Annotated in this window: 54 protein-coding genes and 13 pseudogenes; 19 read left to right on the top strand and 48 right to left on the bottom strand. The window is 44.0% G+C overall.

Going from position 1 to position 57,671, the window contains the following annotated elements; translation table 11 throughout:
* The first annotated feature begins 138 nt into the window (after positions 1-138).
* The 8 genes and pseudogenes from JCM19037_RS08870 to JCM19037_RS08840 all read left to right on the top strand — a co-directional run bounded on the left by JCM19037_RS08870 (position 139) and on the right by JCM19037_RS08840 (position 8,294).
* Positions 139-498, top strand: coding sequence for a cupin domain-containing protein (locus JCM19037_RS08870; protein ID WP_042400074.1), 360 nt, complete (start codon positions 139-141; stop codon positions 496-498).
* Positions 499-612: 114 nt separating this feature from the next.
* Positions 613-1,164, top strand: coding sequence for an NADPH-dependent FMN reductase (locus JCM19037_RS08865; RefSeq protein ID WP_042400071.1), 552 nt, complete (start codon positions 613-615; stop codon positions 1,162-1,164).
* A gap of 1,074 nt (positions 1,165-2,238) precedes the next feature.
* The gene (locus tag JCM19037_RS08860) at positions 2,239-3,012 is read left to right on the top strand and encodes an MFS transporter (protein WP_238544627.1); all 774 of its coding nucleotides are present in this window, start codon (positions 2,239-2,241) and stop codon (positions 3,010-3,012) included.
* Positions 3,009-3,428: a hypothetical protein gene (locus JCM19037_RS27075; protein ID WP_238544626.1), complete on the top strand. Its 420-nt coding sequence runs from the start codon at positions 3,009-3,011 to the stop codon at positions 3,426-3,428. The genes JCM19037_RS08860 and JCM19037_RS27075 overlap by 4 nt, the downstream gene beginning before the upstream one ends.
* A 292-nt stretch (positions 3,429-3,720) precedes the next feature.
* Complete coding sequence (locus tag JCM19037_RS08855; protein WP_042400068.1) at positions 3,721-4,425, top strand: MIP/aquaporin family protein; 705 nt, start codon at positions 3,721-3,723, stop codon at positions 4,423-4,425.
* A gap of 27 nt (positions 4,426-4,452) precedes the next feature.
* Positions 4,453-5,948: pseudogene (gene glpK, locus JCM19037_RS08850) on the top strand (glycerol kinase GlpK).
* Between the two features lie 184 nt (positions 5,949-6,132).
* Positions 6,133-7,756 (top strand): annotated as a pseudogene (locus tag JCM19037_RS08845) (glycerol-3-phosphate dehydrogenase/oxidase).
* Positions 7,756-8,294, top strand: a pseudogene (locus JCM19037_RS08840) (glycerol-3-phosphate responsive antiterminator). Before JCM19037_RS08845 ends, JCM19037_RS08840 begins: the two co-directional pseudogenes overlap by 1 nt.
* 43 nt (positions 8,295-8,337) lie before the next feature.
* On the opposite strand, the pseudogene JCM19037_RS08835 reads toward JCM19037_RS08840, so the two are convergent.
* Positions 8,338-9,827, bottom strand: a pseudogene (locus tag JCM19037_RS08835) (carboxypeptidase M32).
* Between the two features lie 209 nt (positions 9,828-10,036).
* On the opposite strand from JCM19037_RS08835, the gene JCM19037_RS08830 reads away from it, so the two are divergent.
* Positions 10,037-10,906: a Gfo/Idh/MocA family protein gene (locus tag JCM19037_RS08830; RefSeq protein ID WP_081829169.1), complete on the top strand. Its 870-nt coding sequence runs from the start codon at positions 10,037-10,039 to the stop codon at positions 10,904-10,906.
* 920 nt (positions 10,907-11,826) lie between these two features.
* On the opposite strand, the gene JCM19037_RS08825 is transcribed toward JCM19037_RS08830, so the two are convergent.
* Positions 11,827-12,036, bottom strand: coding sequence for a hypothetical protein (locus JCM19037_RS08825; protein WP_042400065.1), 210 nt, complete (start codon positions 12,034-12,036; stop codon positions 11,827-11,829).
* A 14-nt stretch (positions 12,037-12,050) separates the two neighbouring features.
* Positions 12,051-12,266, bottom strand: a complete 216-nt coding sequence (locus JCM19037_RS08820; RefSeq protein WP_042400062.1) for a DUF2642 domain-containing protein — start codon at positions 12,264-12,266, stop codon at positions 12,051-12,053.
* A gap of 178 nt (positions 12,267-12,444) precedes the next feature.
* Between JCM19037_RS08820 and JCM19037_RS08815 the strand changes: the two genes are divergently transcribed.
* Entirely contained in the window at positions 12,445-13,542 is a 1,098-nt protein-coding gene (locus JCM19037_RS08815) for a glycosyltransferase family A protein (protein WP_052363718.1), read from the top strand.
* Here the strand turns inward: JCM19037_RS08815 and JCM19037_RS08810 are convergent.
* The 19 genes and pseudogenes from JCM19037_RS08810 to JCM19037_RS08720 form a co-directional block, all read right to left on the bottom strand.
* Positions 13,533-14,621, bottom strand: coding sequence for a DegT/DnrJ/EryC1/StrS aminotransferase family protein (locus JCM19037_RS08810; RefSeq protein WP_042400059.1), 1,089 nt, complete (start codon positions 14,619-14,621; stop codon positions 13,533-13,535). The two genes, JCM19037_RS08815 and JCM19037_RS08810, sit on opposite strands and share 10 nt — an antisense overlap.
* Positions 14,605-15,909, bottom strand: a complete 1,305-nt coding sequence (locus JCM19037_RS08805; RefSeq protein ID WP_042400057.1) for a nucleotide sugar dehydrogenase — start codon at positions 15,907-15,909, stop codon at positions 14,605-14,607. Before JCM19037_RS08805 ends, JCM19037_RS08810 begins: the two co-directional genes overlap by 17 nt.
* Before the next feature lie 72 nt (positions 15,910-15,981).
* On the bottom strand, positions 15,982-17,112 hold the full coding sequence (locus JCM19037_RS08800; RefSeq protein ID WP_042400054.1) for a glycosyltransferase: 1,131 nt from the start codon (positions 17,110-17,112) through the stop codon (positions 15,982-15,984).
* A gap of 90 nt (positions 17,113-17,202) precedes the next feature.
* Positions 17,203-17,973, bottom strand: coding sequence for an STAS domain-containing protein (locus JCM19037_RS08795; protein WP_052363717.1), 771 nt, complete (start codon positions 17,971-17,973; stop codon positions 17,203-17,205).
* A complete protein-coding gene (locus JCM19037_RS08790; protein ID WP_042400051.1) occupies positions 17,948-18,613 on the bottom strand; it encodes a B12-binding domain-containing protein in 666 nt (221 codons plus the stop codon). The genes JCM19037_RS08795 and JCM19037_RS08790 overlap by 26 nt, the downstream gene beginning before the upstream one ends.
* 9 nt (positions 18,614-18,622) lie before the next feature.
* Positions 18,623-18,970, bottom strand: a complete 348-nt coding sequence (locus JCM19037_RS08785) for a hypothetical protein (RefSeq protein WP_042400048.1) — start codon at positions 18,968-18,970, stop codon at positions 18,623-18,625.
* Positions 18,967-19,272, bottom strand: a complete 306-nt coding sequence (locus JCM19037_RS08780; RefSeq protein WP_042400045.1) for an antibiotic biosynthesis monooxygenase — start codon at positions 19,270-19,272, stop codon at positions 18,967-18,969. Before JCM19037_RS08780 ends, JCM19037_RS08785 begins: the two co-directional genes overlap by 4 nt.
* 151 nt (positions 19,273-19,423) lie before the next feature.
* Positions 19,424-20,083, bottom strand: a complete 660-nt coding sequence (locus tag JCM19037_RS08775; RefSeq protein WP_042400043.1) for an acyltransferase — start codon at positions 20,081-20,083, stop codon at positions 19,424-19,426.
* A complete protein-coding gene (locus tag JCM19037_RS08770; protein ID WP_042400038.1) occupies positions 20,076-20,981 on the bottom strand; it encodes a glycosyltransferase in 906 nt (301 codons plus the stop codon). Before JCM19037_RS08770 ends, JCM19037_RS08775 begins: the two co-directional genes overlap by 8 nt.
* Before the next feature lie 73 nt (positions 20,982-21,054).
* Positions 21,055-21,309 carry a CotD family spore coat protein gene (locus JCM19037_RS08765; protein ID WP_042400036.1) on the bottom strand — a complete coding sequence of 85 codons (255 nt, stop codon included), beginning with the start codon at positions 21,307-21,309 and terminating at the stop codon, positions 21,055-21,057.
* Between the two features lie 66 nt (positions 21,310-21,375).
* Positions 21,376-21,966, bottom strand: coding sequence for a serine hydrolase (locus JCM19037_RS28385; RefSeq protein ID WP_255357878.1), 591 nt, complete (start codon positions 21,964-21,966; stop codon positions 21,376-21,378).
* Positions 21,921-22,318 (bottom strand): annotated as a pseudogene (locus JCM19037_RS28380) (serine hydrolase domain-containing protein). Before JCM19037_RS28380 ends, JCM19037_RS28385 begins: the two are co-directional and overlap by 46 nt.
* Before the next feature lie 17 nt (positions 22,319-22,335).
* Complete coding sequence (locus JCM19037_RS08750; protein WP_042400029.1) at positions 22,336-23,364, bottom strand: hypothetical protein; 1,029 nt, start codon at positions 23,362-23,364, stop codon at positions 22,336-22,338.
* 10 nt (positions 23,365-23,374) lie between these two features.
* A complete protein-coding gene (locus tag JCM19037_RS08745; RefSeq protein ID WP_042400027.1) occupies positions 23,375-24,160 on the bottom strand; it encodes a hypothetical protein in 786 nt (261 codons plus the stop codon).
* Positions 24,157-24,840, bottom strand: coding sequence for an ATP-binding cassette domain-containing protein (locus JCM19037_RS08740; protein WP_042400026.1), 684 nt, complete (start codon positions 24,838-24,840; stop codon positions 24,157-24,159). The genes JCM19037_RS08745 and JCM19037_RS08740 overlap by 4 nt, the downstream gene beginning before the upstream one ends.
* The gene (locus JCM19037_RS08735; protein ID WP_042400023.1) at positions 24,833-25,219 is read right to left on the bottom strand and encodes a GntR family transcriptional regulator; all 387 of its coding nucleotides are present in this window, start codon (positions 25,217-25,219) and stop codon (positions 24,833-24,835) included. The genes JCM19037_RS08740 and JCM19037_RS08735 overlap by 8 nt, the downstream gene beginning before the upstream one ends.
* Before the next feature lie 1,389 nt (positions 25,220-26,608).
* Positions 26,609-26,911 carry a YerC/YecD family TrpR-related protein gene (locus JCM19037_RS08730; RefSeq protein WP_042400019.1) on the bottom strand — a complete coding sequence of 101 codons (303 nt, stop codon included), beginning with the start codon at positions 26,909-26,911 and terminating at the stop codon, positions 26,609-26,611.
* Between the two features lie 51 nt (positions 26,912-26,962).
* Positions 26,963-27,994 (bottom strand): DUF3048 domain-containing protein, encoded by a 1,032-nt coding sequence (locus JCM19037_RS08725; protein ID WP_193744710.1) that lies wholly within the window; start codon positions 27,992-27,994, stop codon positions 26,963-26,965.
* 49 nt (positions 27,995-28,043) lie between these two features.
* A pseudogene (locus JCM19037_RS08720) lies at positions 28,044-29,785 on the bottom strand (adenine deaminase C-terminal domain-containing protein).
* 319 nt (positions 29,786-30,104) lie between these two features.
* Between JCM19037_RS08720 and JCM19037_RS29980 the strand changes: the two are divergent.
* Positions 30,105-31,497 (top strand): annotated as a pseudogene (locus JCM19037_RS29980) (hypothetical protein).
* Between the two features lie 137 nt (positions 31,498-31,634).
* Positions 31,635-32,575, top strand: a pseudogene (locus JCM19037_RS08710) (aldo/keto reductase family protein).
* A gap of 70 nt (positions 32,576-32,645) precedes the next feature.
* Here the strand turns inward: JCM19037_RS08710 and JCM19037_RS08705 are convergent.
* Positions 32,646-33,290 carry a GntR family transcriptional regulator gene (locus JCM19037_RS08705; RefSeq protein ID WP_152549006.1) on the bottom strand — a complete coding sequence of 215 codons (645 nt, stop codon included), beginning with the start codon at positions 33,288-33,290 and terminating at the stop codon, positions 32,646-32,648.
* A gap of 162 nt (positions 33,291-33,452) precedes the next feature.
* On the opposite strand from JCM19037_RS08705, the pseudogene JCM19037_RS08700 reads away from it, so the two are divergent.
* From JCM19037_RS08700 to JCM19037_RS27065, 4 genes and pseudogenes are all read left to right on the top strand, one after another.
* Positions 33,453-34,654 (top strand): annotated as a pseudogene (locus JCM19037_RS08700) (CaiB/BaiF CoA transferase family protein).
* A 275-nt stretch (positions 34,655-34,929) separates the two neighbouring features.
* A complete protein-coding gene (locus tag JCM19037_RS28375; RefSeq protein ID WP_255357876.1) occupies positions 34,930-35,364 on the top strand; it encodes a hypothetical protein in 435 nt (144 codons plus the stop codon).
* Complete coding sequence (locus tag JCM19037_RS08695; protein WP_255357875.1) at positions 35,333-36,271, top strand: sodium:solute symporter; 939 nt, start codon at positions 35,333-35,335, stop codon at positions 36,269-36,271. Before JCM19037_RS28375 ends, JCM19037_RS08695 begins: the two co-directional genes overlap by 32 nt.
* The gene (locus JCM19037_RS27065) at positions 36,271-36,441 is read left to right on the top strand and encodes a hypothetical protein (RefSeq protein ID WP_238544625.1); all 171 of its coding nucleotides are present in this window, start codon (positions 36,271-36,273) and stop codon (positions 36,439-36,441) included. Before JCM19037_RS08695 ends, JCM19037_RS27065 begins: the two co-directional genes overlap by 1 nt.
* A gap of 40 nt (positions 36,442-36,481) precedes the next feature.
* On the opposite strand, the gene JCM19037_RS08690 is transcribed toward JCM19037_RS27065, so the two are convergent.
* The 15 genes from JCM19037_RS08690 to JCM19037_RS08630 form a co-directional block, all read right to left on the bottom strand.
* Complete coding sequence (locus tag JCM19037_RS08690; RefSeq protein WP_042400011.1) at positions 36,482-36,958, bottom strand: ABC transporter permease subunit; 477 nt, start codon at positions 36,956-36,958, stop codon at positions 36,482-36,484.
* Entirely contained in the window at positions 36,955-37,239 is a 285-nt protein-coding gene (locus JCM19037_RS25680) for a hypothetical protein (RefSeq protein WP_042400009.1), read from the bottom strand. Before JCM19037_RS25680 ends, JCM19037_RS08690 begins: the two co-directional genes overlap by 4 nt.
* A complete protein-coding gene (locus JCM19037_RS08680) occupies positions 37,236-38,129 on the bottom strand; it encodes an ABC transporter ATP-binding protein (RefSeq protein ID WP_042400007.1) in 894 nt (297 codons plus the stop codon). The genes JCM19037_RS25680 and JCM19037_RS08680 overlap by 4 nt, the downstream gene beginning before the upstream one ends.
* Entirely contained in the window at positions 38,126-38,542 is a 417-nt protein-coding gene (locus JCM19037_RS29280) for a PLD nuclease N-terminal domain-containing protein (protein WP_307189762.1), read from the bottom strand. Before JCM19037_RS29280 ends, JCM19037_RS08680 begins: the two co-directional genes overlap by 4 nt.
* Positions 38,532-38,813 carry a YxlC family protein gene (locus tag JCM19037_RS08670; protein ID WP_042400003.1) on the bottom strand — a complete coding sequence of 94 codons (282 nt, stop codon included), beginning with the start codon at positions 38,811-38,813 and terminating at the stop codon, positions 38,532-38,534. The genes JCM19037_RS29280 and JCM19037_RS08670 overlap by 11 nt, the downstream gene beginning before the upstream one ends.
* A gap of 24 nt (positions 38,814-38,837) precedes the next feature.
* Positions 38,838-39,311, bottom strand: coding sequence for a sigma-70 family RNA polymerase sigma factor (locus tag JCM19037_RS08665; RefSeq protein WP_052363716.1), 474 nt, complete (start codon positions 39,309-39,311; stop codon positions 38,838-38,840).
* A gap of 132 nt (positions 39,312-39,443) precedes the next feature.
* The gene (locus JCM19037_RS08660; protein ID WP_042400000.1) at positions 39,444-39,677 is read right to left on the bottom strand and encodes a 4Fe-4S dicluster domain-containing protein; all 234 of its coding nucleotides are present in this window, start codon (positions 39,675-39,677) and stop codon (positions 39,444-39,446) included.
* Complete coding sequence (locus JCM19037_RS08655) at positions 39,634-40,707, bottom strand: amidohydrolase family protein (RefSeq protein ID WP_081829163.1); 1,074 nt, start codon at positions 40,705-40,707, stop codon at positions 39,634-39,636. The genes JCM19037_RS08660 and JCM19037_RS08655 overlap by 44 nt, the downstream gene beginning before the upstream one ends.
* Position 40,708: 1 nt before the next feature.
* Positions 40,709-41,719 carry a VOC family protein gene (locus JCM19037_RS08650; protein WP_052363715.1) on the bottom strand — a complete coding sequence of 337 codons (1,011 nt, stop codon included), beginning with the start codon at positions 41,717-41,719 and terminating at the stop codon, positions 40,709-40,711.
* Positions 41,720-41,738: 19 nt separating this feature from the next.
* Entirely contained in the window at positions 41,739-42,692 is a 954-nt protein-coding gene (locus tag JCM19037_RS08645; protein ID WP_042400135.1) for an NAD(P)/FAD-dependent oxidoreductase, read from the bottom strand.
* 131 nt (positions 42,693-42,823) lie between these two features.
* Positions 42,824-43,141, bottom strand: coding sequence for an aromatic-ring-hydroxylating dioxygenase subunit beta (locus tag JCM19037_RS29275; RefSeq protein ID WP_307189761.1), 318 nt, complete (start codon positions 43,139-43,141; stop codon positions 42,824-42,826).
* Positions 43,093-43,314: an aromatic-ring-hydroxylating dioxygenase subunit beta gene (locus JCM19037_RS29270; protein ID WP_052363713.1), complete on the bottom strand. Its 222-nt coding sequence runs from the start codon at positions 43,312-43,314 to the stop codon at positions 43,093-43,095. The genes JCM19037_RS29275 and JCM19037_RS29270 overlap by 49 nt, the downstream gene beginning before the upstream one ends.
* Positions 43,311-44,186 carry an RHO alpha subunit C-terminal catalytic domain-containing protein gene (locus JCM19037_RS08635; protein ID WP_238544624.1) on the bottom strand — a complete coding sequence of 292 codons (876 nt, stop codon included), beginning with the start codon at positions 44,184-44,186 and terminating at the stop codon, positions 43,311-43,313. The genes JCM19037_RS29270 and JCM19037_RS08635 overlap by 4 nt, the downstream gene beginning before the upstream one ends.
* Entirely contained in the window at positions 44,183-44,587 is a 405-nt protein-coding gene (locus JCM19037_RS27060; RefSeq protein WP_238544623.1) for an aromatic ring-hydroxylating dioxygenase subunit alpha, read from the bottom strand. Before JCM19037_RS27060 ends, JCM19037_RS08635 begins: the two co-directional genes overlap by 4 nt.
* A 25-nt stretch (positions 44,588-44,612) precedes the next feature.
* Complete coding sequence (locus JCM19037_RS08630; protein WP_042399999.1) at positions 44,613-45,389, bottom strand: SDR family NAD(P)-dependent oxidoreductase; 777 nt, start codon at positions 45,387-45,389, stop codon at positions 44,613-44,615.
* Positions 45,390-45,652: 263 nt separating this feature from the next.
* On the opposite strand from JCM19037_RS08630, the gene JCM19037_RS08625 reads away from it, so the two are divergent.
* Entirely contained in the window at positions 45,653-46,534 is an 882-nt protein-coding gene (locus JCM19037_RS08625; RefSeq protein WP_042399996.1) for a LysR family transcriptional regulator, read from the top strand.
* Positions 46,535-46,593: 59 nt separating this feature from the next.
* Here JCM19037_RS08625 and dmpG read toward each other — a convergent pair.
* The 6 genes and pseudogenes from dmpG to JCM19037_RS08590 form a co-directional block, all read right to left on the bottom strand.
* A pseudogene (gene dmpG / locus JCM19037_RS08620) lies at positions 46,594-47,607 on the bottom strand (4-hydroxy-2-oxovalerate aldolase).
* Positions 47,608-47,611: 4 nt separating this feature from the next.
* A pseudogene (locus JCM19037_RS08615) lies at positions 47,612-48,500 on the bottom strand (acetaldehyde dehydrogenase (acetylating)).
* Positions 48,487-49,149, bottom strand: a complete 663-nt coding sequence (locus JCM19037_RS08610; protein WP_042399993.1) for a GntR family transcriptional regulator — start codon at positions 49,147-49,149, stop codon at positions 48,487-48,489. The pseudogene JCM19037_RS08615 and the gene JCM19037_RS08610 overlap by 14 nt, the downstream one beginning before the upstream one ends.
* 720 nt (positions 49,150-49,869) lie before the next feature.
* Positions 49,870-51,077 (bottom strand): annotated as a pseudogene (locus JCM19037_RS08600) (iron-containing alcohol dehydrogenase).
* Positions 51,078-51,108: 31 nt separating this feature from the next.
* Positions 51,109-52,569, bottom strand: coding sequence for a betaine-aldehyde dehydrogenase (gene betB, locus JCM19037_RS08595; protein WP_373900639.1), 1,461 nt, complete (start codon positions 52,567-52,569; stop codon positions 51,109-51,111).
* Positions 52,570-52,701: 132 nt separating this feature from the next.
* Positions 52,702-53,271: a GbsR/MarR family transcriptional regulator gene (locus tag JCM19037_RS08590; protein WP_042399986.1), complete on the bottom strand. Its 570-nt coding sequence runs from the start codon at positions 53,269-53,271 to the stop codon at positions 52,702-52,704.
* A 192-nt stretch (positions 53,272-53,463) separates the two neighbouring features.
* On the opposite strand from JCM19037_RS08590, the gene JCM19037_RS29265 reads away from it, so the two are divergent.
* Positions 53,464-53,835, top strand: a complete 372-nt coding sequence (locus JCM19037_RS29265) for a glycine betaine ABC transporter substrate-binding protein (protein ID WP_307189760.1) — start codon at positions 53,464-53,466, stop codon at positions 53,833-53,835.
* Positions 53,811-54,344, top strand: a complete 534-nt coding sequence (locus tag JCM19037_RS29260) for a glycine betaine ABC transporter substrate-binding protein (protein ID WP_307189759.1) — start codon at positions 53,811-53,813, stop codon at positions 54,342-54,344. Before JCM19037_RS29265 ends, JCM19037_RS29260 begins: the two co-directional genes overlap by 25 nt.
* A gap of 37 nt (positions 54,345-54,381) precedes the next feature.
* Here JCM19037_RS29260 and JCM19037_RS08580 read toward each other — a convergent pair whose 3' ends face one another.
* From JCM19037_RS08580 to JCM19037_RS29975, 4 genes and pseudogenes are all read right to left on the bottom strand, one after another.
* Complete coding sequence (locus tag JCM19037_RS08580; RefSeq protein WP_152549004.1) at positions 54,382-54,786, bottom strand: hypothetical protein; 405 nt, start codon at positions 54,784-54,786, stop codon at positions 54,382-54,384.
* Between the two features lie 158 nt (positions 54,787-54,944).
* Complete coding sequence (locus JCM19037_RS08575; RefSeq protein ID WP_042399984.1) at positions 54,945-56,369, bottom strand: aldehyde dehydrogenase family protein; 1,425 nt, start codon at positions 56,367-56,369, stop codon at positions 54,945-54,947.
* A 585-nt stretch (positions 56,370-56,954) separates the two neighbouring features.
* Entirely contained in the window at positions 56,955-57,539 is a 585-nt protein-coding gene (locus tag JCM19037_RS22525) for a TipAS antibiotic-recognition domain-containing protein (RefSeq protein WP_152549003.1), read from the bottom strand.
* Positions 57,540-57,644, bottom strand: a pseudogene (locus JCM19037_RS29975) (MerR family DNA-binding transcriptional regulator); the annotation flags it as partial. It lies immediately after the preceding gene.
* Positions 57,645-57,671: the final 27 nt, after the last annotated feature.

The raw sequence follows: 57,671 nt of genomic DNA, 5'->3' as shown, positions 1-57,671 counted from the left end.
ACATTCTTAATAATTATGAAGAAAAAACTTCTGGTAATCCTCCCACCAATATTGTTGCAGGATTGGTGCGGGTTTTGTCGAATGATTATAACGGAGCCAACCCATCCCTTTCTATAGAAAGGAGCTTTAGTTCATCACATGCAAATTGTAACGTGCGACTCCTCTGTCGGAAAAGAAATGACAATGGACGATTCTTCATTTATTTTAACACCAATCATCCGTAATGCTGCGCATATTCGCATGGCCATGCTCACATTAGAGGCCAATCAAACCATTCCAGAACACGAAGCCAATCCCGATCAACTGTTTCTCGTCGTTCAAGGAAGTGGTTGGGTTAGCGGTTCAGACGCCACACCAACGGAAATTCGAGCTGGTCAAGCAGCCTTTTTTGCTGAAGGTGAAAAACACGCCTCAGGCACAAATGATGGAATGGTCGTTCTATCTATTGAAGGGATTGATCTGCACAATACGATCCCCCTCCTCTATTATTCAACCTAGACTCCTTTTGTAAGGAGTCTTTTTCGTTCAGTCAAACAGACAACTGGATTTTTCATTCATATCGGTGTAAAATACACGATTGAATTTACGATAGGTTATTGGAGGATATTAATCATGAAAATTGCAGTCATCGTAGGTAGTACAAGAAAAGACTCCTACAACATGCATGTGTCAAAATATATGAAGGAACGCTATACAGATAAAATGGATATGAATATCCTAAACATCGCCGACCTTCCTTTGTACAATCAAGATACAGAAAACACACCGACGGACGCGGTCGTCAACTTCAAAGCAGAAGTGAAGTCAGCGGATGCCGTTCTTTGGGTAACACCTGAACACAACGCGACGATTCCTGCCGCTCTAAAAAATGCCATTGACTGGCTGTCCCGAGTTGACAAAGTCATGATCGGGAAACCTTCATGGATCATCGGAGCTTCTATGGGGACCTTAGGATCAGTAAAAGCTCAAGCCCACTTGCGTGACATTCTTTTTGCCCCTGGCCTTGCCTCACCTGTACTACCTGGAAATGAAGTTTATATCGGTGCGGTACACACGAAATTAGATGAAATCGGACAACTTATAGATGAAGGGACCGTTCAGTATCTCGATACGGTTGTAAGTAACGTAACGAACTGGATCAAAGGATTAAACACGGAGCAATAATTTTAGAAGAGGGGAAGGGGCTGTATGTACAGCCCCTTCCCTTCTTTTGTTTTAATACCCTGGTGTGCGTTTTTCCTCTTTATTATCTTCACTAATGTAATTAAATGACGAATGACCTTTTATCGACAGTCAGGTCTGCCATAGCAACATCAGTTGGCACTAACGTCCCCACGATGTAGGGTTTGTTGGCTAACTTGATCACAGCTGGAGCCCACTTGGGTACAGGTGGCTCTACGACGAAAAACGCAGCTTGTTATCGACATGAATCACGCCGAGCTCTGATCGGTTTTGTTTTGGTACCTGAGGTGCCGATGGTTGCCAGCCCTTCAGGTTTATGCGGGTAAACGCTTGGCTTTTCCCACCGATGAAAAAGACTCGCTCTTTTAAGTGACAATTCCCTTCTCAAAAGAGGCATTTTAAGAGAATAAACATCTCATAAATCTCTATTTGTGACCGCTCGAGAAGTTTGTGTGACAATCTAAGCTAAGAGAAACAGATTTAGCTCAATCAAATGCCTCAAAAGTTGATATTTGAGGCATTTGAACCTCAGCTTTTTTGGGCGGAACGGCGGGGATGTCTCACTAACGAAGTGGCCGTTATCTTTCGGAGTACAACGCTCTGCATTAGTGGTTATTAAGTACACAACCCCATTCAGGAGGATCAAAAACTCAGCATATCTATAGAAGTTGAACGAAAGAATGTCTTCAAAAACCAATGGGAAACTTCGTAAAGTGGAAACTGTGCTCGAGTTGCGACCGAACTGTTCTCAAGTTGGGGGAAATCGCAGGAAAAGCGGTAAATTCTCCTAAACTAGGGAACAGAATGAGCAAACTCGGTAACAGATCACCGGGTCATGTGTACACCCCCGCGCCGAACCGAGTCCGATTTGGCTTCGGCCTGCTGGGGCCGACAGGGTGCTCGCTTATAGGCATTGTATCTGCGCTCAAGTTGGAACAAACTGCGCGCAAAATAGCACCTAGCACATCGGCTACTACTTGTTGTGTTATGCGTAAAGTATAGATGTTCAGACAATTAGTAATCGTTTACAATAACCGTATGAAGGAGGAGACTGACATGAACACAGAACGCTCGCTACATCAACCCACTCCCTATCAATCAGAACGGTTTGTGCTTTTACTTGGCATTCTTCTCATAGCGTCAACATTGCGGACTCCTATGACTTCAGTCGGCCCGCTTTTGCCGTTCATTCAAGAAGGCTTGGAGCTATCTAACGCTGTTGCTGGAAGCATAACTACAATTCCATTACTCGCGTTTGCGTTATTGTCCCCTTTTGCTCCACGTATTGCTGAGCGTGTCGGGACAGAGCGCCTTGTGTTTGCTGCACTTATATTTATTGCGATCGGTATCGGTGTTCGTTACTTCATGTATGTACCTGCACTGTTTATTGGCACGGTGTTTATCGGTGCCGGCATTGCTGTTGGTAACGTGTTGCTACCTGGAATTGTCAAAAAGAACTTCCCGCTACATATCGGCCTTGTGACTGGACTTTACGGAATTTCCATGAATATTGTAGCTGCAATCGGCTCTGGAGTGAGTGAGCCGATCGCTCGCGCTGGACTGAATTGGAATGGGTCTCTAGCCATTTGGGGTTCTGTTGTTTTCTTCGCTCTCGTCGTTTGGGGAGTTCAGCTTTCCAAGAATAAAGGCGAAAACCGATCGGTTTTGCCGTCGGCTCAAACCTCATTATGGCGGTCTCGTCTCGCTTGGAGCGTAACGATTTTTATGGGGATTCAATCGTTGCACTATTACACAATGATGACATGGTTGCCTCAACTCCTTGCTACACACGGTTACACGCCAACGTCTGCAGGTGGATGCTTGCGATGATGCAGGGAGCCATCGTTCCAATGACATTTATTATTCCTGTTCTCGCTGGTCGAATGAAAGACCAACGAATCATTGGCATCGGCATCGGGGTATGTTTTTTACTAGCTAACGTAGGTTTGTACACAGGAGTTGCTCTTCCTGTATGGGTCATCTTAATGGGCATTGCTTGTGGAAGCGGGTTTGGCCTCAGTATGATGCTGTTTGCGTTAAGAACCTCTACGAGTATCGGAGCGTCTAAGCTTTCAGGTATGGCACAAGCGTTCGGTTATTTGCTCGCCGCATTCGGACCGATGGTATTCGGCGTCACGTACGACTTCTCTGGCAGTTGGCAAGCACCCCTTCTCATTCTCGCTACCTTGTCCATACTCATCGTATTCGTCAGCTTACGAGCAGGGAAAGGACAAATCGGCAACTGAGTAAGCATTTTTTACTCCGTTGCCCTCGGTGACATTGCAGAAATCGTGTTCTAGGCACGCCTGATCGTGAATAAGTATGGATTGAACAGCTCGTTCACGAAGTCCCATAATTTCTTAATATTTTAATATTAAGTACTACGAATGCGTTTACAAGTATACGTTCGCCGTGTACAATGGGGTCAAGTTAATGTAAACAAGCTGATGAGCTCATGAGAGCAGCTTTTTTGACGGAGTCCCAGGATGACGTGAAAAGAGCTGCTCTTTTTTATTATTCGCTTAAGGAGGATGAAAGATGTTAGAAATCATTGCAGAATTTATAGGCACGATGATCTTGATTATTTTTGGTGCTGGTGTCGTTGCTGCTGTCAATTTGCGTGGCTCAAAAGCGGAAGGTGCAGGTTGGATTGCTATCGCTTTAGGCTGGGGGTTTGCGGTTACGCTCGGTGTGTACGTCTCAGGAACTGTGAGCGATGGTCACATTAACCCCGCTGTAACCTTAGCTTTTGCTGCGATTGGTGACTTCCCGTGGTCGCAAGTTCCTGGCTATATTATCGGGCAAGTTGCCGGAGCGTTTGTTGGAGCAGTCATCGTATTTTTCCATTACTATCCGCATTGGAAAGCAACCCCAGACCCAGGTACGAAGCTTGGCGTCTTTGCGACAGGGCCTGCAATTCGCCACTTGCCGTCCAATGTTGGAAGCGAATTCATCGGAACTGCAGTACTTGTGTTTGGTTTACTTGCAATTGGGGCAAATACATTTACAGAAGGTTTAAACCCCATTGCGGTCGGTGTACTCATCGCTGCAATCGGTTTGTCTCTTGGCGGTACGACCGGCTATGCGATCAACCCTGCACGTGACCTCGGCCCTCGGTTAGCACATGCGATTCTTCCAATTGATAAAAAAGGACCGTCAGATTGGGCGTATGCTTGGGTACCCATTCTCGGACCGATTGCTGGCGGTATTGTTGGTGCATTTTTATTCGTACTCATTTTCTAAATTTGATGATTCAAGGAGGAGAACACTTTGACGAAAAAACATATTCTTGCCATTGATCAAGGTACAACGAGTTCAAGAGCAATACTTTTTGATGACCAAGGGGAAATGGTCCAAACCGCACAACGAGAGTTCAAACAATATTTCCCTCATCCAGGTTGGGTAGAACACAATGCAAACGAAATCTGGACGTCAGTATTAGCTGTCATTGCTGAAGTTTTTTCGGAATCGGATATCACCCCACAAGAAGTCGCTGGCATTGGCATTACGAATCAGCGAGAAACAACAGTTGTCTGGGATAAACATACAGGCAAACCGATCTATCACGCTCTCGTTTGGCAGTCTCGGCAAACCGCTTCTATTTGTGCAGAGATGCGAGAAGCAGGATTAAATGACACATTTAGAAAGAAAACAGGATTATTACTCGACCCCTATTTCTCAGGTACAAAAGTAAAATGGATTTTGGACAATGTCGACGGTGCTCGCGAGAAAGCAGAACGAGGAGATTTGCTATTCGGGACAATCGACTCGTGGCTCATTTGGAAACTTAGTGGTGGAAAAGCCCATGTTACAGACTACACCAATGCTGCCCGGACACTCATGTACAATATTCATGATCTTCATTGGGATGATGAGTTGCTCGAACACCTGAACGTGCCAAAGAATATGCTACCGGAAGTGAAGTCTTCATCAGAAATCTACGCAGAGACGGTAGATTATCATTTCTTTGGAGAAAATGTGCCAATTGCCGGAGTTGCTGGTGACCAACATGCCGCCTTATTCGGTCAAGCTTGCTTCGAAGAAGGCATGGTGAAAAATACGTACGGTACCGGTTGCTTTATCTTAATGAATACAGGAGAAACCGCTGTTGAATCTAAAAATGGGCTGCTTACGACACTCGCTTGGGGAATTGACGGCAAAGTTGAATACGCGTTGGAAGGCAGCATATTTGTTGCAGGTTCTGCGATCCAATGGTTGCGCGATGGTATTCAAATTATTGAAGATGCCCCCAAAGTGAAACGCTTGCGACCCGGATCACTTCTTCAGACGGCGTGTATCTCGTTCCGGCTTTTGTCGGACTCGGAACCCCGTATTGGGACAGCGAGGCACGGGGCGCAATGTTTGGTCTCACTAGAGGGACGGAGCGTTCACATATTGTAAGGGCGACGCTCGAGTCACTCGCATATCAAACGAAAGATGTGATGAGTGCGATGGAGAGCGATTCTGGCATTGAATCGAAGAAACTTCGCGCTGACGGGGGTGCCGTTGCGAACGATTTCTTAATGCAATTCCAAAGCGATTTGCTGGACGCACCGGTTGAAATTCCTTCTGTTACGGAAACGACAGCGCTAGGCGCAGCATACTTAGCTGGTCTTGCCGTCGGCGTATGGGAAAGCAAAGAAGACATTGCCAAGAAATGGAACATGGACCGCTCCTTCTCCCCGAATATGGATGGTAAGGAACGAGACGATCTCTACTCTGGCTGGAAGAAAGCAGTCAACGCCACCATGACTTTCAAGCCGTAACGCTTTACGAATGATCCTTCATCACGTACAATAAATATAACAAGTTAATGAATATATCTTTGAGACGATGAGGGGATTACAGCATTTTAAGTGGACACAGTCTGCTTGATTTCGTTGTAGTCCCCTTTTATTGTCTTGACTAGGAGGGCATCCGTTGGATTTCTCATCACGAAATAGAACGCACATGCTTCAAGAACTACAAACAAAAGAACTTGATGTGCTCGTATTAGGCGGCGGGATCACAGGAACTGGGATTGCGCTAGATGCACAAACAAGAGGACTGGATACTGGACTCATTGAAATGCAAGATTTCGCGGCAGGAACGTCAAGCCGCTCGACCAAACTCATTCACGGTGGGCTGAGGTATCTCAAACAGTTCGAAATTAAGCTCGTGGCAGAAGTGGGTAAAGAACGTGCCATCGTTTACGAAAATGCTCCTCACGTGACAGAACCAGTCCGTATGATGCTTCCCTTTTATAAAGGTGGGACGTTTAATTCGTTGTCATCATCGGTTGGGTTGTCCGTTTACGATCGGCTCGCAGGTGTTAAAAAAGCGGAACGGCGTACGATGATGAGTGCTAAGAACGCACTCAAGCAAGAAGGCATTCTTAAATCAGAAGACCTAAAAGGGGCCGGTATGTACGTTGAATACCGAACAGACGACGCGAGACTCACAATGGAAGTCGCAAAAAGTGCAGCCGAGCGTGGCGCGCACCTCTTAAATTATGTGAAGGCAGAGTCCTTTATTTATCAGACAAAAAAGTCATTGGCGTCCACGCAACAGACGTTACAAATGGCAGCAGTGTCAAAATCTATGCGAAAAAGATCATTAATGCAACCGGACCGTGGGTCGATACGTTGCGTGAACAAGACCGATCGCGAGAAGGCAAATCGATCCATTTGACGAAAGGGGTTCACCTCGTCTTCTCAAAAGACCGTTTGCCTTTGCAACAAGCCATCTACTTTGATACCCCCTTTGCCGATGGTCGGATGATGTTTGCGATCCCAAGAGATGAGAAAGTATATGTCGGTACGACCGATACAGACTACGATGGAGATCAAACAGAGCCTGGTGTCACCGCTGAGATATGACGTATATCGTTGATGCAGCAAATGCGATGTTCCCTGGGTTTCACTTGACTAAATCAGATATTGAATCGAGCTGGTCAGGAGTAAGACCGCTCATCCATGAAGACGGGAAAGACCCGTCCGAAATCTCAAGAAAAGATGAGATTTTCCATTCCGAAAGTGGCCTAATGACGATTGCTGGAGGCAAGCTCACCGGCTATCGGAAAATGGCTGACACGATCGTGACACTTGCAGCTGACGAAATTGCTCAAGAAACAGGCAAGACATTTCCGGGTTGCCAAACGAAAGAGCTCGTTCTCTCTGGAGGAAATGTAGGAGGTTCAAAAGGCTTCCCTGCATTTAAAGAGAAAATAACCAACGATGTAAAAGCGCTCGGATTGAGCGAAGCATTTGGACAGGAGCTCGTCACCCGTTACGGCTCAAATGCACCCGAAGTGCTAAACTATATCAGAAACGCGTCGCCGACTGATCACCTCCCTAAAGAGGTGCACGGAATGCTTCTATACAGCCTAGAACATGAAATGACGGTCACTCCGGTTGACTTTTTGTTACGCCGAACTTCTTATCTGCTCTTTGATATTCACCGTGCAGAACACGTTATGGATGGGGTTGTTCAAACGATGGCAGATCATTTGAACTGGACGGATGAAAAGAAAAAAGATTATGTGGATGACCTCAAAAAACAGTATGACCTTCTCACCTTAAGGAGCATCGGGTAATGTTTAACGGGCAAGAGATTCTCCCAGCTGTCAACTCGATGAAAGACTTCGAATCGGTGATGAATAAAGAAGAAGACTATTTCGTTGTGTTGGATGTACATTTATCAATGCTCACAACGATGAAAGAGTTCTCATTGAAAGCAAATAAAAAGATGCTTTTGCATGCCGATCTCGTGCAAGGGTTAAAAACGGATCGATATGCTGCTGAATATATTTGCCAAGTCATCCGCCCAGCTGGCGTTATTTCGACTCGGGCAAACATGCTCAAAACAGCCAAGAAAAATGGCTGTTAGCCATACAACGTGTGTTTTTATTAGACACACTCGCCTTGCATACGAGTTATCAAACGACACGCACCGTTGAGCCTGATGTGTTAGAAGTTCTGCCTGGAATCTTGCCCGAATACATTCAAAAAGTGCGAACTGACACGGGCATCGATGTGATCGCTGGAGGACTCATTAGTACACACGAAGATGTCGCAGCTGCCATCCGTGCCGGAGCGAAAGCTGTCACCACATCAAGAAAAAATTTATGGTAATAAAACGCCAGCTTTGCCGGGAATGGCAAAACTGGCGTTTTTTTTACGCGTACAATGTTTCGTATTTGTTCTTCAAGTAGGCAAGCAATGGCTTGGCATCTACTCCAGACCCGGTCGTATCCCTAATGATTTCATCAGGTTTTTTCATGGCACCGTGTTTGTGAACGTGTTCCGTCATCCATGCTCGTATTTCCTCTAACTCACCCGTTTCCAAACGCTCTTCAAAGTCAGGTATGTCAACGAGCAAACGCTCATGAAGCTGAGCCGCGTATACGTATCCTAGCGCATACGATGGGAAATAACCAAACATCCCTGATGGCCAATGAACGTCTTGCAATACCCCTTCAGCATCAGTAGCTGGAACAATCCCGAAGTAGTCTTTCATCTTCTCATTCCAGGCTTTCGGCAGATCTTTGACTTCAAGTTCTTCAGAGAACAATGCTTTCTCCAGTTCATAACGAACAATGATATGCAAACAATACGTTAACTCATCGGCTTCGATTCGGATGAACGACGGTTTTGACTCGTTAAGCGCAAAGAAAAACTCATCAAACGACACATCGTCAAATGTACCTCCTGCATAACGTTGCAGCACAGGATAGTTGGATCGCCAAAAGCGCTCATTTTGCCCGACAAACTTCTCCATGAATAATGATTGTGACTCATGAATGCCAAAGGAACTGGCTGACCCTGCAAACGTTCCCGCTAACGTTTCGCTAATGTTCTGCTCGTACAGCGCATGGCCACCTTCGTGAATCGTGCCTAGAAGTGCGACACGAAAATCATGTTCATCGTACTTCGTCGTCACACGTACGTCCCCACGATTAATTCCCGTCGCAAACGGATGAACCGTTTCATCCAAGCGTCCTGCATGAAAGTCATAACCGATCGTATCCAAAAACGCCAAGCTTAATTCCCTCTGCTTATCTTTAGGAAAATGATGAAACAACACGTCAGTATTCGGTTTGTTTTTTGCAATATTCACGTGCTGAATGAGAGGGATTAACCTTGTTTTAGCTCTTCAAACAGAGGGTCTAACTTCTCAACGGTCATTCCTGGCTCAAAATCATCGAGCAAACGATTGTACGGATGCCCTTCATATCCTAAGTATTCAATCATTTTTTTCTTAAATGCAACAATTTTCTCAAGATACGGCTTGAACCCCTCGAAATTATTGGTCTCTTTTGCTTCTTCCCAAAAAGCTTCCGACTCCGACCGTAACATCACATACGCCTTGAATTCATCAGCTGGAATCTTTTTATAAGCATCGTGGTCACGTCTAAGTTGCTCAGCAGATTTCTTCGTAATCGCTGTAACCTGCTCATCATTCTCAACCGCTTCGAGTAAACTCGTCACTTCTTCTGACGTAATCATCTTGTGCATTTCACCTGATAGTGTACCAAGTACTTCCGCACGTTCACCTTGGCCTTTTTTCGGCAACCCTGTTCTTGAATCCCATTGCAACAAAGCGGTGGCTTGCCCATAATGGTTTAGCTTTTTCATATAATCAAGAAATGCTTGCTCTTTCGACATTGATATCACCTCTTTATGGAATACTGCTATTCTACTATTGTTTGAAACAATTGTCTCATTTTTTTCCGGTACATTATGTTTGTCCATTCATTCTAGTATGGTTTGCATACTATACCGAGAAACGATTGTAGAAAGCGAGGATACAATATGAAAATAGGTGTTATTGGTGCTGGCAATATGGGCGAAAACCATTTGCGCACGTATGCTCCATGCCTCGCCATTGCGAACTAATCGGCGTATATGATGTGGATCAGTCAAAGCGTGACCGCGCGGCTGAACAGTACATGATTACGTCATTTCCATCTCTCGAAACGCTCCTTGAGTCGGTTGATGCGGTTAGCATTACGGTGCCGACCCCGTATCATTTTGAAGTCGGAATGACATGCATTGAGTACGGAATTCATATGTTGATGGAGAAACCGATTGCTTCAACTGAAGATGAGGCAAAAGAACTCCAGAAAGCAGCGATGAAAGCGGATGTTACATTGCAAGTCGGACATATTGAACTGTTCAATCCCCTCATCCAAACGTTAAAAACCATCTTATTGAAAGAACAACTCCTATCAATTGAAACGCACCGAATGGCGCCATTTGCAGAAAACACAAGAAATGTGGATGTTGTGCATGACCTTATGATTCATGACTTATACTTGATTCACGAACTTACTGGCGAGTCTTTTGACCATTTGCATTCCTTTGGAATTGCTGAAACGAACCCTTCTCATGCGTCAGTGCTAGCGAAGTCAAAACAAGGAACAATCATTGAGTTGACGGCAAGCTTTCGCTCAACAAAAAAAGTGCGCACGATGCAAATACTAACGGATAATAATCATATTTTTGCAGACTTACTTCAAAATACGATTACAATTACAAAAACAGCTGAACCTGGAGGGGCAACCTATCCGAAAACAATTTCTGAAAACATTTATATTCCATCGTTTTTGCAACCATTAACCCTTGAACTATCGGATTTTATTACAAACGTCGTAAACAAACGAACACCAACTGTGACCGCTCAACATGGTATTGAAGCACTCAAACTTTCAAACAAAATTAGTAATGAAATAAAAAACAATTAAGACCGTTCAGCATCACGGTCTTAATTGTTTTTTTGCCGTGTAAACTTCGCTGTGTCTCCTTCACCGTGAATACAGAAGAAGCAAGGATTGTGTGAATTCTGGATTTATCAGTTTGGGAAAGTTAACGTCGTATCCGGCGCATTCCTATGCTGGAGTGGGTTTTTAACCATAAAAATGGCAAAAATGAGCTACCCGTCGCACCTTCGGTGCCGACGTCTCGTAGGTGTTAGCTGTCTAAAAAGAGAAAATGGGAGGTCGGGATTTTTATTAAAGAGTACGCACCACTTCCCTAGTGGCAAATTTATAGGACGTATAAACCAGATACTGGAACACTCTGTCCGGACAGGCACTCTATACGGACACATAAATCCAAATACTGCAAATCTCTGTCCGGACAGGCACTCTATACGGACACACATACCCAGATACTGCAAATCTCTGTCCGGACAGGCACTCTCAACCCACATACTGGTAACCTCTGTCCCTAACCCCCGAATCTAGGAAGACAGCATTTGTACATATCCCCATATGACTTCTTGCCAAATAAGATTTCTTATACGGGCAGATACAATTCGCTCACGCAGCACTGTACGAATACCGATAATTTTCTTATCGGCTTTTTCAATGTCTTCTTATTTCCACGCAGTCGGTAGGCGACCCCTTCAAATCAATTAGAGAATTTCTTTAGTACATCACATATCGCCACTGTTTTCACTAGAAAATGGGCGACCTGGATCGATTATACTGCGCATACATGTCATTGCAACACAAACGGTAGCTTGTTCGGTTGACGCACCCGTACCTAGTTGAAGTATAAGGGATTCTCGTGATCTAAATCGCACCCTAACACCTAACCTCACTAAAAGATGAGTGATCTCAAGTTTAACTTCATGAGCATCTGCTGCTCATTCGATCTTGCTTTAGATTACAGCGTCGGCATCGCGGAAGAAGTTAATTTCATTTGCATTAATAAATTGTCTCGTAATGCTATAGCCGTCATCAGCGTCGATGACGACAAGGCTAAAATTCACATTTACGAGCGTGCCTTCAATCAAACTGTTATCAGTAGCAATTTGAATCGGTGTCCCGATCCGATTTTGCAATTCAAAAATAAATAACGGTCCAAACATAAGAATCCTCCTTTTTATTCAATCACGTCAGTGATAACTTCAATTTTCGTAAATCTTACGAACGCTAACGCTCCGTCTGCTTCTTGAATCACAACATAGTCGCTATTTACTTCTAAAACCGCCCCAATTACAACACCAAATTGCGTTGTGATTTGCACATTTTCATTGATTAAACTCGCCAGTAATTGATACAGAGAAGTTGAATTGATATTGTTCACATTTATGGTCAAGGTCTACTCCCCCTTTTCTGCAATATCTATACAGTAGATGCACAAACACATGATTATGAATGTGTGTACAACTTGGTTTTTCAAGATCAATCGTTCACCTATCATTTTCATCCAAGACGAGCGAATCCAACAAGGTTGTTTGAAACATTCTTTTAAATATAGATTAGGAGTGAGTACCTTGAGCTACACGATCATCCCGAATCCGATGGAACTCATTACGAGTCCAAGCACCATGGAAAAACAATATATCGTTCTCATCCCTACGTTTGAGCGGCTCATTCATAACAACATCGATTCGCTCATAGATAGGATGGGTGACCACGACGTCCTCGTCATGCAAACGGCTTCCACACAACAACAATGGCCTCTTGTCATACGAACTGAACTGTTTTTGACCCACCCTCTTCCTACAATAGACGAGTTGCCTTTTGAAGATGCCTTACTAGCAAAATGGCTTTGCCGTATTCCGACTTCTAGTGTGAAAAGAACGGCAGACCGGTTAACGAGAACGAGCACACAATTCAATACGACGGAACAAAAAATTAAACAATCAATCTTAACAAAATTCACCCCTCCAAAAATCAAACCGTTGCCAACGGTCGGAGTCATGCTCTCAGTGCTAAATGCAGAACGTTGGATCCGGAATGCGCTGAGTTCGATCGCTGATCAAACGGTACGTGCTGACCATGTTTTCGTTGTTGATGACGGATCTACCGACAATACAGTACGTGAAATATTAAACATGACCGAACGCTTTCCTTCATTCACGCTGCTTCGAATCCCGACCAACATTGGAAAAGCACGGGCGCTAAATGAGTTACTCCACTATGTAGAGTGCACGTGGCTCATTGAGTTGGACGGAGATGATTGGTTGGATGCTGACGCCATTGAAAGTACGAAAGAGATCGGTCAACAATTGCCTGAACGTACGGGGGCCTTTTATGGGAATTTACGCTATTGGAAAGGCGAAGATATGATGTCTTACAAACGTCATGTGAAAGGGTTCCCAGTGCATAGTCCCAATGAACTGCTCGGTTATCCTCTGCCTTTAGGACCGAGAGTTTACCGCACAACTTCATTACTTTCACTCGGAGGTTATCCGGTCATTGATTTTGAACAAGGACGGCTCTATGAGGACATTAGTTTATTAAAAAAGTTTCTAGCGGCCGATTCCCTTCATTATGTAGACTGTACCTTTTATAACGTTCGCCAACATAAGCAATCAATTACGAAAAGAAATCATTCCAAATGGAATGATTTCAAAGACTATTTATAATACGCGTGGATCGTTTGGATAATATATTCTTGGTCACTAAACGCCAGCTCTGGAGAAATCGGGAGCGCGATGATTTGCTCGGCTGCACGTTCTGCTAACGGGAAATCCCCTTTTTTATACCGTAAGTGTTGCAGCGCTTCTTGTAAGTGTAACGGTATTGGATAGTAAACTGCAGAGGAAATACCACGTTTGGCGAGATAATCCATTAAGGATTTCCGATCTTTCACTTCAAAACAATATTGGTGAAAAGAGTGCAAGTATGGGTCTGGAACTGTAGCGTAACGCTTTAGCTCTTCGGAATAGCGCTTGGCGATGACGGTTCTCTTATGCAAAAACAGATCTAAATGTTGAAGTTTGACGAGTAGAACTGCCGCTTGCAGTTCATCAAGTCGGCTATTAATTCCGATCGAGCGGTGTTCGTATTTTCTAACGCTACCGTGATTTCGTAATTCTAATACGCGGTCATATACGTCTTGATCATTCGTAATGACCATGCCCCCATCGCCAAATCCACCTAGATTTTTGGATGGAAAGAAAGAAAAACAACCCACATCGCCAATTGTACCTGCTTTTTTTCCATAATCATCTTTCGTTCCAATCGCTTGGCACGCATCTTCAATCACACGAAGGTTGTGTTTTTTTGCGATGCTCATAATCACATCCATATCACAAAGCTTTCCGAATAGATGTACAACGAGTATCGCCCGTGTTTTAGGCGTAATCTTTGCTTCAATCTGTGTGGTGTCCATGTTATACGTCAGCGGATTGATATCCACAAACACCGGTGTGGCTCCAGCTTCTTCGATCGCTTCACCACTGGCAAAGAAAGTAAATGGCGTCGTAATGATCTCATCACCTGCCCCAATTCCCAGTGCCTTTACAGCCAAGTAAAGGGCATCTGTGCCATTCGCAACACCAACAGCATATTTTACGGGATGATACTGCTCCATTTCTCGCTCAAGTTGCTCACACTTCGGCCCTAGAATGTACACCCCACTCTCCATCACTTCTTGCACCTCTTTGTGAAGTGCATGTTTTAACAATTCATACTCTTTTTTCAGATCAACCATTGGAATCATTGCTTTGCCCCTCCAATCGCATCAAAACCCATACCGAGTTCAGCAAATTGGGTCGGTCCAACACATTTCTACCGTCAAACACGAACGGCTTTTTGACAAACTGTGAAAAATCCAAACTACGATATTCATCGTGATATGCTTGGAGAATGATGATGTCTACCTTTTTCATTTCCTCATTTGTTAGTTCGAGTGGCTCTACGTTAAACGTTCGCATTTCCTCTTCAGAAAAATGTGGATCATGAACGAAAGATGCGGCTCCTCTTTCCTTCAATCCTTCAAGCAATTTCCAAGCCGATGACTTCTCTGTTTCTTTCACATTTTCACGGTATGATAAGCCAAGAATTAACACATTTTCGCCTTGCAACTTGCCGCTTTGTGACTCGATTCGCTCCAAAGCGTAGTTTGCCATTTGATCATTTATCTTTCGGGATTGTTGAACAATTCCTTCATCTAAACCTCTTGAAATAAAGAAATATGGATAGATCGGAATGCAATGACCACCCACACCAACGCCGGGAGCATGAATGTGAGAATACGGCTGGGTATTGCTTGCTGCCGCTGCATCTCTCATATTCACATTCATCTGGTCCGCATAAATGGCGAGCTCATTGGCAAGCGCAATATTCACATCGCGGTATACACACTCTGCAACTTTTGCAAATTCAGCCGTGTCTGCATTTTCCACAGGCAACACGTCACACCCGAGTGCCAGTTTGTAAAACGTACTCGCGTTAATGAGGCTCGCTTCATTAATTCCACCAACAATTTTCGGATACTTTTTTAAATCACGAATAATTGTATTTGAGTAGACACGTTCGGGGCTGTAAGCAAGATAAAAATCAACCCCAGCTTGCAAACTGGATGCTTGTTCAATCATTGCACCAAAACGCTTTCTCGTATCTCCCGTAGGTAACGTCGTTTCGTAAATCACGGTCGTTCCTTTTTGTATCCCTAGACCAATCTCTCGGGTTGCAGCATCAATGTACTGATAATCCACGTCATAATCGTCATCAATGAGGACTGGAACAATCACAACGACTGTTGACGCTTCCTGGACAGCTTCTCTCGTGGAAGCCGTTGCCCGGAGCTGTTTGTTCACATAAGCCTCATGCACAAGTTCCTGTAAACCTGGTTCATTCTGGATGTGACTTTCCCCCCGGTTTACTGTATCCACGACGTTCTGATTCACATCTGCACCCACTACTTTATACCCGTTACTTGCATAAACAGCGGCCAGCGTAAGCCCGATTTTACCGAGTCCGATGACCGCTACAGTATTTTTATTCATTCATATCACCCTCTTCACTTACAATATGTGAAGAGCATGCACGTTGTTTGGACATCTCTAGAAAAAAGGTGTCTATACTAATAGCGTTTCATATAATGCGAGTAATCGCCTCTCCATATGATCCCAACTCATCTCACGCTGCATATAGCGTCGTGCATTCTCACCCATCCGTTGCAATTGGTCATCACTAACGCTTAACATGCCATTCGCATAATCGGTCGCGGCCGGGTTCTCCATTGGGATAACAATCCCACATCGTTCTTTTTCAATCACTTTTCTCATCTCTAGGCAATCGTTCACAATGACAGGCACGCCCGCATCTAAAAAGCTAAAAAACTTATTCGGCAAAGAAAAATACCGGTTCATTGATCGTTTCGTATTCATATCAATCCAGCCGATGTCGACATCTTCAAGTTCAGAAGGGATATGATCGTAATCAACCCAACCGGTCATCTCAATACGATCGTGTAGATGATCTGGAACGAGCAGTTCCGTTTCATGTCGTGGTGCTCCACCTATTATTTTGATGGAATACTCCGATTGTTCAGCAATATCGACGAGCTTTTGCCAGTTTCCTTTGTCTTTAGTAACCATACCGACGTAACCGATCGTTCGATGTGAGGTTTTCTTTTTATGAACAAACGATGTGAATGGTGGAGAGTTCACAATCACTTCAACTGGCCCTTTAAAAGATAGATTTTTGTAATATTCCGCTATGGAAGGAGATACCGTAATAATCGCATCCGTTTCTTCAAGCATTTGCCGTAACCATGCTTCTTTTTGTTCACGTCTCCGGATGCTCGTTAGTGAACGGTGGTCGACGAATAGTTCATGGCTATCAAAAACTAAACGAGCATCAGACACCGCACGCTTCATAAAAACTGCCGCATGAAGTGACTCCATTTCATGGGCATGATACAGATCGGCACGTACTTTAATTCCTAGTCGAACGAGTGATGATTCTGGCGTCTTGTTTTGTCTCAATTCAAAAGACCGGTGTTGGTCATCTTTTAGGCGGTCCGGCACGTAGGGGACAATCGTTATCTCATCAATGAGAAAAGGCACTCCTTCACGTTCTGTAGCTTGAGACGGTGAAAGAATCGTGACATTGTATCCAGCTCGCGCAAGACTTTTTGCTTCGCGGTGAAAAATCCGAGCATCTTTGATCGGGTGTTCAGTGACGACAAAACAGACCGTCTTCATTTGCTCCCCTCGCTTTTATTCGTTTCCAATACGGTATGCGCTCATAACGTAGCCGACACAGTCAATTGCGCATAACAAAAAGCATGAACGTCACGAAGTCACATCCATGCTTTTTAACGCCCGCTCAAGGGAGTGAATAAATCTAATGTTCCATTTTTGCACTTCATATTGTTTAAAAGACTTGGCCACCTCTTGATTGACACCGGCGATGAGCAACTCACATCCCATAATGGCGAGGGACTTAAACATTGACTTTAAGGCTCTTACTCCGTCATTCGTCACTTCTCCAGAGGCTGTAAAATCAAAAATAATCGTGTCGGCGCTATCTTCATAGATTTCTTGAAGCAATTTGACTTCAATGGACTGTATTTTTTCTCTGTCCAGCATACCGAACATCGATACTAACCCAACTTCCTCACTTAATGGAATAAATGGGGCAGACAGACGGCGGTTTTCTTCTGCGAGCAATTCTAGTCGTTCTTTTTCATGCATGAGCTCGATGTTCGTGTCTTGAAGTCGAGCACGAAGCTTCGTTAATTGCCCGAGCACTCGGGAAAACGCTTCGTCTTTTTTAATCACAAGAACCTCAGCATGAAGCTCACTTTCCCATCCTACATAAACATCTACGAGTACGAGCTCTCCATTACTCGTAAGCATGTTCACTTCAAGACTCACTTGCTCATGCTCAGGCCTGAGCCATTCCCTAACCTTTTCTTGACTTTCCACGTCAACGAGCGCTAAAAAGGAGCGTTCAAGACGGAACACTTCTCCTGCTTCCATCGAGCGCTCGAGAATCTCGAAATTCTTATCAATTTTAAAGGTAGGTAATGGCAAGTTACGGTTGGTCATTCGTTCTTGCATGTGCCTTCCCTACTTTCCCGTTATCAAGCCATTCATCCAGTTGCCGCAAACTTCCTATCACTTCGACTTGATCTAGTTCCGTCGCCGATAATTGATACTCATATGCTACACGGCCGCCAATGAGAATAGACGGTCGATGCTTCAAGGTGAGCAACGAGCGAACGTACTCATGAAGCACGGGCAATCGGTACAAAAGTGCAATAGAGAGCACAATCACATCTGGTTTCCAAATTGCAGCAGAGGACTGTAAATGGTTTAACGGCAAGTTAGGACCGAGATTCCGAACGTTCCATCCTCGGTCACGAAACAGAGAACCGACCATTTTTAGACCGATGTAATGCTGTTCGTCCTCGACGCCACAGAGAAGTACTTTCCGATTTGTAAGACTGGATTCTTTACGATCAACCTGTTCCATAGCTGTAAGGATGAAATCAACGGTTGCGGTGGCTAAATGTTCATCAGCCACCGAGATTTCATTTCGCTCCCAACGCTTGCCGACAAGATACATTGAGGGCGTAATCAATTGCTCAAACACATCAATCTTTCCCATCGCCTGCAGTGCATGCTGAATAATCGAAGTCGCTTCTCCCTCATCACCGTCAAGCAATCGGTCTGCCAGTTTTTCAATTTGAGCTTCCACACGAACACCTCATTGTAAAACAGCTTTTCCTTGCGCTAAACAATCCATAAAAAATACCTCTTGCTCCTTCGGGACACTCCCACTCAAGTGGCGTTCCAACCGTCGATAATTGTCAATGATCAAGTGTGTGCCTACATTACGACTCGTAAGCACCGTATTTAACCACGAGGTGTATTCAACAAAGAAATGAGGCTGCTTCATTTCATAGGCGGTCAACAGATGGTTAAGATGGTGAACGTTGTCTTCTTCTGTGCGAGCGCGACCATGATCACCGAATTTTTCCCATAAAGTCGGATACTCCTCATATATTTCTTCCGTAATACGAAAAGCAATTTGTGATTTTTGCGTGTCATTCATGTCGCGACCACTGAAAACATTCCAACACGGGCAGTGATCGACGCCAGTTCCTGATCAGGGTAGTTCTTCTCTAGATCATGAATTTCCTTATATTCATCACTGGATACCCAGCGAATATAGTCTTCCTTTGAATCCCAAATGAGATGAACCGTCAATTCTTCCGGCTTTTTATCATTTTGGAGGAGATGAAACGATTGAAACCCTTGAGCTTGATCAACTTTTCGTGAGCGTTTCTGATAGATGCCAATCACTTCATCCGTTTTTTCTTTTGGGACGGTGACTGTCGAAGTTACAATATACATCGATGTCCCTCCTTCTCATATACAGTATCGTAAGTTTACCATAATATAAGGCTTTCCTAAAGAATAACGGGACTGAACAACATCACACTAAAACATAAGTATCAAGTCCCCATCAATTGACGGGCGACTCGTTTTCAACCGATCTACAATTTTACCGGATCGGTTTTGCAGGAACACCAGCAACAGTCGTATGTGCACGAGCGTCTTTCGTCACAACCGCACCTGCCCCTACGATCGCTTCTTCTCCAATCGTAATTCCAGGTAGCAACGTCGCATTGTTGCCAATTTTAGCCCCTTTCTTAATCGTCGGGCCCTGCATCTCATACGGTTTTGCGCCCATATATTTATCGTTGCTCATTGATACGCACGGCCCAAGAAACACATGATCTTCAATTGTCGTATCCCCAGTCACATACGCACCCGTTTGTATCGTACAATGGTTCCCAATAACCGTATTCAACTCAACAATGGCCGATCGCCCGATTACTGTTTCATTACCAATCCGGACATTTTCCCTTACACTAGCCAAGTCTCCTAAGAAACAATGTTTGCCGATTTGACTACCTGCATACAAGGCAACGAGACTTCCGGTCTTTGTGCCTGAGTGTATAACGAGACGCGCGGCTTTTTCATTTGACTTTCGCATCCGGCTATTTCCTCCGGGGCGAATGCCGATCACATTGTTTGCGCCAATCACGACATTGTCTTCGACGGTCACATCCTCATAGATCACTGTATTGTCACCGATCACAACGTTCTTCCCGATAATCGCTCCGTCTTTTATGACGACATTCGTACCGATTTCACTCATCTTTGTTTGTCCCCTTTTTAATTAGTTGATAGAGCTCTTTCACCCGCACTTCTAGCGAATGATTCTTTCGCACCCAACGATATGCCTCATCAATGATTTTCATTCGAGCTTCTACATTCGCCAAGTAATATAACGTACGCGATTTTACGGTAAGCGTATCAGCAGGTACATAATGTTGCCACGGAATAAAGCCGAGTTGACGAATATCTTTGCATTCTGGTGCGACTAACAATGTGCCACTTGCAGGGATTTCAAAGTATTTCTTCACTGGGTATTCATATACAGACGGGCAAGCAAAGCTAATCTTCGCCCTTTGCAACAGCTTAGCATAACCGATCCCGGCAACGTGATCGGCAACATTTTTATACCCTGGATGAGGGAGATGAACAAAGGAAGGAACGTGTTGGATCTGTTCGAGGGTGTGCTGTCTAAATGGATACGTTTCGCTAACAGCTCCTGTAAGCAAAAGGTCGATGTCTTTTTTGTCTTCTCTAGAAAATACGTCTGTATTGACGAAATGAGGAAGCCATTCAAAGGAAACATCAGGATAGAAACGTTGGAATCCTTCGGAGACGACAGAAAACACTTGATCAAACTGTTGTCTCAACAAATAATTCTTCCGAACTTCAGTAAAGCGGTGCACATCATTCACAATGATTCCACACGGTATTGAGATTTGATTCAGTCCCGTAACCTTCGGCGTAAACGTCGATCCAATATCATTCACTACCAAAATATAATCGGGCTCGAATGTCACTTTTGACAATACCCATTGAATATGTCCAGACGTTCGCCACACGGCAAATTGTTCACACTTCTCTTTTAAAGCTTGTTCAATATAGGAATAATTTCGGTCGACGTATTGAGACGTATCCACACCGATGTACAAGACCTTCATCTGACCCCACCTTTAGAAACCAAAATCACACGATGTAAAAAAACGATGCCGAAGCATCGTTCATGTCATCCACCTACCACGGAAATGGGCGTCGTCGCCCCGGACGTGGGGGTGGTCCCATTGGCGGTGGCATATGCGTGTGTTTCACTTCCGTTTGCTGCGCGTAACTGTGCGTTTCTGGATGTACAGGAACGTATTTATACACGTGGTTTTTCACATGTTTTTGTTCGGTCGTGAACACTTCTGGCACGATAAATTCCTGTCCTGGCGGGTACATACCTGGAGGCGGAACGGGATGATGCGGGTGACGGTTTCTTCTTGGGAACATAATCGAATCCCTCCAACAGCTTTGTCGTTTACTCCCACTGTATGTTTCCGCTTATCAATGCGTCATTCATCCGCCGCCTATTTTTTTGTATATAGCTTCTTTGATTTGCTTGCGCAAAAACGTGAGATTATAGCTTCTTCCGAAGTGTACACGATTCGTCAAGAACACGACGCGCAGTTTCTCTACCGGATCACACCACATATTGACACCCGTAAAGCCTGTGTGTGAAAATGTTTGACCCGACATTTGCCATCCAAGACCGGTAAAACTGGCCTCAATAAGTGACTTGGACAAGACCTCGTTACGAGGATTTTCATAAATGGCTAAGTACTTTTGCAAATCTCTCGCTGTAGAGAAAAGGCCTGCATGACCACTAATGCCCCCCATCTGCTCTGCCTTTTCATCATGAACAACGCCTCGTTTATGTGTGCCGTGCCTCTCATCGTACTCGGTAGCAGCGATATTCTTTTTTATTTTCGGGTTGAACGACGTACAATCCATACCTAGCGGCTGGGTCACCCGTTCATAGAAATAGGATTCAAACTCGTTGTTGAGTATTTTTTCACACAGGAAGTAAAGCAGCATCATGCCGAGGTCACTATATACTCTTTTTACACCAGGATCAACGTGCACGGGTTGCTCCAACAAGTCTTTAATAATTTCTGGTCGTGTGTAGCTGCATACTTCAAAGAGTGATCGGCGCCAAGCCCTGACGTGTGATTAAGTAAATGCCGGACGGTCACACGTTCGTGAGGAAATGTTGGAAAAACGTCTCGAACGCACGTATCCAACTGAAGTCTGCCTCATCGACGAGCAAAAGGGTGACAGGCAGCATCGCTGTCACCTTCGTGAGAGAGGCAATATCAAACCGTGTATTTGTTTCCATCTGTTCTTCTTTAGGAAAAACAACTTGGTTGCCATACGCTCGATGGCACACTTCGATGCCTTTATGCACCACGGACAAGACAGCACCTGGAATGTTTTGATCTTTAATCGCTTCTTGAATCATCATCGTGCCCCCTCGTCTTAGTGAATCGTCATGTATCCGTGATAGATGTCTAGACTCGACTCGTCCTCTGGCACGAGGTCAGCGCGAAATGCCAATTGTCCAGAAGATGCATCAAATACTTCAACGATCGCTGATTGGTTATCTTGTTCAGACAGAGAAAATAACTGGTCATTTACGACCGTAACGAGCGGATTGTCAACGTGTTCGATCGTTACGACTTCTTCAAATTGCCCGTTATTTTCTTTCCAAAGCGTTGCTTCGGATAATAAATAGAACGTATCTTCCCCAGCGTACAAGGTGTGGGCACTCGTTGCTTCTTCTGGAAGCTCAAGTTCTGCCTTCACTTCACCATCCACAAGGTCATATACTAAAGCCATTCCTTCATCAGTGAGTAGCGCCGAACGAGAATCCGTCATCTCCATTCCCATTCCGTATTGAGAGAAAGCACGACCGGGTCGTTGTTGATGATCGATCACTTCTTCTTGATTCACGTCAATCGTTAGGTGATGATTCTCATCATCCGCTCTTGCTAAGATGTACAAATGCCCATTCTCAACATATAGATTCGTAATCTCTCCCCATTCGTCCAAAGGAAGGGACGGAATTGTTATTCTCCAATCATCTTCGGATTGTTTATCGACAAATTGCACACGTAACTCGATCCCTTCTGAATCTGGAAGATGTTCAAACTGGGCTCCTACAAGAAAATGGTCATTTTCAAAAATCGGCCCGTAAAAATATTGCAAAGCCTCATACTCATCTCTAACTGTATTCTGATGCGGTCCACGTTGGTGATCAAACATCATTGACCGAGCAGCGGTATATTGTGTACCGGTGTTCGGATGAAAAATAAACCCATCGGTGAATTGATTGCCTTCAACTCTACCGGTATAACTAAGTTTCTCTGTAAAAGAAGAATCTCCTTCGACATTTTCTAAATGAAAGCTTGGCATATTACTAAACATGCTAGCGGTTTGAACGTAGTGAAACATCACACCGCCTACAGCAAAAACTGCGATTATGATCGTAACAAGTGCGCGATTCATCGTTTTCCTCCTAAGCGGTAACTTTTCTTAATAATAAGAATCTCGAAACGAATAAGCTAACGGCGCAAATGCCGAGAGTAACCCCAAGCATGACTAGTAATAATTGCAGTTCGTATACTCTTCCGAACATATTTGCTGCTACTCCATACAACATGAATGCTGCAATGACATACGCGGTCCCTATGCCAAGCCCGATAAACCCAAACGACCTCTCAAACAAAATCGCTGAAAATAGTACACAAACAAGCGTAATCCCTAATCCATACACAATAAAGAAGTCAAGTAACGTCGGCGGATAAACAACAATTAAAGCAGAGGTAAAGAACAAATGGAAAGGTTCAATCTGCCCACCATAAAGTGAGTTCGGAAGCACCCACTCAAACAGCCCCATCTGCACCGGTAATACGAGACGGTAAATGCTTACTACAGCGAGTGTTACCAGCACAATTGTCACGAGCTTCGCTGCAAACACATTCATCCGGCTACTTGGAAGCATGAGTAGACGTTTCATAAACGTGCCTTGACCAAACCAATCCCGATACCAAACGATGAAAATGTATAGCCCGATCGTAATCACCGGCAATGCGAGCGACAAGTTGTAAATCCCATGTTCAAATACATTGATAAAAGTAAAAGTTATAGAGGGTATCATTTCTCCTGATTCGATTTGCCCTACCCAATAGCGAGGTAACAGCAATGTGAGGGCAAATTGTGTAATAACGACAATGACGACGAGAGCGAGAAACAGAAAACGAATTCGGTTCAATTCAATAAATAACAATCGTAAGAAGCTCATCGGTACACCTCTCTCATTTTATCGAGCAGAGACTTTTGCTCTTCCTCACGCAACGACTCTACATAGAAACTATCGACAATTTCACCATCGTTCAGGAGTACAGCTCGGTCAACGATCGCTTCAATCTCTCCGACTTCATGTGTCGTAAGAAGGATCGTTTTGCTTTCTACAAATTCACTCGTTAATAGATCAAGAATGTTTTCTCTCGTTAAAGCATCAATCCCAGATAGAGGCTCATCCATCAAAATGTACGTGCATCCGGCGGCGAGACCGAGCATTAAGTTCACTCGCATCTTGTAGCCTTTTGATAGATTTTTCAGCTTTTCATTTTTGTCTAGCTTAAGGTATTTCACGAGTTCTTCGGCTTTATCTGTTTCCCATTTCGGATAGTGTAGTTGCATGAATTCCATTGATTCTGCAACCGTCATCACCCTCGGCATCGAAAGATCGTCTGTAATAAATATCAAATCTCGATTGGTCGCATGTGTATACGGTTTGCCAGCAAAACGCACGGTTCCTTTTGAAGGAGTTAAGTTCATAATCGCCTGCAAAATCGTCGTTTTCCCTGCACCATTTAGTCCAATTAAGCACGTAATTTCATTCGTATTCGCATGAAAAGACACGGATCGAACGACTTTTTTTCTACCGAATGATTTCGTCATTTGCTCAATTTCAATCATCGCTCGCGCTCTCTCCTTTACGATGTATTTGTTGTTGAATTCGGGATACGATTTCATCTAATGGAAGCTGCAACGGTTCAACTTCATCGAGAAAATTAGAAATCGATTCATGTAGAAGCTCTTCTCGCACACTTCGTAATATGTGCGCATCTGTCGTCACTTTACTCGGGACATTTCGCTCTGTTTTAATCAACTTCTGTTCCTCCATTTCACGGTACGCCCGTTGCACGGTATTCGGATTAATCTTTAACTGCGAAGCTAGTTCTCTTCGGGAAGGAATCTCCTCACCAGCAGTGAGAATACCCTTCGCAATACTCAACTTAAAATGCCTCACGACTTGCAAGTAGACGGGGTCACGAGTATTAAACGATATATTCATAGGCATTACCTTCCATCTATAAGTGTGTGTATTAATTAGTTCATACACTTGATGTATGACTGTACTATACTCTTAATACAGATCATTCGTCAAGCGTTGCATGTAAAAAGTTACATTGGGATAGCAGACAGCAGGCACATGGATAATAGTCATCTTGTTTGCTTTCGCATCGGTACCGGGCAATCACCTTATTAATCTGTGTTTCTGAAATGATTCAATATTTTTGTTCGAGAGCCAAAGTAGCAATTTTAATTCAAGAAATTCATCGAAATAATTTATAGATTACTTATTTTCTAATAAAAGCAACCGTTACGGTGTGATCTACATAAATTGCATTAAAGAATTGATAGTGTATCTGCATGAAACTTTCGTTCCACTCGCTCGACTCAACAAATGCTAACATCTTTTCTATTACAAAGACGACCGCTCGGTTGATCTTCGGCACCTCCGGTGCCGATAGTTGCTAGCTCTTGAGGTTTATATGAGTAAACAGGTTGACGTTTAATATAGAAACAAACGTTCATAGAGTGCCTAGTATGGGGTAAACTGCGGTATTCTGAAGCAACCTAGATCACCAATCCCCCTACAAATTCCCAAAAATGAGCGACCGTCGCCACCGCTGGAGCTGAAAATCGTGGAAAACGATCTATATAAGTTGAACTAAAGAAATTCTTCACGAATCAATGGTAGCTTGTGAAATTGGAAACTGTGCTCGAGTTGCGACCAAACTGTTCTCAAGTTGGGGAAGATCGCAGGAAAAGCGGTATATTCTCATAAACTAGGTAACAGAATGAGCAAACTCGGTAACAGATTACCAGGTCACGTGCACATCCCCGCCCCGAAGTACCCACAAGCGTTGGCGCGGTTCGCGCGAACCGCGTCCGATTTATCTTCGGCAGCGCTCAGGCCGATAGGGTGCTCACTTATGGTCATTGAATCTGCGCTCCAGTTGGAACAAACTACGCAGGAGTTTAGCGGGATGAGCTCCAAATATCGTTAAACTAGGCAAACTTGCGCGCAAAATGGTACCTAGTACCGCGCTCCCCTCCAACCCAACAGCGCACATTAGGAAAACGATTTAGAACATTATATTCCAGAATATACCAAATACGTTCAGGCGCAGAGCCCGAACGATCCACTGTGTATCTCAAAATGATTGCCAAACGTCTACACTCAGTCATAACGGTCCAGATCGCTTAGTACGTAATCTAGACCGCCAAATTCCAGTATAACCCAACCTTGAGCGTGCACAGCACAAGAACGTCCCCCTCCCCTCGCAAAACCGAACGCACTACTCACTCTAACGTACACGCAATTACCATGCTAAAAACGATGCCTCCAATGAGACATCCGGTTTTTAAACGATTTTAGTATAGCTTCTCACACCTATTAAGAGTGGTTTTCACTATGGACACGGTCGAGCGTCATCTGATAACTATCATTACCGTAATTCAAGCAACGTTTCACACGACTAATCGTCGCTGTACTTGCGCCAGTTTCGACTTCAATCTTATGGTAAGTACTTCCTGATTGTAACATTCGGGCCACTTCTAAACGTTGAGCTAAAGATTGAACTTCATTTACTGTGCACAAGTCATCAAAAAATTGATAACATTCTTCGAGATCTTTCAATGATAATACCGCTTGAAAAAGTTGATCCAACTCTTTTCCTCTTAATTTATCGATTTGCATAGAGATCACTCTCTTTCTTTAGTAAGGTAAGAAACATGCGCACAAGCACATTTACTCGTCCTGAATCGTTACAGAATCTAGTGAATCTACGATGTTTATCCATGTATTGCCTTCAATTAATTGCTCCCCGTCGGGAACAATCCGGCCATCAACGTTTGTCCAATTCACTTCCTGGTACTTTCCGTCCTGCAACAATAAACCCGCACCACCTGCTAATACATCAATTTCCCGTCTGCCTGCATCATCAATGATCGAATGCGGAGCTTCTACAACCATCACATTTTTAGTCCGATACGCCTCTCCAGAAACTTCGTCGATCAAAGGCTCCCCGTCGCTAAAACGGATATACTCCCGGTCCTCTGCATCAAATTGATATTCCGCTGATGATCGTCCCATATAGGAGATGGTTACACCAGATGCAGCGTTCCCGTCAATCGCTTCATCACGAAATGAGAGGGGCGGTGTGTCAAGAGACATCGGAATTCCGGCCTGCTCCGCATGAGCTAAAAGTTCATCGTAATGCACATAAGAGTTGTGTGGAGCCGGGCGCGTAGCGACTCTCTTAAAAAGGCTTCCATCATAGTGCATCCCATTAACCTCGTACAAATCGTCAGCTTGAATTCTCGCTTCGGCTCCTGGGCTAAACCCGTGTGCAACAAAGAGCGAATCAAATCCTGAAGATAGATCAATAAATACTTCTCTAGCACTTCGAACAGGACCAATCGTCTCCGGATGCTCGCTATGATAGATTGCAATGAAACGGGTAATTGAAGCTTCTGTTAGCACTTCGTACACGATGTCTGCTTCTTGCAAACCTGTCAGAGGGCGTGCGTTCCGATCGTTGGAAACGACAACTGCCAACGGTCGAGTCGTTTCTACCTCGTATGTCCCGATCCCACTAAGTGGATGCACAAATGGTAGCTCTGCTTGTTCAACTTCCACAGCTTCTTCACGCGCAGGCACTTCATTAAAGGGCTTGCGCTCTAGATCATCGCCTTCTTGAAGCGGCTCGGGCTCAGATTGGCACGCTGTTACAATCAAAAGCATGAGCAACGGGACAACCATACGTTTAAAACGGTTCAAATCACTCATCCTTCCACGGAGTGAGTAAACACTTCTTCACTTTACTATTTTAACGCATTATCGTTGGAAAAAGCACGCTTTTCTTATGCACATCGTAAATTCCTTTAGACGTCATTCTAACATATGGCAAGTGCGTTGATGAGAAAAAGAAAATGCTATATAACGGATCGTCAAACGAATATCCCGCTTCTTTCATCACGTTTTCGAACGCTCGATGTTCCTCAATCAGTGTTTCCATCGGTTGGTCAGACATGACACCGTAGTAAGGGAATTTCCAGTTACAAACATTTTGTTCGCTTTGCACAATGGAGATGCCGCCGCCTTGTTCCTTTAATTGCTCGAAAGCTTGTTTCATGGCTGACTTCTTCTTACCAATCAAAACGACATCACCTGTAATGGAGTATGAAGTTGCCAATCCATCTAAATTCGAAGCAAACCCTTTAATGATTGTATTCATGCGCCATTTGCCTTCTTTGTCAAACATCGCAAAAAAGCATTCATCATGATCAGGCTTAATTCATCAACAGCTCCATCGACATCAATATGGTAAGGCTTCAATAGTACAGAGTTTACTAGGTGAATGCCCATCGGCATCGAAAAGTGCAAATCATCGTCTTTAAGATCCCAGTTCAGCGGCTTCCACGGCTTCGTGTAATCGTTCCAAGGAAATGGCTCGTTCGTATACACAAGCTCTTTATCTCGTACGATCCATTCCCCTTTTGCCAAAACACTCACAGGTGCTGGATTCGTAACATCTTCTAGGAAATTAAGGTGAGCCAACCGGCCAGGCGCAATCATTCCGTGGTGAGCATCAATGCCATAGTGTCTGGCAACATTGTAAGAGGCCATTTCGTAAGCGGCTATCGGGTCAATGCCACCTTCAATCGCAATTCGGAGCAATTGATCCATGACACCTGGCTCATAAAAGCTCGGATTTCCTCCATCCGTCGTCATTAAGAAACGGTTAAAGTTCGTAATTCCCGCATCCACGATTTCTTTAACGAGCAGCGGCAAATCCGGTCGCAATGAGGAATGACGTAACGTCGTCGTATAACCTGCGTCTAGTCGCTTCAACACTTCTTCACCAGAAATGGCCTCGTGGTCGCTCGTGACACCTAAAATGGCTAACTGTGCCAACGTACGTTCAGAAGCACCTGGAAGATGACCTTCAATGCGTTTATTTCTCTTTAACACTTCCTCCATCCAATGCAGAAGTGTATCATCTCCTGAAATAACTTTTGGCCAACCTGTTAACTCGCCTCCTTGAACGACGAGCGGGTGGTTTAACCACTCTTCAAGCGCCTGAGGTGTGAAAACGCTATGCTCATCTTTCGTTTCGGTTTGCGAGTCGATTCGACAGGACCAATAGATCGATGAAGGTCCTTTATTCATTTCCGTAATGAGAGTAAGCGCTTTCTTTTTTTCGAGATTCATCATGAGGATGAGGTTATCGTTGAAGATCGTGCTCGTTCCTCTTTCCAGCGCATAATTCGCAAACGTTTCTGGGTTGTAGCCAATAAACGGATGGGCATGGTGCTCAATATATCCTGGTACAATCCATTGTCCAGAAGCATCTGTCCACTCCGTACCTTCTGTTTTTGTCGGTAAGGCGTCTCCGACGTACACAATGCGGTCAGCGTAAATCCAAATGTTTGCAGTTGTCCATTGTTTACGACCACTGTTTAGAAATGTTGCATTTGTTATCACTTTTGAAGGTGCCCGCTCGCCGCGAACAACACTAATTTGATTTCGTTTTTCACGTTTGTTCCATAGTGAGTGATGAGGGTGCATGTGAATCACCTGCTTTATCAATAATATTCGTGCTTTAACGATACGAATCAGCTGTATCCTTTGTCCCTTTATTCTACCACAGTTTTTAATGCCGATCGGGAAACTCCGTGACAACAATGTAACAATCGAGCCTATTGGCCTCATTATAACGTAAATCCAAGCATAACGGTTGTTTTATGTCAGAATTTATTACAAAGTCCAAATTCATGTGAAATTGGTAGCAATCCATTTAATTTCGTCGATCACCTTTCCGATTTGCACCTTCGTCTAGACCGATGCGTAGAATAGTCTAATCTTGTGCGAAGGAAGGGCGTGTACTATGGAAATCATCTCCTCACATTGGATTTATTTCGCCGGGATTCTCATCATCATCTTGACGATGCTCATGAGAAAGAATGTTGTAGTGCCTGCCATATTAATGACCTTTCTCATTGGCCTCATTTATACAGGCTCTCTCTCCACGGGTTTGCAAACAATCTTTAATGCCAGCCTCGTGCCGCCGGAGAGCTTTTTAGCATCTTTTTAATTATTGCCATCATGACCGCTCTTCTCCAAGGACTTGAAGTCGTTGGAGCGAATGAGCAAATGATCAAGCCATTTGGGAAGATCATGACGAATGGACATATCTCCTACCTTGTCATTATTCTCGTTACGTATGTGATTAGCTTGTTCTTTTGGCCCACACCAGCTGTCCCCCTCGTGGGCGCGCTACTATTGCCTGTCGCAATTCGAGCCGGCTTACCTCCAATAGCGGGGGCTGCCGCTATTGCCATTGCCGGTCAAGGGATGGCGCTATCAAGTGACTATATTATCCAAATCGCTCCAATGCTTAGTGCAACCGCTGCTGGGGTAAGTGGTCAGGCCGTCGCGGACCGTGCTCTTCTTTTATCCATCATTACAGGGGTCGCCGCGCTTACCATTGCCTATCTCATGATCCGTAAACAGATACAACAAAAAAACGATCGCCACTTAGAAAAATGGATGGAAGGAAAACGAATCGAAAAACGTACAGAAGCCACTCGAAAAGGAAAAGCATTCGCCATCATTGTGCCCGTTACATTCGCCGTCGTCATCTGTTATATGCTCTACACGACGTTTTTTACCGACCTCAGCTTGAAGGGGGAACGGGTGCTGCGCTCATCGGCGGGGTTGCCTTGTTATTACTCATCGCTGCGAGTGTTTTCTATAAGCCGAGGCAAGTGTTTGAAAATGTGAGTGACTGTATGGTCGATGGGTTTTTATTCGCATTTAAAGCGATGGGACCCGTCATCCCGATTGCCGGCTTTTTCTTTCTCGGTAGTGACGAATTCTCAGCAAGCATACTCGGCACCGAAACGGCACCTGCTTTTCTTTTTGACCTCGTACAATCCGGGCAACACTTAATTCCAGAACACGCCGCTTGGACTGCATTTGGCATTCTCATCATCGGCATGATCACCGGACTTGATGGGTCAGGATTTTCTGGCCTTCCGCTCACAGGCGCTCTGTCCGGCGCTTTAGGTCCCGTTGCTGGAGTCGACCCTGCAACGCTAGCAGCGATTGGTCAAATGGGTGCCATTTGGGTTGGTGGCGGTACGCTCATCGCTTGGTCGTCCCTCGTTGCAGTTGCCGGTATATCAAGAGTGAATGTTCAAACACTTGTACGAATCTGTTTTATCCCTGTCATTACAGGTTTATTATTGAGCACCCTTTTCGCTGTTTTATTCCTTTAAAGAAATGTACGTCCACATTACAGCTTACGTTTCATCAGGAGAGATGAATGTGAGCTATTTCTTTTTTATTTAAAACACTCTACCCCTTCGTTTGCCGTGTTATGATGAATCAAATTAACGTGAATGGAGGAATTACGATGCAATATCGTCATTTAGGTTCAACCGGAGTTCGAGTGAGTGAAATTAGTTTAGGAAGCTGGCTCACCTATGCCGGTTATGTGGACGACCGCGCAGCTGAACAGACGATCCATACTGCCTATGATCTAGGGATTAACTTTTTTGATACAGCCAATGTGTATATGAAAGGGGAAGCGGAGAAGCTGGTCGGTAATGCCTTGAAATCATATGATCGTTCGTCGTATGTACTCGCTACAAAAGTATATGGAGAAATGGGACAAGGAGTAAACGATCGTGGTCTTTCTCGAAAACATATTATCGAGCAGTGCGAAGCAAGCTTAAAGCGATTGGACCATGATTATGTTGACCTTTATTATTGCCATCGCTTTGACTCTTCAACACCTGTCGAGGAATCAATTCGTGCGCTCGACGACCTCGTCCGCCAAGGAAAGGTCTTGTACATCGGCGTAAGTCAGTGGACTCCCGCACAGATGAGTGAAGCCTACACATCGCTGATCGCAAGCTGCTAGACCGATTCGTCGTTAATCAACCGCTTTATAACATGTTGGATCGATCCATTGAAGACGAAGTCATCCCACTTGGCAAACAGCACGGTTTTGGCCAAGTTGTCTACTCCCCTCTAGCTCAAGGTGTGCTAAGTGGAAAATATAAGCGAGGTTCCGACATTCCAAAAGGTAGTCGGGCAGAAGAAAATTTTACATCCATTCAACGATTCATGGCCGATGAGCAATTAGACACCGTCCAAGAACTACAGACCATTGCTCGTGAACTCGATCTTACTCTTTCACAACTTGCTCTCTCCTGGATTCTTCGCAAAGATAATGTATCCAGTGCGATCATTGGCGCCAGTCGCCCTGACCAAGTTGAAGAAAATGTCCGTGCAAGTGGGGTTGTGCTCGAACAAAACACCTTAGAAAAAATTGACGCATTGCTCGGATAGACCGCATTAAAACATCCTCTATTCTTCCTTCAGCTCAGCTACATCGCCATTGATGTAAGCTGAATGTTTGCTACCCCTTTTCCCGCTCGAGTTGTTCAAGAACACGATCTCTCCCTTGGTAGATATGTTCATGCATTGCACTTCTTGCTCGCGCACTGTCTTGATCTTTAATCGCAGCGATAATCACTTCATGAAGATGAAACGATTGTTCCAATTCACGCTGTTGAAACCAAAAAAATGAATGAAAGACAAGCGGTAACACGACCACTTTTCTAATCAGGTCCTCCGTATGAGGATCTTGACTTGCACGGATGACCGCCTGATGAAACTGGTGATTCTTCTGTAAAATCGCTTGAATATGTTCGATCTTATTATCCTCTTGCTCTGTAATCGTCGAATAGAATGCTGCATTCGCAGCATACATGTTGTCAAGATCTTCGTCCGTGCGGTGGATGGCACTTAAACTTGCAGCATACCCTTCGAGTAAAGACCGCACATCATAGATTTGGCGAATATCTTTTCTTGAAAACGAACGCGCGACATATCCTCGACGAAGGGGCGTGATTAAGCCATCAAACTCTAGCTGTTTGAGAGCGCTACGAATCGGCGTCCGACTCACTTGAAACTCCTCGGTTAATGCCTCCTCTGTCAAACGATCCCCTGGTTTATACTTACCTGTAATTAATGCTTGTCTCATTTTTTCATATACACTCAACTTCAACACCTCTATGTTCATTGTACAGAAATGTCAAAAAACCACAAAGTGATTATTTTGTATACAATAAAGCGTTTTCATGGTCATTTGTAGAATATATATTGACGTATTGTATACAATGATGCTATTGTTTTTTGTAATATTCGATCAGGGGTGATAATCATGAGCGACACATCAATGCCGCTTAAAGGAATTCAAGTGCTTGAACTCGGGACGTTACTTGCTGGCCCTTTTGCCGGGCGCTTACTTGCTGATTTTGGGGCGGAAGTGATTAAGGTAGAGCCCCGGATAAACCTGATCCGATGAGGCAATGGGGAAAAGAAAAAGATGGTGTTGGATTATGGTGGCCCGTTCAATCTCGAAATAAGAAGTCAATCACGTTAAACCTTCGCACAAAGGAAGGGCAACAAGTATTCAAGGAATTAGCCGAAAGATCCGATGTGATTATTGAGAATTTTCGATCTGGGACGATGGAAAAATGGGGATTAGGTTACGACACGTTAAAAGAAATCAATCCTGGAATAATCATGATGAGAACGACGGGCTACGGCCAAACGGGCCCGTACAAAGACCGCGCAGGGTTCGGTAGCATTGGCGAGGCTATGGGCGGCATTCGGTATGTAACGGGGTTTGAAGACCGCCCTCCCGCTCGAGTTGGCATCTCTATTGGTGATACCCTTGCAGCATTATTCTCAACGATTGGTTGTTTAACCGCGCTCGTTGAGCGTCAAACATCTGGCCAAGGACAGATCATTGATACAGCTATTTATGAATCGGTATTTTCCGTTATGGAAAGTATGATTCCTGACTATCTCTTAGCTGATTATGTGCGGGAACGTACTGGGAATATCTTACCCGGTGTTGCCCCTTCCAGCATTTATCGTACGAAAGACGACACGTACATTGTTATTGGCGCAAATGCCGATGCGGTGTTTACAAGACTCGCAAAAGCAATGAATCAACCTGAACTTGCCAATCACAAAGACTATGCTTCTCATGTAGCACGGGGACGTAACCAAAAAGAGTTGGATGCTTTAATCGAACGTTGGACGAAAGATCTTGATGCATCGGATGCGCTGCAAATATTAGAAGACCACGGTGTGCCTTCGGGTCTCATTTACAGTGCAGAAGATATTGTGAAAGATCCTCATTATGCCGCACGTGACATGATCGTCACTACGAAACATCCCGTACTCGGAGATTTCCCTATGCCAGGCATCGTGCCGAAACTTAGCCGTACACCAGGCCAAATTCAACATGCGGGTAGTGTCACACCGGGAGAAGCGAACGAAGAAATCTATGAATCACTGTTACACATAACGAAGGAAAAGCTTGCACAACTACAAAAGCAAGGCGTAATCTGATTTCCCATTAAGTGAGGAGGGATTTCCAATGAAAGAACCTATCAAAAGAAATGGATTTGGGTCGGATTTGTTTTACTCATTGCGTTTAATGCCCCGTGGTATTTACCTGAGGGCATGATTGAACCTTATATTCTTGGTATCCCTTTCTGGGCTCTCATTAGTATCTTGCTTTCTCTCATCTTGTGTGCCTATTTAAGCTGGGTTTGCATCGCGCATTGGAATCTCATTGAAGATGAAGAGGAGAAAGAAGCCGAACGTGAGAGGAGGCAATCATCATGACATTGCAATTTGGCGGTACGGATGCACTCATTATTCTAAGTGCCTATGCTGTATTAATGATTGTCATCGGTTGGCTTGCTGGAAGAGGTAAGAAACTCGGAAAAAGTGTTGGAGACTACTATTTAGCCGGTCGGAACCTTGGGTTTATCACGTTATTCTTCACGCTCTATGCAACACAATACAGCGGCAACACCATCGTTGGCTACGCGCCGACGGCTTACCGAGAAGGATTTTCATGGATTCAATCCGTCCCGTTCATGACTGCGATTATTGGTGTGTACTTAATCTTTGCGCCAAGATTGTACGTCATTGCAAAACGAGCGAAGTTTGTAACACCGACGGATTGGATTAGCTATCGCTTCGAGTCTAAAAAAAGTTACGATTGTTGCCATCCTCCTCATGCTTTGGGGCTTAGGAAATTACTTACTTGAACAACTCGTCGCCGTCGGTCATGCGGTTTCCGGTTTAACAGGCGGCGCGATTCCATATGGGTATGCGGTTATTGGTTTTATCCTTGTGATGCTTATCTACGAATGGCTAGGTGGAATGCGCGCGGTTGCGCTTACCGACGTGTTGCAAGGAATCATCTTGCTCGTAGGCATTATCGTTGTCCTCATCGGGGCTATGACATTAGCCGGAGGAAGTTTAGGTAACATTTCTCAATCAATTGCTGCTACAGAACCTCAGAAGATTGGGGTGCCAGACTTGCAAACGAACATAAACTGGATCAGTATGATTTTACTTGCTGGTATCGGCGCTGCCGTGTACCCCCATGCCGTTCAACGAATCTATTCAGCAAGAAGTGAGCGAACATTAAAACGTTCGTTTGCACGCATGGCTTGGATCCCACCGATTACGACTGGCCTCGTACTTGTTGTCGGAATTATTTGTATTGTGTTGTATCCAGGGATGGAGACAGGTGAATCTGAACAAGTCATTGGCGTACTCGCAAATGACATCGCCTCCATGAATGCCTTTTATTATTGGATGATGATCATCTTCTTTGGAGGAATTGTTGGCGCGATCGTCTCGACAGCGGATTCGGTTTTACTTAGCTTCTCGTCGATGGTTTCTCATGACATTTACGGAAAGTACATTAACCCGAACGCTTCAGATGAACGAAAAGTAAAAGTCGGGAAATTCGTAGGCGTCATTGTCGTTTTTTTACTCTTATGGATTGCTTGGAATCCACCAGGGACGTTATACCAAATCTTCGTACTCAAATTTGAATTACTCATTCAAGTTGCACCGTGCTTTTTATTAGGCATCTATTGGAAGCGGTTACGATCGACACCGGTGTTCTGGGGTATGTCGTCGGAGCGGCCATTGCAGGATTGATGACATTAACAGGGAACAACACTCTTTACGGCATTCATGGGGGTATTGTCGGGCTTGCCGCCAACTTTGCCATCTGTATCATTGGATCACTCCTCATCCCTGTTTCAGATAGCTATCGAACAAAAATTAAAAATAAAACGTCTCTTGAAAACAACGGTGTGAACATGTGATGCGTCTTTCCTTGCGTGTGGGGAACTTCCCCACACGCCTTTACACTAACCAATCTGTTCTCTTCATATATTGCACTGCCCCGTAAACGAGCATACCCATCGTGATAATCGTTAAGGCGATCGGCACGGTACTACCCTCATGTTCAAACTGAACCGCAAGGTCAACAAGTGTTGCGGGTAACCACAAAACTTGCTGGTGGAATAATGAAGAAATGATTTGCAAAAGAAATATGATGCCTAAAGCAAGGCCCCCAGCTACGATTTGTCTTTTCATCAATGCACTAAATGTGACAGTAACTGAAACTACGAACATTAACCATAACCAATATGCGAATATTGAAAACAGCAATGCACTCATTGAAAGCGTACCAAACAATTGAATAATGTAAACGAGAGTAACAGCGATTCCAGCAAGGAAACTTACCGTCGTTACCGTGAAAGCCGTCATGTATTTAGCGAGTAGATAAGATGTATAGCTTACGGGTTTAATGAGCAACCAAACCGATTCACCATTCATTCTTTCCCGACTAAGCGTCCCCATAAATGCCAGCACGAGAATGAACGTGCCAATTTGTGAATATTGGCCGAGTGTTTCAGCAAAGACCATCTCGCAGTTGGTGTTGGAATAACAAACATTGCTCCATCTGGTAAACCTCCGAATTGTTCTAATAAATCGGATAAATAATAACTCGTTAACGGCTGCATGATACCTAAAAGTACAAATAGCAGCGGCAACCAAATGATCCGATAGCTTCTCGTCGTCTCTATCCATTCTTTTCTTAACAACACTCCGATCATCGGTTCACCACCCGATCAAAAAATTCGTCTAACGTAGGACGAGCTTCGTACATTTTTTCTATGACGACTTCTTCATCCAACAAACTTTGAAATAATACTCTTTGTTGCATTTGCTCTCGCACAACGGCTCTTTTCCCGACCGTTTCGATTTGTACATCGGGATGATAAAGACGCATGTAATCTTCCCATCGATCTAGCGGTGATTTTGCTTCAATGACCCAATCACCACTGCTATGGCTCTTAAGCACGGTCTCTAATGAATCATGCAAAGCGATTTCACCCCTATGAATCATAAGAACATCATTTGCAATCTGTTCTGCATCATGAAGAATGTGGGTTGAATATACAATTGTCGTTGACTCGCTCAATTCCACAAGCAATCGTTGCATGTCGCGTCGACCTTCAGGGTCCAAAGCACTCATCGGTTCATCGAGCATTAGCAATCGAGGTTGATGAACGATTGCCTGAGCAACTCCAAGCCTTTGCTTCATGCCCCCGGAAAGTTGGGACACCTTTTTATGAATCGCATCGGCTAATCCAACTTCTTGAAGCGTAATTTCAGCTTTTTGGGTGGCGGCATGCTTTGGCTCGCCAGCAAATTCGGCAGCGAAACCAACGACTTCAATGACGGTCAGCCACTCAGGAAATTTAGGGTATTGAGGCAAAAAGCCAATCACAGACCTTACATCCTGATTTCCACCATATCCTTCGACATGAACGGTACCTGCGGTTGGCGATAAAAGACCGGCCAACACATGGAGCGTCGTCGTTTTTCCTGCACCATTCGCGCCGAGCAAAGCGGTGATTTTGTTTTCAGAAAGAGAAAAGTTCAAATTTTTGAGGAGGGTCTGGTTTCCAACGGTATAACGTACATCATTAACAGCAATCATCGGTCACTAACCGTTCTTCGTTTCCCAAATAAGAAGTACAAGATGGGTCCGATTGTATTCACGAACAAGATAATTAGAAGCCATCCCCATTTTGGCAATGACACATGCTCTTGGCGATAAAGATCGGTCAAGGCAATTGCTTTTAAGACGAGTTCAATAATAATAAATGGTGCAATGAGTAACATGAAGTCATTCATAATTTTTTCTCCTTTGTCGATATGGAATCCAAATGTTTGTGTACAACAAGTAGACAATGAGCGGCATCGGAAGCTCAACATCCCCCAAATCCCCCAAAACCAGTACATTCGACCGTTACGCCTTGCATTGACAAATAGATAGGTGCCTTGAGTTAAAAGTGCTATGAATAGGATCGTAAGTAGCCAAATCGGGAGTTCTAATAGATCATGACTCATCGTACGCCCCCTTCCTTCTCGCAACGAGTCCGAGTAATACAGTGAAAATAATGATCGCTTGTATTGCCAGGAATACATACGGTTGTTTGGTCATCAAAAGGATCGTACCTGATGCAATGAAAAGCGCAATGAGGATAAAAACAGCCAATTCGAAGCGTTTCTTCTTACGAGTTTCACGGACGAGCGCGTGCATTTCAATTGGTGAAGGCTTTTGTTTCGGTTGCACACGGTGCAACTGATGCAGTTGCTCTTTCAATTTATTCTCATCCATTATTTAGCTCCTTTCTCAGACTAGTCATCCCGGTATGCACTCTTGACTTTGCTGTGCCCGAAGGATTCCAACGATTTTGGCAATCTCATCATATCCGTATCCATAATAATGTTTCAAAATGAGTGGAATCCGCTCTTTCGGTTTAATATTTTCAAGCGCTGATGTGACAGCTAGCCAATCGGCTGTCGGTTCCTCCCTCATTTCCCATTCCAATTGCCTATCGTTTGTATATCGCTTCCGTCGTTTCTCTTTTCGAAGCTCATCGCGCCAAAGGTTCGTTCCAATTTGGATGAGCCACGTTGAAAACGCAGCTTTCTTTGGATTGAATTGCTTTATTCGCTCAATCGCCTTTATAAACGATTCTTGCGTAAGATCTTCAGCCATCTGTGGATGAAGGGTGAGCTTTAGAAGATAATGATAGACGAAATCATAATGATCCAGTAACAACTGTGTGAGCGCCAATTCATCGCCTTTTTTCGCTCTTGTTATTTCATCCATCCCACCCCTCCTTTCTTGCTGTTCATAAGTGATACGCTTAGCATCGTCAATTCGTTCATTTTTTTACAGAAAAAAGAGAAGTAGCTTTACAATCGCTACTTCTCGTCTCTTGTTGCTTCCCTTATACAGTCGTTAAACAAAGAACTGCTCGGCTTTCTCGCGCTGTTCTTCTTGACCTTTCGGTAAATCCTCTTCAGCTACAATGGCTTCTACCGGACATGCAGCGACACAAGCTCCACAATCGATGCATAGATTCGGGTCAATATAATATTGCTCGTCGCCTTCTTCAATACAATCTACAGGACAAATATCTACGCACTCGCTAGCTTTTTCTTGCTGGCACCCGTCCATAATGATGTATGCCACGCGCGTTCCCTCCAATCTCTTTACCGTTAAACAAGTTCGGATCAAGCCCAAGAAATTTCATTGCGTTTAGACCGAGAATTCCTTCTCTTTGTTCATCTGTAAGATGAGTGACGTCATCTACAACCTTCCCAGAAGGTGCTTCGCGCAATAAAAACGGATAATCTGAACCGGCAATCAATTGCTCAGCACCTATTCTGTCAATCATAAGCTGTAAATTTTCGGGGTTGTATACTAACGTATCAAAATAGATAGATTGGACATATTCGCTCGGTCTTTTTTCTGACTGACGGATTTCAGGCCAAACATCGTACCCTTGATCTAACCGCGGAAGAAGATACGGCAAGGCCCCTCCTCCATGAGCAAAGCACAGTTTTAGATTTGGGTAACGATCCAACATGCCACTCATGATCATGCTACCAGCAGCAGCTGCGGTTTCAGATGGCATGCCGACCATATACATGAGCTTATGACGCATGAGCCGCTCCTTACCAAGCGTTTCCCAAGGGTGGATAAATAAAGGGATATGTTGATCATTTGCAGCTTCAAAAAATGAATCTAGTGAAGAATCATCCAAGTTTAGGCCGTTTACGTTACTGCCGATTTCTACACCTTTTAGACCTAACTCCGTTGTGAGTCTCTCCATTTCTTTGATCGCAAGCTTCGAATCTTGTAAAGGGACCGTCCCAAGTCCGACAAACCGGTGCGGGTGCTGTTCAACGATGCTCGCAATAAAGTCATTTTGGAACTTTGCCATTTCTAACCCTTTTTGAGGGTCAGCCCAATAACTGAACGTAACAGGAATTGGGGATAATACTTGCACATCGATGCCTTCTCTGTCCATGTCTTCGATTCGTTTATCCGGATCCCACGCTTGATCTGTAAGATCGCGGAAATTCTTGCCTTTGATCATAATTTTTGCACCACATTGGCAAGTTTTCTCTAATGTCGGCCACCGGTCATCTCCATATTTCTCTCGTAAATCAAGAAACTCTTCTGAAATGATATGCGTGTGAAAATCAACATTAAGCATGTTATTCTCCTAATCCTACACCGTACGTAAAGTAGGTTTTTGGTGGTTTACTTCCCCACATTTCTAGACCTAATTCACCGACTTGTGACGTCCATTGTATCGGCTCCCAATCTGGGGAAAAGATGAGCATACCACCAGTCCAAATTTCAACGCGATGGCCCGACGGTTCAAACACATAGATGAATTGGGCACCGCTCGTTCCGTGTTTTCCTGGCCCCCACTCAATCGGAATTCCATTCTCTGCCATGAGGTTCGCTGCACGGATGAGTTCATCAGGAGAATCTAAATAATAAGCAAGATGATGAAACTTCGCACCGTCTTGATTCGCATTGCGCATGAACGCAATTTCATGGGCAATATTCGTACGGCTCAACCACGAACCAAGTCGTGTTTTCTCATCATTCTCAATGTAATAACGATGATGAACACCAAGAAATTCTGTCCACCACTGTTGTTCCTTTTGTACATCGTTTACCATCACATTCACGTGATCAAAACGTCTAGGGGAAACGCCGTGCGCGCGGAACTTACTCGGGTGACTCGGCAGTTTGGACTGCAACTTCGTATCATTTGTCGTAAATCGCTCTTTCTCCCAATACAATTCGATCGGAACACCAGCCGGAGATCTGAAATGAATGGCATCCCCGAGCGCTTTCTTCGACCCACCTGCATGCCACGTAAACTGTACACCCATATCTTTCAATACTCGCTCAAATAGATAAAGGGATTCTTCTGAGCTTACACGCCAACCGACGCGCCTCACTTCTGATGTGTGTGCTTCTTGCAAAACGAGGGTGTGATGATCATAATCTTGCCACGCCCGAAGGTAAGCTCGATTCCCTACCGTCTCCGTCACTTCCAACCCCATAATATCTGTGAAAAACGCCAACGATTTCTCATAATCACTTACGGTAATTTCAACATGACCGAGGTGAGCGACTGTACGCAAATACGTTTCCAACCGCTCTGTTGCTGTATCTTTATTAATAATGTCTTCATACACTTTCGCCATAACTATTCCTCCGTTACCTTTAAGTTAATTGCTTTTCTTTCTTACTCATAATGGTTGTACTATGAGGAGCGTGCAATGACCGGCTTGGATCAATAAAGATTTTCGCATGACAGACAGCAATCGGTGCTTCACCAAAACCTGTGGCCATCAACTTCACTTTCCCTCGATACATCGCCACATCACCAACGGCATAAATTCCTGGAATGCTCGTTTCCCCGAGTTCGTTAACGACGATGGAATTCTTCTCAATTTCTAGACCCCAGTCATTAATCGGTCCCAAGTTCGAAATAAAGCCATAATTGACGATATAATCATCTGCCTCAATCGTTCGTTCCATATCTCCTTTTACTTGCTGTACGATTACCGCTTCGATTTGTTCTTTGCCGATGAGTTGTACAGGGCGAAAAGGAGTTTGTATATTTACAGATGACGCCTTTAATTGCTCAACCGTGTAATCATGCGCACGAAATTCGTCTCTCCGATGAACAAGGGTGACATTTGAAGCGACACCTTCAAGCATGAGTGCCCAATCGACCGCAGAATCTCCACCACCAAAAACAACGACATCTTTATTTTTAAAATCATTCAGTTGCTTAATTTCATAATGAAGGTTTTTGCCTTTGAATAGATCTTCGTTGTCGAGTTTCATCGTTCTTGGCTTAAATGCTCCATTTCCAGCAGTAATGATGATCGTCTTGGAGTAGTGCGTTTGTTGGTTCGTCTTAATGACGAATAGACCCTCTTCTTTTGTCACTTCCAACACTTCTTCTCCTAAGCAAACATGATGATCAAAGTGATCCATTTGTTCCTTCAAACCTTGAACGAGCTCGCCCGCACGTACTTTCGGGAATCCAGCGACATCATACACGTATTTTTCTGGATACAATGCTGCCAGTTGCCCACCGAGTTCAGGCAAGCTTTCAATCACCTTCACACTCGCTTGGCGCATGCCCGCATAAAATGCTGTAAACATTCCGACCGGTCCTCCGCCTACAATCGTGATGTCAAAAACTTCTTCATGCACCGTCGTTCACTTCCTTTCTTCGGCACGTCGAGTAGCCGAGAGCGGGGCTCTCGCCCCACTACATCGTGTTAGAGAATTCTCTACAAGATCAAACTAATCTTCCCGTGGGGGCGTAAACTATCCAGGTAAAGAATGACTTTTTTGTTTTGAATTCGGATGCCTTCCTTCGTTTGTACTAGATCAAAATACGCCCGGCCGATAAACGTATCCAACATTTCTCTCTTCGTACGGTGAGTTGTAAAATTACAAGCAACTTTAATGATCGAAGGATCGCTTTCATCGTCGATGAGTATGTTGTGATAGTTTCGGATCGTCGTCGAATGGGGGTATTCGACATGAGCTTCTTTTTTCAATAACCGTTCTGCACGTTCTTGGAGTCGCGATCTGCTGTCATGCACATAAAATAGCGACGAGAGTGGCTTGCGTCTGGTTCACCAATGGGCGGGATGAGATACGTCGCATCCTCGGTAAACAAATCAGCCCATGCCAACAAATTCCACTCATCCAATAGCCGTGCTTCTTGAAATAAGAAGTCGATGATACCTTGTCGTGTTACACTCGTAACCGTCATCTGTATACAGCCTCCTTCTCAAGCGACGATTGAATGACCTTCTTATATTGACGCCAAAAACTTCTCATCTGCAATTCATCAGTTGCGAGCGTGTTCTCTTCACCACGCACCATTCCTTTTGAAATATCGTTCCACTGCACTTCGTAATTGTTTGTATACGCTTCTTGGCATAATTCTAATGCTTCATTATCATCTGGTGTGGCAAATCCCCCTGGCCCTAAAAATTCTAAGAAGTTATTGTTGCGGGCTAAGCGGTGCGCTTCGTCTTCTCCGACAGGAGCCATTGAATAGCCTGAAACTTCAATGTAACCAGGAGACGTTGGATAAAATGTGCGGGCAGTAATGGCCATGATGTCGTTAATGACTAAATTCGGAAAGATAATGATGTTTCGGTTGTAATTCGCGATGCGGTCTGCCCGCTCTTCCCCAAACCGCTCAACCAATCGCTCTTTCATCTTCTCCATGTCATGTTTCAGCTCTTCACTCCAAATCGCCGTCCATTGCGCAACTGGCCGTCCCCAAGGTGCAACATATTCCATAACGGCGTGTCCGTTGCCAAGGTCCTTTCCTTGCCCTTCTAGTTTTACTTTTTTAATCTCAGGGTCTTGCGCTTGTTTAATATCAAAATACGTTTTATGCGTTGGCATTCCATGATACAAATCCACACTGTTCTCAGCGAGTAATTTCCAATTTGCACGAACACTATATTGTTGAACACCACCGAGCGCCTCAAGTCCTTGTTCGGCTTGGTCAACAGCAAGGTCAATATACTCTTTCGCACCCGCCAAGTATTCATCTAACGTACATGCATCATCATCAAAGTTCACGAACACAAACCCTCGATAACTCTCAACGCGATTCACGGCTTTCATATCTTTCGTGCCCTCATCATTAAAATCATCTGGAAACCATCTTTGCCTGGCATTCCTGCTAACTTACCGTCATTGGTGAAGCTCCACGCATGGTAGAAACACCGAAACACCCGAGAATTCCCTTCATCCTCACGACAAACGAGTGCACCACGGTGTGGACATGTATTGTACAAAACGCGTAACTCTTCGTCTTGACTTCTTACGAAAAGCAAATTTCTGCCGCCAACTTTCTTACGCTTGTAATCTCCCTTGTTAGCAACTTCGGTTTCATGGCCGATAAACAGCCAACACTTGCTAAAGATCTCTTTGCGCTCGTGTGCCAGAATCTCCTTATCAGTAAACACACTCCGGTGAACAAGGAACTCATTTTTATCAATGTTATCTCGAACAATCTCTCTCATGATTTATTCCTCCTCTAGATTCGATCTACAGCATGTTGCTGCCACCGTTCACACTGATCACTTGTCCGGTGATAAAAGATGCCCCTTCAGTAGAAACGTACCAGACAGCATCAGCGACTTCTTCCATCCTCGCCGCTCTGCCTTTCGGGATAATATCAATATATTTATCTACCAATGCGTCGTCTCGCTCGCGAATGCGATCAAGTGCTTCACAATCAACCGCCGGTGGTGCAATGGTGTTTACGGTAATGTCATACTTGGCAAACTCTCGTGCAAGTCCTGTCGTCATCGCGTGCATTCCACCTTTAGCGGCATTGTACGCTGCGTGGTCCCATAACCCATTTCTTACAGAATCCGCACCGACGTTCACGATGCGACCATAATTGTTTTCCACCATATAAGGAAGTACTTTGTAACAACACCAGACCGCGGTCCATAAGTTTCGATCTATGGTCGTCCTTAATGTTTCAGGCGTTTGCTCGAGGAACGGTAAGATGACTCCTCCCCCGGCATTATTAATGAGAATGTCAATCTTCCCCCACGTATTTAATGTGTATTGCACCAAGTCATCGACGTTCCGTTCATTTGATAAATCTCCAGTGAAGTATATGACTTCTTGTTCTGTTAGCGCTTTCAATTGTTTGTAAGCGCTTTTCGTTCGTTCTTCATCTGTTCCTGCAATGACAACCTTTGCACCTGAATGAAGTAATTTCTTAGCAATTTCGTAACCAATTCCCCGTGCAGAACCAGTAACGATCGCTACCTTTTCCGTTAACGTTTCACTAAGCAAGCGATCTTCCATGTAACCTATCCATCCTTTCCCACTAAATATCCCTGTGTAGTTTCATCATAAATTTCATACGAAAAGAACACCAATTGATTATTTCTTAGTTTTCAGTCTTTTGTATAGAAAAATGATATACGGCGTACAAACCTGTGCGTTGTTGCTTATAGAAGAACAACAATCTAGGATTTCTCTCCTTTGTTCGATATAATAAGGGAATCGGAACGAGTAACAACACATTTTTTGAATACGCTTACAAGTTTGTGAGGGGGGGATCTGTCATGAATGAATATCAATTGCAAACTTTTTTAGCTATTGCCAAGCATAAAAGCTATTCCAAAGCAGCTGAATCCCTAAACGTGACGCAACCAACGGTAACGTCACGAATGAAATCTTTAGAAGAGATACTAAAATGTACATTATTTAATCGAGTAGGGCATGAAATATTTCTTACGAGAGAAGGCGATATGTTTAAGGATTATGCAAAAAATATTCTCATCTATATTAATCAATCAAAAGAAATTACTAACATTACGAAAGACCCTGCCATTCGCGTTGGTTTCTCACCAGGCTACTCCTACTCCTTTATTGTTGAGCTATTAAAGACGATTAAGTCACTCGGCAACATTAACATCCAGATCATTGAAGGTTATGACTCTGTGAATCTAAACGAAAGGGTATTGGCTGGAGAGATTGACATGATCTTTGCACGCAATGTTTTGTCTAAAAATTCTGATATAGATTCCGAATATCTTTTCTCAAATGAACTGGTCGTCGTCTTACCAACCGATCATCCGCTATGCAATAAACCGACGATTACATTGGAAGATTTACATGGAGAGACAATGATTAGCTTTCGGAGGAATACAGAGTTATGGCGTTTAATTGATCAAGTATTAATCGGGGCTCGTGGACTTACACGTATCGATGTTGACAATAATGAAATGCTTTTAAAAGCTGTCGCTCACCATATTGGTATTGGAATTATACCGGAGTTAGGGATCGATGAAACGTATTCAGATGGCATTTGCACTCGAAAAGTGGATGAGATTTCCTCGATTCCAAATTCTGTGTATGTACAATATCGAAAAACGCCTCATATTCGTGACTTAGCAAAAAAGATTATCTATACGATTATTAATCACAAATATTCAGGGACATAAAAATGGGGCGGGGTCTTAAAAGGTCAAAAGATGACCGAGTAGAACCTGCCCCGATTATACTATACTGTTGCCTTCGCTTTTTCTTTCGCTAGCTCTTGCGCAACCCCAATAATCCAATCTTCTTGGCCACCCACTGCACCCATCTCACTTAATCTCGTTAAGATGTCTCGAGGGTCTACATCGTACTCTTTTCCTGCTCTTTCAGCAAAGAGTAGGAAGCTTGAGTAAACACCCGTATACCCAAGCGTTAAACTAAGCGGATCGATTTGTACGGGTCGCTTCATCATCGGCTTCATCACATCTTCTGCAGCATCCATTGATTTATACAAATCAACGTTGTGATCAATCCCCATCTTATTCATGACGGCGACAAGTTGTTCGGTTGCGGTATTGCCTGCACCAGCACCCATGCCTGCCAAACTCGTGTCAATTCGGTCAGCGCCCTCTTCAATGGCAGCAATGGAATTGGCAACCCCGAGAGAAAGGTTATTATGCCCATGAAACCCAATTTTTACGCTCAGGTTCTCTTTAAATAAACGGATGCGTTCACGCACTTCATTCATCGTTAACGCTCCAGCTGAATCGGTGACATAAATCGTGTCTGCACCATAATCTTGCATTTTCTTTGCTTCTTCTAGCATTTTCTGCTGATGTTCGATGCGCCATCATTAAAAAGCCGACCGTGTCCATACCCAACTCTTTGGCGGCACGTATATGTTGTTCAGAGACGTCTGCTTCTGTACAATGCGTTGCAACGCGAACGACCGATGCTCCGTAAGAGTGAGCACGCTTTAAATGTTCAATCGTCCCAACCCCCGGTAAGAGCAATACAGCAATTTTCGCTTGTTTCGCATGTTGAACGGCCGTTGTGATGATCGTTTTTTCATCTTCTTTAGAAAATCCGTATTGAATCGAACTGCCACCGAGTCCATCTCCGTGCGTGGCTTCAATAATATCCACACCCGTCTCATCTAAAAGTTCAGTCAGTTGAGCAATTTGTTGTTTGGAGTATTGATGAGAGAGGCATGCATCCCATCTCTCAGCGTCACATCATTAATGATTATTTTTTTCATTGATCTAGTACTCCTTTACCATCATATGATCTGCCATGAGTTCCCCTGTTTTGACCGCTGCCGAAGTGATGATATCCAAGTTCCTGAATACGTCGGGAGGAAGTCACCATTTCCTTCAACTTCAACAGAAACGGTTACGATTTTCCCTTGAATTACCGGGTCGGCTTTAAAGCGGTACCCAGGTACGTACGCTTGAACTTTCTTCAACGTCTCCTCTAATGAAGCAAGAATGTTTTCAGTGTGAGTATCGGCATCTTCAGAAAGTTGCATATGAATTGTATTTCTCATTAAAACTGGAGGATCGGCAGGATTTAAAATGATAATCGCTTTTCCTTCTTTCACGTTCGCCACTTGTTCGATCGCACGTGCTGTTGTGACTGTAAACTCATCAATATTCTGTCTCGTTCCGATGCCAGCACTTTTACTTGAGATAGAGGCGACAATTTCAGCGTAGTCCACACCAACAACATCTGAAACCGCTTTTATCATTGGGATCGTTGCTTGCCCGCCACACGTCACCATATTCACGTTGTCTAGCTCAACGACGGAGTTTGCATCCTCTTGAACAGCCGGTACAAAGAAAGGGCCAATTGCAGCTGGGGTAAGGTCAATCGCCCGCTTCCCCATTGCTTTTAGAATCGGCGCGTTGCTTTGATGTGCTTTCGCCGATGTGGCTTCAAACACGATGTCTGCGAGTTCAGGTTCTTCTTGAAAACCTTCGATACTCGTATAAATCGGTTTGAGTCCGTGCTCTTTCGCTAGTGCCAACCTTTTGAGTCCCGATCAATGCCGATCATCGCTGTCGGCTCCAACGTTTCACTTCGGAGCAACTTGTACATTAAATCTGTACCGATGTTTCCAGAGCCAATAATTGCACATTTAACTTTTGCCATTGTTATACGTCTCCTTTATCTGTTCAATTCCTTCAGTGCAATAATCCATTGCTTCAAGCAAATGCTCGTTTAGCAATTGTTTCGCACACGCTAAGTCATACTCATGAATCGCATCAACAATCACCCGATGCCTCTCGACAACCCGCTCATGATTGGGCGCTGATACATCACTAGTAATGTCGACGAGGGTTGCAAAAATCCCTTCTAAAGACTTCCATAATTGAAGCAGCGTTTTGTTGCCACTAAGCTTCATGATGAGCATGTGGAAACGAACATCCGCTTCTACTTCGTTCGTTGTGACTTCCATATCGTATATGCATTGCCGCAGTCGCGGAACGATCTCTACAACCTCGTTTTTATTCGCTTGAGAAAGCGCATGGGTCTCTAGTAAAATTCGGCTGTCGTATAATTTCCGTATGTCTTCCTCAGTAAAGCCGTTGACGATAGTCCGACCATTTGACCTTTTTGTAACAAGATTCTCACTCTCAAGCTTTGCAAATGCCTCGCGTATCGGTCCTCTACTCACTCCTAATTGCTTGGATAACTCTGCCTCAACGAGTGCATCACCTTGCTCGTATGCTTGCAAGAAGATTTGTTTTCGAATGGTTGCGACTACTTGTTCACTTATTGTCTGTTTTTCGATTCGCATCGTGTACCTCTTTAAATATTCTGAAATGTTAACTGTTTACTATATTACGGGTGGGTATTGAAATTGTCAATACTTCTCTATATAAGTTGGACTAAAGATATTCACTGAACCCTATGTTCGAGATCGGCCTTTACGGGGAAACGCCTCCCTATTGCTATTAATTTTCACCTCGTTTCACTTCGACAATTTCGGTGTCGATCGTTGTTCGTCACTACAAGGTTTACCGCCAACACGAAGAAGGATTGCCGAAGGGTAACAAGATGTGATCGATATTCATCACTTGGCGTAAGGAATATTATGACCTGTCACTTATGTGACAATTCAGCCGTCAAACCGGCCTCTTTCGGCCTCAACTGTCACATATATCGCGATTTGTGACCGTTGACTCCGTTTATGTGCGGATTCACTTTTAAAGTGATGATTTTTCCTCTCACAAGTGTCACGTAAATGGATTTTTGATGCATTTGGACTTCCTTCTATACACCTTAGCCAGTAGGCAGAAAAGTAAGCCGTGTTGCCCTTGTGCTCTGGAGTGCATAGAAAACACGGCGGGCGATTTTTGACCGCCGATGTTGCACTTGTGCTCTGGAGTACAATCATCCGCTTGTACTAGTAAGCAAAAACCGATAGCGCAAATAAGGAAAATATTAAGTTCATTCCATTTAGCTTTCATCCATAAAAAAACCAACCGTCTCCCAGTGAGACGGCCGGCTTCTTTCATTAAATCGTTTTCTCAACTTGATTGAAGCAACGCTTATAAATCCACTCGTAATCAGAAACGGTAAGGTCTCTTGGATTTCCAATCGTTTGCGGATCATCCATTGCAGCTTTTGACCAGCGCTCGACTTGTGTTGGGTCAACGCCCTGTTCTTCAAGCGTCGGAACTTCCAATTCTTCAACGAGGTTGTACATATAGTCAACCGCTGCTTTTGCAGCTTCCTCAGTCGTCATATCAGCAGTATTAATGCCGAAAGCTTGTGCGATTCTTGCAAAGCGACCTGGCGCACCTTTCCAGTTAAACTCCATAACAGGTCCCATCATCGCTGCCACACATTGTCCGTGTGCTACCGGCACAATTCCACCAAGTGATTGACTCATTGCATGCGCAGCTCCTGCAGATTCACTACCGTAAGAAAGACCGGCAAGCATCGCTGATTGAGACATCCCGTAACGAGCTTCAAGATCTTCACCGTCAGCAAAAGCACGGCGAATGTATGTTGCAGCATACTCGATCGCTAGAAGTGCAACAGCATCTGTTACTGGTTGTGCATATTTCATCGTGTAGCACTCCACTGCGTGAGCAATGGCATCAATGCCTGTCATAGCGGTCACGTGTGGTGGCATAGAAACATGGAGTTTCGGGTCAATGATCGTCAAGTGTGCAGCGATCAATGGCCCGCCTGTATTAAACTTGTATTCACGCTTTTCATCAGTAATGACTGCCCACTGTGTCACTTCTGAACCTGTGCCCGCTGTTGTTGGGATGGTTGCCAGTGGTGGAATGCGGTTTTCAAGTGGCTTCTTGCTTCTGCAGCCTCATAATCCAATACCGTACCTTCATGAGAAACTTCTACCCCAACAGCTTTTGCTGTGTCCATAGAAGATCCACCGCCTACAGCAACGAGTCCATCACAACCGTTTTCTTTGTAGAATGTTGAACCTTCACCGATTAAACGCGTTGGAGGGTTTGGTTCTACGCGATTGAATACGGCGACATCAACTCCAGCTGCCTTTAAGCTTTCTTCAACAGGTTTTGTCACGCCTGCATTATAAATTCCCGGATCCGTGACGAGCATGACTTTTGACGCGCCGAGATTTTTTACTTCTTCTCCTAAATATTGAATGGCACCAATTCCGTGCTTAATTGCTGTCGGTACCTCAAATGTATGATAGCCAAGCATTGATTCAACTTTCATGTGCATACTCATGTCTAAATCTCTCCTTCATCGTAGATATATATTAGGAATTAAACCATTTTACTGGTGCTGGTTTTTGGTTGCGGAAAATATGCTTCACTTCTGTATATTCTTCGAGTCCAATCTTGCCTAGCTCACGACCAAATCCAGATTGCTTGTACCCGCCCCATGGCGCTTGTGCAAAGTATGGGTGGAAATCATTAATCCATACCGTTCCCATGCGGAGTTGTTCAGCTACTTCTTCTGCTTTGGCGATGTCATTTGAGAATACAGCACCAGCAAGGCCATAAATCGTATCATTGGCTCGTTCAATGGCTTCTTCTTTTGTTGTGAACGTCTCCACAGTAATGACCGGACCAAAAATCTCTTCTTGTACGATGCGCATGTCAGCCGTACAGTTTGTAAAGATCGTTGGCTCAAAAAAGAACCCATTCTCAAACTCTTTGCCTTCAGGTCGTTTACCACCGACAGCAAGTGTTGCCCCTTCGTTCACACCAACGTCAATATATCCTTCAACTTTCTCGCGGTGCTCTGCTGAAATAAGGGGACCCGATTCAGTCGTGTCATCAAATCCATTTCCAAGCTTGATACGGCTTGCTCGTTTAATGATTTCATCAACGAACGTATCGTGAATCGACTCTTCTACGAGTAACCGTGAACCTGCCGAACATACTTGACCTCCGTGGAAAAAGGCTGCATTTAACGCTTGGTCAACGGCTGTTTCAAAGTCCGCATCCGCAAACACGATGTTCGGGTTTTTACCACCTAGTTCAAGTGCGATTTTCTTTACATTATCACTCGCTGAACGCATGATCGTTTTCCCTGTCTCAATACCGCCTGTAAATGAAACAAGATCCACGTCCAAGCTCTCTGATAAAGGCGCTCCGACTTCTGCTCCCGCCCCAAGAACGAGGTTGGCTACTCCTTTTGGTAGACCTGCTCGTTCAAAAAGTTCAAACACACGTACTGTTGTGAGCGGTGTAATTTCACTTGGCTTCATGACAAGTGTGTTTCCTGCAGCAAGTGCGGGTGCTAATTTCCACGCGGCTTGTAACAATGGGTAATTCCACGGTGTAATTTGGCCACATACGCCGATTGGCTCTCGAACGACTTTACTCGTTGAGTCTGGGATTGGACTTGGGATGACTTCTCCGCCATCTTTATCTGCTAATCCACCGAAGTACTCAAATACATCGGCAATGTCGTCCATGTCTCCGCGACTTTCTTCAATCGTCTTGCCTGTGTCCAAAGTTTCTAGACGAGCCAGTTCTTCTTTGTCTTCTCGAATGAGCCTTCCAATCTCATTCACAGTTTTCCCACGCTCTCCTGCTGGTGTGTTGCTCCACTCTCCAGAATCAAAAGCGACTCTTGCTGCTTTAATCGCTCGTTCAGTATCTTCGCGTGTTCCCTCTGAAGCCGTTGCAATAACTTCCTGATTGTAGGGATTTATAATGTCTCGTTTAGATCCGTGAACCGCATCGGTCCACTCTCCATTAATGTACATGTTTACGTTCAAGGAACTCACTCCTTCAATTTGTTTAATATATATTAAAGTTCTATGTTTATAACTTAACATGCCGTTTTTATCCTGTCAAAGAAAAAACAAAAAAAGAAAGGAGGAAACCAATCATGATGATCAGCTTCCTTCTTTCTTTTTCGCTTCATGCTTTTCCAATAGCCGCTGTGCAAGGTCGCCCTCTTCAAACTCTTCAACTAAGATATCGAGAAAACGATAATATTGAAGCGATTCATTAATCTTATTGTACTGATACGTGGCTTCTTCTCTTACACTGTCTGGGGCGGCTGTGTCTTCCATAATTTTCTTGTATCTCGGCTGTGCTTGTTTAATTGCATGTAAGTTTACATTCTTTTCTCGTTCCCAGCGGCGAGTAAAAAATGAAATAAAAAATTGAAAAAAGTCTTGTTCAGCTTGATACAAGTCTTTTCTTTCACCTTTACGGTAAACTCTATGAATAATCTTCTCATCTAGAAGTTTACGTACTCCAAGACTCATGCTGCCCTTGCTCATACCAAGCTCATCTCGTAATTGATCTAATGTCATTGGCTCATCACTTAGATAGAGTGTTGCGTACAGTTGACCAACGGATCGGTTTACGCCGTAAATATCCATTGTATCTGCGATGCCATTTTTAATTTGTGCGTGTGCCTCTTCTAGTTCTTCGTGAGCTGCTGTTGGTTCTGACATAGTAGCACCCCTTTTATTTAAAACGTTTCGAACGAACGCAAAATTAAGTATATCGATCCTTACCTTCATTTGCAAGTTTGTTTTTATGGTATAGTAGTTTAAACGTTGACAGATTGGTGATCTATGATAGTCTGTACATAATGTTTAATTTGTTTTAAACAAACAGAATTAACCGAAGGGGAGATTCGAATCATGAAGAAGTGGCAACTTCCACTCTTAAGTGTATCCGCATTAGCATTAGCTGCTTGCGGTGATAACGGTACAAACAATGGCGAAGACACAAGCGCGACGGCAGAAGAAGACAAAGAACTCGAGCTCGTCTACGTTACTTGGGATTCTGAAATTGCGTCTAACAATGTCATGAAGCTTGTATTAGAAGAAGCGGGCTATGATGTAACCATAACGACCGTTGAGCAAGGCGTCATGTGGGCAAGTGTTGCAGAAGGGGAAGCCGATGCACATATTGCTGGTTGGCTACCTGATGATATGCAGCATGATTATGAGCAGTTCGGTGATCAGTCGTCGATCTCGGGCCAAACTTGGAAGGTGCACAAACGGGTCTAGCTGTGCCAACGTATATGGATATTGATAGCATTGAAGAACTCGATGGTTCTGTCGTTTCTCACATTACTGGCATCGACGCTGGTGCTGGTGTGAACTCGACGACTGAAACGGTTCTAGAGGAATACGAAATTGATGACGTTCAACTACAATCCAGCTTTGATGCTGCTATGACTCAAGAATTGTCGACACATATCGAAAATGAAGAACCCATTGTTGTAACAGGTTGGCAACCACACTGGAAATTTAATACCCATGACTTAAAGTTTCTTGAAGATCCAAAAGGCATCTACCAAGAAGACGGTGAGATTCGCACAATCGTCCGTGAAGGTCTTGAAGAGGACGATCCTGTTGCATTCCAAATCCTAGATAACTTCTACTGGACGACTGAGGATATGAACGAAGTAATGCTCAAGATCTCTGAAGAAGAAATTGATGAAGTCGAAGCTGCCGAGCAATGGATTGATGATAACCGTGAAACGGTTGATGAATGGTTAGATGTTGAAGAATAAGTAGATCGAGAAGTGGCTATGGGAATGAACAACATTCTCAAAGCCACTTTTTTTGATTCATATAACCTTCTATTAAATAAGGAGGGATGTAATCAAAACAGATATACTCCGCTTCCTTATAAGGCTTGTGCACTAGATAATCTGTTAGCGTCATTCGACTGTTCCAATATTGTTCCATAAGCCTTTGTTTAGAAGGGAGGTGATCTGTAAACATTCCTGGCGTGTATTCACTGCCCATGCCCTCTTCTTCTATATATGCAAATAAGTCAACGGTTCGTTCAATGTTGAATGCAATAATCCGATCTGAAGAATACGGAAAACGCAAATAGTTTTTAAAGGATTCTGCTGATAAATGTATTGCGAAAGATTGACTAAAATCCATCCAATCATCGGTACTTTCTCGTTGAACCTTCTTTATAATGTGTGGGAAGAGGCTCCACACCCTCTTGAATTCCACTTGGAAATCGTTTGAGAGGTCATTCCTTCTCTTAATGCGCGATGGATTCCATCATTATTTTCATGTGGCTAGTAAACATGATAGATATCCATGCCTCTTCCCTCCGTGTTTAAAAACGCCGAAGGGTTCACCTCCGGCGTTTTTTATACTCCCATGATCGCTTTTTCTTCAAGATATTCCTCAATGCCAAAATCGCCCCACTCACGACCGATTCCGGATTGCTTAAAACCACCAAACGGGGCCAAGTGGTCCGTTTTTGCATCATTTACGGTAATTTGACCGGCACGAATATGACTTGCTGCATATTTTAGCGACTTCTCATCTTCACCAGCGACGTAACCTGCCAAGCCGTACGGGGTGTCGTTGGCAATTTGTAAGCCTTCTTCAATGCCGTCATACGTAATAATGGTTGTGACGGGACCGAATATTTCTTCACGAGCAACGACCATATCGTTCGTTACATCAGAGAAAATTGTTGGTTTTACGAAATACCCTGTCTCAAGTCCGTCTGGTTTGCCTTCGCCACCTTGAACAATCCGAGCACCTTCTTCTTGACCTTTTTTAATATAAGATTGTACGGTGTCGTACTGCTTCTTGGAAATTAACGGCCCAGTAAAATTGCTCGTATTTTGTGGATCGCCCATTGGGAAGCCTTCTAATGACGTGACAAGCTCACGCTCAAAATCGGCTTTCATTTCTTTTGGAACGAGCACTCTTGTTGCGGCTGAACAAACTTGTCCGCTATTTAGCATCATGTGTTCAGCAGCAGACTGCGCTGCTTTTTGAACGTCAGCGTCTTTTAGGACGAGAAGAGGTGATTTGCCACCGAGCTCAAGGGCAACGTTCTTAATCGTTTCTGAAGCGTTTTGCATGACACGTGTACCGACAGGACCTGATCCGGTAAACGATACAAAATCGATATCAGGATGAGAGCTAATCGCATCCCCAATCGTCGCTCCAGTACCATTTACAAGGTTAAATGCGCCTTTCGGTGCACCTGCTCGGTCAATAATCTCTGCTAGCATAATTGCCGCATACGGTGTTTCTTCAGACGGCTTTAACACAACTGGACTTCCTGCCGCAAACGCGCCAGCAATTTTTGTTGACGTTTGATTCGTCGGAAAGTTCCACGGTGTAATTAAACCACTCACACCGACCGATTCTTTCACAATCGTATGGTCGCCACGCTCTTCTTCAAACGAGAAGTCTTCGAGTGCTTTCGCTACCGTACGAAAGTGAGCAAGACCCATTTCATAATGAACATTTTCAGAGATCGTTTTTGGTGCACCCAGCTCCATTGTCATAACATCAATAAACTCATCTTTACGTTTCTCATACTCATCGGCAATGCGATTTAAGAGATCAATACGTTCTTTCTTTATTGATTTTGAAAAAGCGGGCAGTGCATCCCGTGCAGCTTGCACCGCTTTATCCAAGTCTTCTTTCGTACTCGCTGATACAGTCCCAATCACTTCTTCTGTTGCTGGATTTATAACATCGATCGTTTCATCGTTCGTTGAATCAATCCATTCACCGTTTATAAATAGTTTATTCTCGTGTTTAAACATGATCGTTCCACTCTCCTTTGGTTGTACAAGAGGTGTTCCCGCTCAACATAGAATTAAACATCCCATAAACAATTGGTTAGAGTTGGATACATCGAACGCACGGTAGTGTTTTCTAGAGGGATCATTACGAGAGGGACGGAACAAGGAATCTTCTCAAAGAAATTTGAGGTTTTCTAATGAATTTGAGTTTCAATCGGTTGGTGGTTGATATTTAAGAACTCTATAAATGTTGAACTTTAGATCCCCTAAATTGCGCGGTTGGTGCTTGATTTCCATCGTCTTTCAAAGAAGGAAGAACCGGTTGCAGATCTCCCTCGACGCTTAAGGTAGCTAAAAACGTTGTTTACTTCCAAAGAGCATGGATTGGAAACAGAATCACCTATTATGCCCGTTTTGTCCTCGTTTTGCTTCCAATCGATGGACATCTCATTCCAAACTAGTATTTATGGAAGCAGATCGTGTGCTTTTAAAGAAAATGAACGACTCTCTCCTTCCAAAACCTACTTTCTTCTTTCAAGTTTGAGTCACACGCTTTGCGAAGGAAAGGTTAAGTGGTACCCGTTCGTTGAGTACAGCAGAGGAAAACTAATTATCGTTTAAAGCATCCTGAATGTATTTATAGAGAGATGGTTCAATGCCAACGCTCATCGCAATCTCAGGATTTTCTGCATAATAGCGTTCTGCACTCATCCGTAATTCATGATCATTTGAAGAAATGGAATCAATAATGGCTTGCCACCTCCGAGCTAAGCTTTGAACTTCAGCATTCGAGCTTGTTAACCCACGCTCTTTCCTGTTTCGTAATTCATCTAAAACAAGCTTAAATTCCTTTTCTCCCTTTTGAATAGCGGCTTCATCTAATTCTTGATAATGTTGTCTCATGCTGTCAATTTGTCTTTGATTAAAATACTTTGCTTGATTCACTTTCATGAGTTCGAATAATGTTGTTAGACTGTGTATCGAAATACGTTCTTCTTTGGAATTCGCTAATTCTTTCTGCACGCTTTGTAACTGCTCTAAAAGATTTTGCTGAATCTTTATATCCAATTTCATCCTTTCTATTTGGTTACTTAAGATCTCTACAATCGATGAAGCGTTTCCTTGCTCTTTTAATGAGCTGATATCTTCTAAAGAAAGCCCCATTTTCTTAAAAGATAGAACTTCTAACAATCTTTGTAAATCTTCACGTGAGTATCTACGGTGTCCTGAATGTGTGTATTCAGAAGGACTCAATAATTTGATTTGGTCATAATACCTTAATGTCCTAATAGACAATCCGTCATCTCAGCAATTTCGCTATCT

It is taken from the genome of Geomicrobium sp. JCM 19037 (genome assembly GCF_000698105.1).
Taxonomy (GTDB): Bacteria; Bacillota; Bacilli; order Bacillales; family Marinococcaceae; genus Geomicrobium_A.
Note: the sequence above shows the minus strand (reverse complement) of the source record. Positions and strands in the feature narration are given on the sequence as shown.

Bases quoted from the DNA above. Each gene is read 5' to 3' on its own strand.
- JCM19037_RS08870 (WP_042400074.1), top strand. From the start codon at position 139: ATGCAAATTGTAACGTGCGACTCCTCTGTCGGAAAAGAAATGACAATG.
- JCM19037_RS08865 (WP_042400071.1), top strand. From the start codon at position 613: ATGAAAATTGCAGTCATCGTAGGTAGTACAAGAAAAGACTCCTACAAC.
- JCM19037_RS08860 (WP_238544627.1), top strand. From the start codon at position 2,239: ATGAACACAGAACGCTCGCTACATCAACCCACTCCCTATCAATCAGAA.
- JCM19037_RS27075 (WP_238544626.1), top strand. From the start codon at position 3,009: ATGATGCAGGGAGCCATCGTTCCAATGACATTTATTATTCCTGTTCTC.
- JCM19037_RS08855 (WP_042400068.1), top strand. From the start codon at position 3,721: ATGTTAGAAATCATTGCAGAATTTATAGGCACGATGATCTTGATTATT.
- JCM19037_RS08830 (WP_081829169.1), top strand. From the start codon at position 10,037: ATGCCTCGCCATTGCGAACTAATCGGCGTATATGATGTGGATCAGTCA.
- JCM19037_RS08825 (WP_042400065.1), bottom strand. From the start codon at position 12,036: ATGTTTGGACCGTTATTTATTTTTGAATTGCAAAATCGGATCGGGACA.
- JCM19037_RS08810 (WP_042400059.1), bottom strand. From the start codon at position 14,621: ATGATTCCAATGGTTGATCTGAAAAAAGAGTATGAATTGTTAAAACAT.
- JCM19037_RS08805 (WP_042400057.1), bottom strand. From the start codon at position 15,909: ATGAATAAAAATACTGTAGCGGTCATCGGACTCGGTAAAATCGGGCTT.
- JCM19037_RS08800 (WP_042400054.1), bottom strand. From the start codon at position 17,112: ATGAAGACGGTCTGTTTTGTCGTCACTGAACACCCGATCAAAGATGCT.
- JCM19037_RS08795 (WP_052363717.1), bottom strand. From the start codon at position 17,973: ATGCAAGAACGAATGACCAACCGTAACTTGCCATTACCTACCTTTAAA.
- JCM19037_RS08785 (WP_042400048.1), bottom strand. From the start codon at position 18,970: ATGAATGACACGCAAAAATCACAAATTGCTTTTCGTATTACGGAAGAA.
- JCM19037_RS08780 (WP_042400045.1), bottom strand. From the start codon at position 19,272: ATGTATATTGTAACTTCGACAGTCACCGTCCCAAAAGAAAAAACGGAT.
- JCM19037_RS08775 (WP_042400043.1), bottom strand. From the start codon at position 20,083: ATGAGTGAAATCGGTACGAATGTCGTCATAAAAGACGGAGCGATTATC.
- JCM19037_RS08770 (WP_042400038.1), bottom strand. From the start codon at position 20,981: ATGAAGGTCTTGTACATCGGTGTGGATACGTCTCAATACGTCGACCGA.
- JCM19037_RS08765 (WP_042400036.1), bottom strand. From the start codon at position 21,309: ATGTTCCCAAGAAGAAACCGTCACCCGCATCATCCCGTTCCGCCTCCA.
- JCM19037_RS08750 (WP_042400029.1), bottom strand. From the start codon at position 23,364: ATGAATCGCGCACTTGTTACGATCATAATCGCAGTTTTTGCTGTAGGC.
- JCM19037_RS08745 (WP_042400027.1), bottom strand. From the start codon at position 24,160: ATGAGCTTCTTACGATTGTTATTTATTGAATTGAACCGAATTCGTTTT.
- JCM19037_RS08740 (WP_042400026.1), bottom strand. From the start codon at position 24,840: ATGATTGAAATTGAGCAAATGACGAAATCATTCGGTAGAAAAAAAGTC.
- JCM19037_RS08735 (WP_042400023.1), bottom strand. From the start codon at position 25,219: ATGAATATATCGTTTAATACTCGTGACCCCGTCTACTTGCAAGTCGTG.
- JCM19037_RS08730 (WP_042400019.1), bottom strand. From the start codon at position 26,911: ATGCAAATCGATAAATTAAGAGGAAAAGAGTTGGATCAACTTTTTCAA.
- JCM19037_RS28375 (WP_255357876.1), top strand. From the start codon at position 34,930: ATGACATTGCAATTTGGCGGTACGGATGCACTCATTATTCTAAGTGCC.
- JCM19037_RS08695 (WP_255357875.1), top strand. From the start codon at position 35,333: ATGCTTTGGGGCTTAGGAAATTACTTACTTGAACAACTCGTCGCCGTC.
- JCM19037_RS27065 (WP_238544625.1), top strand. From the start codon at position 36,271: ATGACATTAACAGGGAACAACACTCTTTACGGCATTCATGGGGGTATT.
- JCM19037_RS08690 (WP_042400011.1), bottom strand. From the start codon at position 36,958: ATGAATGGTGAATCGGTTTGGTTGCTCATTAAACCCGTAAGCTATACA.
- JCM19037_RS25680 (WP_042400009.1), bottom strand. From the start codon at position 37,239: ATGATCGGAGTGTTGTTAAGAAAAGAATGGATAGAGACGACGAGAAGC.
- JCM19037_RS08680 (WP_042400007.1), bottom strand. From the start codon at position 38,129: ATGATTGCTGTTAATGATGTACGTTATACCGTTGGAAACCAGACCCTC.
- JCM19037_RS29280 (WP_307189762.1), bottom strand. From the start codon at position 38,542: ATGAGTCATGATCTATTAGAACTCCCGATTTGGCTACTTACGATCCTA.
- JCM19037_RS08670 (WP_042400003.1), bottom strand. From the start codon at position 38,813: ATGGATGAGAATAAATTGAAAGAGCAACTGCATCAGTTGCACCGTGTG.
- JCM19037_RS08665 (WP_052363716.1), bottom strand. From the start codon at position 39,311: ATGGATGAAATAACAAGAGCGAAAAAAGGCGATGAATTGGCGCTCACA.
- JCM19037_RS08655 (WP_081829163.1), bottom strand. From the start codon at position 40,707: ATGCTTAATGTTGATTTTCACACGCATATCATTTCAGAAGAGTTTCTT.
- JCM19037_RS08650 (WP_052363715.1), bottom strand. From the start codon at position 41,719: ATGGCGAAAGTGTATGAAGACATTATTAATAAAGATACAGCAACAGAG.
- JCM19037_RS08645 (WP_042400135.1), bottom strand. From the start codon at position 42,692: ATGTTTACAGCATTTTATGCGGGCATGCGCCAAGCGAGTGTGAAGGTG.
- JCM19037_RS29270 (WP_052363713.1), bottom strand. From the start codon at position 43,314: ATGACGGTTACGAGTGTAACACGACAAGGTATCATCGACTTCTTATTT.
- JCM19037_RS08635 (WP_238544624.1), bottom strand. From the start codon at position 44,186: ATGAAAGCCGTGAATCGCGTTGAGAGTTATCGAGGGTTTGTGTTCGTG.
- JCM19037_RS27060 (WP_238544623.1), bottom strand. From the start codon at position 44,587: ATGAGAGAGATTGTTCGAGATAACATTGATAAAAATGAGTTCCTTGTT.
- JCM19037_RS08630 (WP_042399999.1), bottom strand. From the start codon at position 45,389: ATGGAAGATCGCTTGCTTAGTGAAACGTTAACGGAAAAGGTAGCGATC.
- JCM19037_RS08625 (WP_042399996.1), top strand. From the start codon at position 45,653: ATGAATGAATATCAATTGCAAACTTTTTTAGCTATTGCCAAGCATAAA.
- JCM19037_RS08610 (WP_042399993.1), bottom strand. From the start codon at position 49,149: ATGCGAATCGAAAAACAGACAATAAGTGAACAAGTAGTCGCAACCATT.
- betB (WP_373900639.1), bottom strand. From the start codon at position 52,569: ATGTACATTAATGGAGAGTGGACCGATGCGGTTCACGGATCTAAACGA.
- JCM19037_RS08590 (WP_042399986.1), bottom strand. From the start codon at position 53,271: ATGTCAGAACCAACAGCAGCTCACGAAGAACTAGAAGAGGCACACGCA.
- JCM19037_RS29265 (WP_307189760.1), top strand. From the start codon at position 53,464: ATGAAGAAGTGGCAACTTCCACTCTTAAGTGTATCCGCATTAGCATTA.
- JCM19037_RS08575 (WP_042399984.1), bottom strand. From the start codon at position 56,369: ATGTTTAAACACGAGAATAAACTATTTATAAACGGTGAATGGATTGAT.